Raw genomic sequence first — 56,127 nt, forward strand, 5'->3', positions numbered from 1 at the left:
GATCGGCCGGCGCAATCATCTCGCCATCTGTGCGGTGCTGATCGCCATCTTCTCGTTCATCGGCCCGATGCTGATCGCATCGGGAGACCGCGGCCAGGATGCCTATGTCATCATCGGCTTCGGCATTCTCGGCCTGTCCTTCGGCCAGGCAACCGGCGCCGTGTCCTTCCGCTTCAACCGGGCCTATCGTTATACCGGCGCGGCCCTGACCTCGGATATTGCCTGGCTGGTCGGCGCAGGCTTCGCGCCACTGGTGGCACTGACGCTGTCCAGCCATTTCGGCCTGCACTATGTCGGTTACTATCTGCTGTCGGGCGCGGTCTGCACCCTGATCGCTCTCTACTTCAACCGCATGGTCGAAGTGACGGACGCGCCGGTGCCGAAGAGCGAGTAATCAAGACAGAAAGGCAATGCGCGGCAATCAGCCGCGCGTTGCCGGAAGCACGCGCCTCATCTCTATCGCATTGGCCAGTGTCAACACCGTGAACTCGGTCGCCTGGCCGATACGTTCTCCGCCCAGGAGACGCACCATGTCATCGACGCCGTGTACCGTCTGGCCCTCGATGGCGAGAATCAGGTCACCTTCCTGCAATCCTGCTTGATCCGCCGGACCGCCCGGCTCGACGCGACGCAGCCTCACCGAGGTTTCGCCGTCAATGCCGGCGCGCACGGCAATTCGCCGCGGCAAAGAGATCGTATCCGCCGCCACGCCGATATAGGCACGCCGCACCCTGCCCCAGCGCAGCAGTTCCGAGATGACGAAATTTGCCGTGTTCGAGGCGACCGCAAAGGCGATGCCCTGGGCGCCGCGGATGACCGCCGTGTTGACGCCGATAACTTCACCCGAAGACGACACCAGCGGCCCACCGGAATTGCCGGGATTGACGGCCGCATCGGTCTGGATGACGTCGTCGATCAATCGCCCGTTCTGCGCCCGCATCGAGCGGCCGAGTGCAGAGACGACTCCCGCCGTGACTGTCCATTCGAAACCGAGCGGATTGCCGATCGCCACTGCGATCTGACCGCGAAGCAGATTCTTGGAATTGCCGAGCGGCGCCCAGGCCGCGAGGCTGGAATCGGCCCGAACCAGCGCCAGGTCGGTGTCAGGATCGCGGCCAAGCACCCTGCCCTCGCCGGAAAAACCATCCGGCATCTTCAGCCGCACGGTCTTGGCGTCCTCGACCACGTGGTTGTTGGTCACCAGCAGCCCGTCGGGCGAAATGGCAAAGCCCGAGCCCTGCCCGCCGCGGCCGCCGGGTGGCATGGTGATCTGCGTCACCGCCGGGCCGATCGTATCGACCACGGTGGTCACCGTCCTGGAATACGAATCAAGCAGCTCGCCGTCCGGCGCCGCATGTATGTCATTATCGATGTAACCCATGAGAAATCCTTCCCGAATAGTTCGGGAGCGCGCCATCAGGCCGCGTTTCATCAACCCTGTGAAGGTGAGAGATATGGACGCGCCTCAAGCGTTTCAAGCAACGCCAATGGCGCCGTCATTCGGCCAGTTGTCGAAAACTCTTGAGAGCCCACCGCCGCCCGTCCGAGGTCAATTCGGTGACGCCGAGCGGCTGTGCACCGATCTTCCAGAAACTCGCCGCGGGGGCCTCCAGCACGGCGACAATCGCGGCCCTGGCGATCGCGGGATGGGTGATGGCAATGGTCATGCCGCCAATTGCCATTCGCCCACGCAGCCAGCCGTTTATCCGCGCGATCGCCTGCACGATTGATTCGCCGCCATGCGGCGCTGCCTCTGGCGCGGTGATCCAGGCCATCAGTCCCTCCGGATCCTCGTGCTCGATATCCGACAATTGTTTTCCGGCCCAGCGACCACAGCTGATGTCGCCGAGCGACGAATCGATGGAAAATTGAGGCGCAAGCACCTCGGCGGTCTGCCGTGTCCGGGTCTCCGGTGCCGAAAGCACGTGATCGGCACGCGGCAATGCCTGACTGATTCGCGCAAAAACCTCGGAATCGGGGGCGAGCAGCCCTTCGTCGGCCGGAAATGCCGCAGTCCGCGTTGCCGCTGTCGTGCCATGGCAGATCAAAATGAGACGCGTCGAACGGGACAAACTGCTCTCCTCTTTCGAATTGTCCCATAAATGGGCCTTGGAATCGTGCAAGACTCATTTATGAACCAGAGCAAGAACTTATTATGCTGTCAGGTCATTATTTTCACAAAGTTTTGACTTTGACGGTAATGCCATCGTGTGTGTAGCTTCGACTCGTTGGCGCGATGTCATGTTGGAGTTGCATTCTGTGCCAATAATCCGCATGACAATGGGTCAGGTGTCGCCGGCTGAGCCCCGGCTGCAATAGTGGACAAATGCATGACTTCCCCGCCACGTCGGCCGATTATCTCGCTGAAATTCAAGAAGCCGGAGCTTGAGGCCGGCGAGTCGAGCCCATCTGCGCCGCCAAAGCCAGCCGCGCCGCCCGCGCCTACGCCTCCGCCGGCACGCCACAAGACGGAATTTGTCTTCAAGCCGCCGGCGTCGAAGGCCCCTGTCGCGCGCGACCCGTTCTTCAAAACGCCGCAGCCGTTCAGCAAGCCAGCCGGGGCGAAATCGCCAGCCGCTGCTAAGCCCAAGCCTGCCGCCAAGGCCGAACCGGTCGAACCAGCAAAATCGCGCTCGCGAAAAGGACCGGCGATTTCGCCCGATGTCTTCAAGGCCGCGATCCGCGCCGCCGGCATGGCGATCCAGAATGTCGTCGCCGACCCCGAATGGAAGAGCGAGGACCTGCTGCACCACTACCAGGCAGCCAAGGAACATGCGACTTCGACTCACAAGCAGCAGGCCAAGCTGGTGAGCACTGTGGCCACCCGCCGCCACAACCGTGATATCGAACATGCCGATGTCGAGAATGCCGCGATGCGCGCCGCTTATGCCGCAGCCCTCGTTGCGCTCGTCGAAGCGGCTGAGAAGGGTACCGTCGAAAGCGTTGACGAGGACACGGACGAAGGCGCCGACGAGACGCCCAACGCCGAGGCTTGATAGCCGCCCGACCCGCCATTACATAGGGACCGACCAATCCGCCACAGGCGGGTGCAAGCGAACGAGCGGTCGATCCCGACCCCGGCGGCCGTCCCCCGGCCTCCGATCGAGCCCAAAGGTGCGGCTCGTATAGATCGCTTGCCTTCCAAGGAAGGAGAGCACATGCAGACATATCAGAAGACTGCCGACGCCGTGGCGAATCTATCGCCCGAACAATATCGCGTCACCCAGCAGAGCGGCACGGAACGTCCCTGGACGGGGCAGTATGTCGACAACAAGGAACCCGGCATCTATGTCGACGTGGTTTCGGGTGAGCCGCTGTTCGCGTCGTCGGACAAATACGAGTCCGGTTGCGGCTGGCCGAGCTTTACCAAGCCGATCGAGCCGGCAAACGTCGCAGAACTGCGCGACGTCTCGCACGGCATGCTTCGCACGGAAGTGCGCTCGAAATTCGGCGACAGCCATCTCGGCCATGTCTTCCCGGATGGCCCGCGCGACCGCGGCGGCCTGCGCTATTGCATCAATTCGGCCTCGCTGCGCTTCATTCATCGCGATGAGATGGCGGCGGAAGGCTATGCAGATTATCTCGACCAGGTGGAGGAAGTGAAATGACTGGAGAACGCGCAGTTTTGGCCGGTGGCTGCTTCTGGGGCATGCAGGATCTGATCCGCCGCTTCCCGGGCGTGATTTCCACGCGCGTGGGCTATTCCGGCGGCGATGTGAAGAACGCCACCTACCGCAACCACGGCAGCCATGCCGAGGCGATCGAGATCGTATTCGATCCCGCCAAGCTCAGCTACCGCCAGCTCCTGGAATTCTTCTTCCAGATCCACGATCCGAGCACGAAGAACCGCCAGGGCAACGACCTCGGCACCGGCTATCGCTCGGCGATCTTCTATGAGAACGAAGAGCAGAAGGCCACCGCGCTCGACACCATCGCCGATGTCGACGCGTCCGGCCTGTGGCCGGGCAAGGTGGTGACAGAAGTTTCTCCGGTGGGCGACTTCTGGGAAGCCGAACCGGAGCACCAGGATTACCTGGAGCGCTATCCGAACGGCTATACCTGCCACTTCATCCGCCCGAACTGGAGGCTGCCGGTGCGTGAGAAGGCAATAGCCTGATCGCCCTTTGATAGGATTTCCAAATGCGCGCCCGGACCATCATCCGGGCGTCTTATTTTGTATGCTTGCGCAGCCGGCTCTCCCGAAGGTCGCCACTCTCATCGAGGATGGGGTGGGCGACGGAAACGATATGGGCGTTGATCCGCTTGAGATCACGTAGCAGATCGAGATGCAGCGAACTGGTCTGCAGGCTTTCGGCGCGCCCATCCCGCAATCGTTCGATATGCCTCTGAGACGATTGCTTCTCCATCATCCGGACTTCGTCCTTCACCTCCATCAGCTGGCGCGCGAGGTTGAAGTCGCGCGTCACGAAGATCGTCTGCGCCAGCCGGAGATTGTCGATGGTGAGATTGAACAGCCGATCGAGCTCCTGATAACCATCAGCCGAAAAGGACAGGCCCTGATCGATCTTCTTGGCGATCTGCGGGCAAAGTCCCTTTTCGATGATGTCGCCGATATGTTCGAGATTGATCGCATAGTCGATGACGACGAAGGAGCGGCTCGCTTGCTCCTGGTTCAGTTCCTGTCGGTTCAGCCGCGAGAGATAGAATTTGACCTCCGCCTGCAGCCTGTCGACCTGCCGCTCAAGCCCTCCAATGTCACCCAGACGAAACCGATTGTTCAGGGCGAATGCCTCTTTGGAGGAAAGAAGCATCTTCTCCACGGTGTCCCCGACCCTCAGCACCTCGCGCGTGGCATTGGTGAGCGCCACGACCGGCGTCGTGAGCTGCTGCTGGTCGAGATATTTCGGCCCGTCATCGGCCTGCGGCTCTGCCTTGATAAGCCGCGCTGTCAGTCGGGCGACCAGCGGCGTCAGCGGCCAGGCAACGAGCGCCACCGCGATGTTGAACGCCAGATGGATATCAACCGCCCAGGTCGAAGGCGAAAGCGGCAGCAACGGCAGTCTGCCGGCAAGCAGGCCGGCAAGCGGCAAGACCACGGCGCAGCCGGCAGCCCGGATGATCAGATTGCCGACGGTCACCCTGCGGGCCTCGGCCGCTGACGCCAATGTCGCGAGCACGGGCGGCACGGCCCCACCGAGATTGGCCCCCAGCACCAATGCAATCGTCAGACCCGGCGTCAGCGCTCCCGCGGCATTGAGCGAAACGATGAGCACAACGACCGCGAGGCTCGAAGAACAGAGCACCGCCAGCACCGCCGCAAAAATCAGCGCCACCGGCCAGGCGCCGTCAAGCAGCCCGATAAAGGCGCCCAAGGCTGGCGAATGACGCAGCGGCGCGGTGGCTGCCGACAGCAATTGCAGCGATAGCAACATCAGCGCGATGCCGATCAGCGCCGCACCGCCGCCCTGCCTTGCGCTGTTCTTGCCGCGATAGAGAACGATGCCGACCAGCAGCATCAGCGGCGCGAGCCATTCTATGCCTTGTGCGACGACCCAGGCCGTGACGGCAGTGCCGACATTGGCGCCCAGCAGCACGACCTGCGCCATCCGCCCTCGGATCAGGTTACGCTCGACGAAGGACGCGGTCATCAGCGCCGTCGCGGTCGAGCTCTGCAGACCAAGCGTGGCGACAAAACCGGTGACGATCGCGCGCAGGCTGCTGCTGGTGCCGCTGGCCAGGCCGCTGCGCAGTTTCGCGCCGAAGGCGCGCGATACACCTTCCTTCACCTGCGCCAGTCCGAAGAGCAACAGCCCCACCGCACCAAACAGGTTGATCATGACCAGCATCGATTCCATGCCACCGCCTTCTTACGAGATGGACTCATTGTAAACGCCAAGGAATATAGGCACATCTTGGTTTATGACAGTTTGATGACGGCAATTGCGGTCGTTGACGAAAAACTGTTAGGGCCACAACGGTCGACGCCGCCATCGACAGCCGATGTCGCCAAAGCGCCAGACATGCCCCTGTTTCCCACGGTATCAAAAAGGATCATTGCCAGCCTGGAGACTCTGTATGCGCGGAAGCTGCCTTTGCGGAAACATTTCCTACGAGATTTCCGGCCCTTTGCGGCCGGTGGTCGCCTGCCACTGTAACCAATGCCGCAAGGCCTCCGGCCACTATGTTGCGGCAACCCAGGCCCTCAAGGCCGATATCGCCATCAGCGGCGAACCGGCATGGTACAAATCCTCCGACAATGCCGAACGCGGCTTCTGCCCGACCTGCGGCAGCAATCTCTTCTGGCGGCGCTTCGGCTCTGAATATATCTCCATCCACGCTGGCGCCCTTGATGGTCCAACCGGCCTCAAGATGGAAAGCCAGCTCTATTGCGAAGATGCCGGCGATTATTACGCAGTGCCTGACCTGCCCTGCATCGATCAGTCGACGCTTGCCTGAATGGCCTCGTCGCCATCACGGAAATTTTTCTGGCCGGCTGGATTTTAACCGTCGCCATTTGCGGTAAATATCTGTTCCCGAGAGACGGCGCGACATCCGTTTGCCCCAGCCGTCTGCCTCGCCACCCGAAAATGAGGGACACTCCATGCAGATCGGAATGATGGGACTAGGCCGGATGGGCGCCAACATGGTGCGCAGGCTGATGCGCGACGGCCATGATTGCGTTGTCTACGACGTCAACGCCGATGCGGTGGCCGGGCTGAGCAAGGAAGGGGCAACCGGCACCAACTCGCTCGAGGAGTTCATCGGCAAGCTCGAAAAGCCGGCCTGTGTCTGGCTGATGCTGCCGGCGGCGATCACACCGAAGATCGCCGATCAGGTTGCCACGCTTCTGAAACCCGGCGACATCATCATCGACGGCGGCAACTCGCATTATCGCGATGCCGTCGACCATGCCGCCAGGCTCAAGCCGGCCGGCATCAGCTTTATCGACGTCGGCACGTCCGGCGGCGTCTGGGGTCTCGACCGCGGCTACTGCCTGATGATCGGCGGCCCGGAAGAGGCAGTGCGTCACCTCGACCCGATTTTCGCCACGCTCGCGCCGGGCGGCGATGCCGTGGAAGCCGGCGCCAGCGAAGGTATGCGCACCGCCCATCTCGGCTACCTGCATTGCGGCCCGAGCGGCGCCGGCCATTTCGTCAAGATGGTGCATAACGGCATCGAATACGGCGTCATGGCAGCCTATGCCGAAGGCCTCAATATCCTCAACGCCGCCGATGCCGGCAATGAGAGCCGCGAGGCGGATGCCGAGACCAGCCCGCTGCAGCATCCGGAATATTACCGCTTCGACCTTGACCTGCCGGCGATCACCGAAGTCTGGCGGCATGGCAGCGTCATCGGCTCCTGGCTGCTCGACCTGACTGCCTCCGCACTGAAGAAGGATCCGGAACTGGCAGCCTTCGGCGGCCATGTCTCCGATTCCGGCGAAGGCCGCTGGACGCTCAATGCGGCAATCGACACCGGCGTGCCGGTGCCGGTGCTGTCATCGGCCCTGTTCCAGCGCTTCAGTTCGCGCGGCGAATCCGAATTCGCCGACAAGCTGCTGTCGGCCATGCGCTACGCCTTCGGCGGCCATCTGGAGAAGCCGAAGACCTGAGCGGATGCTCACGTCGCGTCATGAAAAATGATGCCCAGCGTGTGCCGCATGCCTGATCGCAGGCGGCTCACGCCATGCCGCAAGTTGACACGGTAGCTGCCCTTGCTACCGCGCACCGGCCGGTTATGGACGGCGAAAGCCACCGCATCGCCCTGCCGCAGAGGCACAACCTCGGCCCGGCTCTGCATGCGCGGCCGCTGCTCGGTCAGCACGAATTCACCGCCGGTGAAATCCCGGCCGGGTTCGGACAAAAGGATCGCTACCTGGATCGGAAAGACCAGCGCGCCGTAGAGGTCCTGATGCAGCGCGTTGAAATCACCCGGCCCGTATTGCAACAGAAGCGGCGTCGGTCGGACCTGCCCGGCGGAATGACACAGGGCAAGATAGTCCGCATGCGCATCGGGATAGCGCATCTCCTCGCCCATGCGTTCGTTCCAGCGATCGGCGATCGGTGCGAGCCGACCATAAAGCGAAGTTCTCAGCCCCTGCACCAGGTCCGGCAGCGGATAGCGGAAATAGCGATATTCACCGCGGCCAAAACCATGCCGGGCCATTATGATATGGCTGCGGAAATGCTCTTCCCGCCGATAGAGCTCCGCGATCGAGGCGCATTCTGCCGGCGTCAGCAGGCCCTTGATCACAGCGCAGCCGAAATCGTCCAGTTCCGTGGCAATCGCTTGCCAGTCATAGGCCGCCACACGCGTTTCGGCGTCTGCGGGCTGCTCGTGCACGATCATGTTCATCATCGATCTCCTGTTCCTTGGCGATCATTTTAGGATCGGCGCGCCCGCTTGCCACCCGTTTCCTGCGGGCTTGCATGTCCGCGCATTTGCCTTGATAGGTGGGGAAACGAGGAAGAATCCGAATGGAAAACAGTTTCCTGTTTGACGGGCCGGCGGACGCAGGCGTCACGATCCTGCTCGCCCATGGCGCCGGTGCGCCGATGGATTCCGCTTCGATGACCGCGGCCGCCGAAGCGCTGGCGGCCATGGGCTTGCGCGTCGCCCGCTTCGAATTCGGCTATATGGCCGCGCGGCGCACCGGTCAGACGAAGCCGCCACCAAAAGCGGAACTGGTCATGCCGGAATATATCGACGCGATCGAACAGTTGGGTGCGAAAGGCAAACTGATCATCGGCGGCAAATCCATGGGCGGCCGCGTCGCCAGCATGGTCGCGGACACGCTCCATGCGCAAGGCAAGATCGCCGGCCTTCTCTGCCTCGGCTATCCCTTCCACCCACCAGGCAAGCCGGAGCAGTTGCGAACGGCCCACCTCGCCACGTTGAAAACCCCTGCATTGATAGCCCAGGGAACGCGGGATCCGTTTGGCACGATTGACGAAGTGCCGGCATACACGCTCTCGGACCGGATCGAGATCTTCTGGCTTGAAGACGGCGACCACGATCTCAAGCCGCGCAAGAAAATCTCCGGCTTCTCGGCGGCAGATCATATAGCCGCCATGGCGCGCAAGGTGCGGAATTGGGCGGACGCGATATGATCAATTTGTCGCGGCTCGAAGATTCCATCTTGTTCGTTGATAATAAGGGAATATAACGAATTCTCTTCCAGTCAATCAATGCCCTTTGATTGGCCCCTGATCCCGCCGGACGTGCTGAATGCGCTGTCCGACGGGTTTTTTGCTCTTTCCAGAGCGCCTTCACGCCTGGCCGACCGCGTTCTGGCGCGCCACGCGACTGCCGTCCAGCCGCTGGTCATACGCATCGGTTTTACCGGGCCAATCGCCGACAGTTGACCCACCATTTGCCGACTGGGCTCATTCGACATCAGGCCGGTAGCCCTAACCGTCCCGCAAAAGACTTCATCCGCGCCATCACACTTGCATCATGCAAGTCGCTATGCTAGTCACTAGCATCATGCAACGGACTAGTTTCAAGAGCTTCAAATGCCCCGCCGCCCGCGCGCTCGACAGCGTCGGCGATTGGTGGAGCATTCTGATTCTTCGCGATGCCTTCCAGGGCCTGATGCGTTTCGACGAGTTCCAGAAGAGCCTCGGTATCGCGCCCAACATCCTGACACGCCGCCTGAAACACCTGGTCGACGAAGGCGTGTTCGAAAAACATCGCTATAGCGAGCGGCCGGTCCGAGTCGAATATCGGCTGACGGACAAGGGCCGCGATTTTTTCCCCGTGCTGATGGCGCTGTTCTCCTGGGGCAGCCGGCATGTGCCGGAAGACGACCTCGCCTTCCTGCTCGCAGATGCTGGCTCCGGCAAGGAACGCCGCACGCTGCTCGTCGACGCGGAGACCGGCGAGGAACTGAAACCGGAAAACACCAGCCTGCTGCCGGGACCGGCGGCGGACGACGAGGATCGTGAGCGCATCGCGCGCATGCGGGCCTGGTATCTCGGCATCGACGCTTGAAGGAACATTTTCATGGAACGCATCGTGGTCACGGGAATGGGTGTGGTCTCGCCGCTCGGCGTCGGCGTTGACACATCGTGGAGACGGCTGCTCGCTGGCGGTTCGGGCGTGCGGCGCCTGCCGGAGGAAGAGGTCGCCGACCTGCCGCTGAAGATCGCCGGCCGCGTGCCGGATCTGGCTGACGATCCGGAGGGCGGCTTCGACTCCGACCGCTACATCGTGCCGAAGGACCAGAAGAAGATGGATCGCTTCATCCACTTCGCCATGGCCGCCACCCAGGAAGCGCTCGACCAAGCCGGATGGCATCCGACCGATGCGGACGACCTCGAGCGGACGGCAACGATCATCGCCTCGGGCATCGGCGGCTTCCCGGCGATCGCCGATGCGGTTCGCACCGCGGGGACGAAGGGCGTGCGCAGGCTGTCGCCCTTCACCGTTCCCTCCTTCCTTGCCAATCTTGCCGCCGGCCAGGTCAGCATCCGCCATGGTTTCAAGGGGCCGCTCGGCACGCCGGTGACGGCTTGCGCGGCCAGCGTCCAGGCGATCGGAGACGCCGCGCGGCTGATCCGGTCCGGTGAGGCCGATGTCGTGGTCTGTGGCGGCGCAGAGGCCTGTATCGACCCGGTCAGCCTTGGCGGCTTTGCGGCGGCGCGGGCGCTGTCGACCGGTTTCAACGACACGCCGGAACTGGCATCGCGCCCATTCGACACTGCCCGCGATGGCTTCGTCATGGGCGAAGGCGCCGGCATCCTGGTGATCGAGACGCTGGAACATGCCCTGGCCCGCGGCGCTGCGCCGCTGGCCGAACTCGTCGGCTATGGCACCTCTGCCGACGCCTATCACATGACCTCCGGCCCCGAAGACGGCGACGGCGCCCGCCGCGCCATGCTGACCGCGCTAAAGCAAGCCAAACTGCAGCCGGCCGAGGTGCAGCATCTCAACGCCCATTCGACCTCGACGCCGGTCGGCGACCGCGGCGAGTTGGAGGCGATCAAGAGCGTCTTCGGCCGCGACGGCTCCATTGCGGTCAGCGGCACCAAATCGGCCACCGGCCACCTGCTTGGCGCCGCCGGCGGGCTCGAAGCAGTCTTCACCATCATGGCACTGCGCGACCAGATCGCCCCGCCGACGCGCAACCTCGTCCATCCCGATCCGGTCGCGGAAGGCCTGGACCTCGTCGGCGGCAATGCCCGGCCGATGGTGATGGAACACGCCATTTCCAACGGTTTTGGTTTCGGCGGCGTCAACGCCAGTGCGCTGTTCCGGCGGTGGGGTTGAGGCTGGTCTACTTTGGAAGAAGAGCTTACCCCTCACCAAGCGCGGCCAAGCAATCGGCTACGCCTCTCGCGGCCTTGCTATCCTCTCCCACAGGGGGCGAGGAAAAACCTGTTGCGCCGTTGCAGCGAACCGCGCCGTCGTATTTGTGGCGAAGCATTGCCGCGAGTTTTCCTCGCCCCTTGCGGGAGAGGATACGAAGGCCGGGTGAACGCAGTGAACCCTTGGCCGGAGTTGGTGAGGGGTAAATGAGACCCCCACCCTACTCCGCATACTCCGCCCCTATCGACATCGCACAGGTCAGTGAAATCTGCGACATCGGCAGCCTCGATTGCTCGGCCCAGGCGTTGAATGCCTCCTGGATCGCCCGCCGCTCGCTCTTGGTGCTGCCATCCCCGGTGATCGCGCCGGCATCCTTCAAGCAGGCGATCACATCCTGCGAGAGCACGAAATTGTCCTTGCCGATGGCCCGCAGGGCATATTGACCGGTATAGCCACCCAGCCGCTCTCCGCGCTTGGTCAGGAAATCGAGCAGGCCGATCTGGTCGGTTGCCGGCCACTCGAGCAGATAACGGACAGCACTGCGATGCTCCTTCGTCAGGTCGCTGACAAAGGCGGCATTGTGGCGGATGGCGTTGACCTTGGCGCCATGGCGGATGATGCGCGTGTCGCCCAGGAGGTCATGCCAGAAATCGTCGGGCTGGATGTTGAGCAGGTTGGGATCAAAGCCGAGCAATGCCTCTTCGGTGCCCGGCCACTTGTTCTCGACCACTTTGTGGGAAATGCCAGCCGCGAAAATATGGAAGGCCATGGACGATAGCAGGCGCGCATCCGTCGGCTCAGCCTCCGGCCGCGCCAATCGCCTGGCGATGATCTCCGCAAGCCCTTCCTTGCCCTTGCGCGCCTCGGCACGCGCCTTGATCACGTCGAATGGTGTCAATTGCATCGACTTCCCCTTGCCTTGTCCGAATATCCCTCTCACGTTCAACGTTATTACGGGTGTGAGGAAAATCAAGCGGGCGACCGGCAGGCCGAAATTTCTGACTGTAATCGAACTGTCATAAACGGCTGCGATTGTCGGCCCGAGTCTGGGGCCTTGCATGCAAAAAAGCGTGCGTGGCGACATTTGGGGTGAACGGGCAGATGCCAGAGTCTGCACAGATGAGGAAACGAAGCATGGCCGAGACCGATATCGTACCGATGACAGCGTCCGCCAACCTGCCTGCGGTCACCGCCGACCCGGCCGAGGTGGCCAGGATCGCCAACACGATCAACATCTCCGACCGCGCCTCGATCTCGGTCTACGGCGACAACGCCCAGCAATCGGTCACCAGCTATGCCGACAAGATCCTCGCCGGCATCCGCAACAAGGACCTCGGCGACACCGGCAAACTGCTCACCGAAATCATCCTCAAATCCAAGAGCCTCGATCCGGCGACGCTCAAGGAACAGGGTTTTTTCAGCCGCCTGTTCTCCTCGGCCCAGGCACAGATCGAAAAATTCAAATTGCAGTTCGACGATGTCGCCAGCCAGATCGACCGTATCGGCCTGGAACTCGACCGCCACAAGGATGTGCTACGCCGTGACATCGCCATCCTCGACGACCTGCATGACGAAACCAAGGAGGCGATCCTGCGCCTCGACGCCTATGTTCAGGCAGGCAAGCAATTCGCCGAGAATTTCCGCAGCGTTGAACTCCCGAAGCTCAAAGCCACGGCCGATGCTGCGACAGGCGGCCAGAGCGGCGGCATGCTCGAAGCGCAGACCTACCAGGATGCGATGCAGGCGCTCGATCGCCTGGAAAAACGCGTCTTCTACCTGCAGCAGGCCCGTCAGCTCGGCATCCAGCAATTGCCGCAGATCCGCATCGTCCAGGCCGGAGACGAAACGCTGATCGAGAACCTGCAGGCGACCTCGACGCTGACCGTCCCCGCCTGGAAGCAGAAAATGGTGATCATGCTCGGGCTGACGCAGCAGAAATCGGCGCTGGACCTGCAGAAGACCGTCACCGACGCCACCAACACGATGATCCGCCAAGCCTCCGAGATGATGAAGGAACAGGCGATCGCGGTCGAGGAGCAGGCCCAGCGCGGCATTGTCGATATCGACACGCTCGCCAAGGCCAACCAGGACCTGATCGACACGATCGGCGGCGTGCTCAAGGTGCAAGAGGACGGCCGCAAGAAGCGTGCGCTGGCCGAACAGCAGATGGAGCAGATGACGGTGGAGCTCAAGAAGGCGCTGACCCAGGCCTGAGGAGCCAAAAATGTTCAAAGCCCTGCTGACGGCTCTTGCCCTCGCCACGACCCTTGTCCTCGCCGGCTGCGGCAACAAGGGACCGGAATTCTCGATCATCTCCGGCTCGGAAAACACCGTGCTGGAACCGATCGTACAGGATTTCTGCAAGCAAAAGGGCGCCACCTGCACGATGACCTATGCCGGCACGCTCGATATCGGCCTTGCCCTGCAAAGCAAGGACGGGGTGAAGCAGGACGCCGTCTGGCCGGCATCCAGCGTCTGGGTCGACATGTTCGACACCGGCCGCAAGGTCAAATCGCTGACCTCGATCGTGCAGATGCCGGTCATCCTCGGCGTCCGCAAGTCCAAGGCCGACGAACTCGGCTGGGTCGGCAAGCCGGTCTACATGAAGGATATTCTCGCAGCCGTGAACAAGGGCTCGCTGAAATTCCTGATGACGTCTGCGACGCAGTCCAATTCCGGCGCCAGTGCCTATCTCGCGATGCTGTCGAGCGCACTCGCCGGCAAACAGGTGATCGAGCCGGGCGATCTCGACAAGCAGGAGGTCCAGAACACGGTCAAGCAATTGCTCGCCGGCGTCGAGCGTTCCTCCGGCTCGTCCGGCTGGCTCGCCGACCTCTATCTCGACTCGGCAAAGAATGGCACGGAATATGATGCCATGTGGAACTATGAGGCTGTGCTCAAGGAAACCAATGACCGGCTGCTGGGTGACGGCAAGGAGCCGCTCTTTTTCATCTATCCGGCCGATGGCGTGGCCGTGGCGGACTCGCCGATCGGCTTCGTCGATCATGGCCGCGGCGCCGATGTCGAGACCTTCTTCAACGACCTGCTCGCCTATCTGCAGACCCCGGACGTGCAGAAGCGCATCGCCGACACCGGCCGGCGCATTCCACTCGGCAGCATCACCGCCAAGCCGGAGCCGCAATGGAATTTCGATCCGGCCAAGCTGGTGACGGCGATCCGCCTGCCGGAGCCGACGGTCATTCGACAAGCGCTCACGCTCTATCAGACTGCGCTGCGCAAGCCTTCCCTGACGGCGATCTGCCTGGATTTCTCCGGCTCGATGGAGGGCAAGGGCGAAGACCAGTTGCAGCAGGCCATGCAATTCCTGTTTACGCCGGGCGAGGCCGATAAGATGCTGGTGCAGTGGACGCCATCCGACCGCATCGTCATCATCCCGTTTGATGCACATGTGCGGCGGACCTTCGAAGGCACCGGTACACCGGCCGACCAGGCGACGCTGCTCTCGAATGTCTCGGGCCAGCACGCCAGCGGCGGCACCGACATGTATGACTGCGCCAACACGGCGATCGACAAGATCGCCCAGACGCCCGATCTCGGCTCCTACCTGCCGGCGATCGTCATCATGACTGACGGCCGCAGCGACGGCGACAAGCCGGGCTTCTACAGCCGCTGGAAGGCAACGCAACCGCATGTGCCGGTCTTCGGCATTACCTTCGGCGACGCCGACAAGACCCAGCTCGACGAGCTTGCCAAGGCGACTTCGGCGCGCGTTTTTGACGGCGCCTCCGATCTAGCCGGTGCCTTCCGCGCCGTCAGAGGCTATAACTGACACATGCGCTCACTGTTCGGCAATGATTGGAACTGGATCGTGGCAGGCATCGCCGCCGCGATCCTCCTGCCCATTCTCAGCGTGATCTTCGGCGTTCCCCTGTGGATCTCCGCGGTGATCGCGCTGATCGTCTTCGCGGCCCTGGTTCTGCTGCTGTCTCCTCGGCAGATGTTTGAGGGCGTCGATGTCAAGGCGATCGGCAGCGGCCGCATCGAATTTGCCCGCGATCTGCTGAGCGAGGCGGAACCCTATGCGGAACGGCTGCGGGCTTCTGCCGCAAAAATCCAGGACAAGGCAACGGCCGCCCGCGTAAAACACCTCGCCGACATCGCCGCCGACGTCTTCGCCAAGGTCGAGGCCAATCCCGGCAATGCATCGACCGTCAAGCGCTTCCTGAGTTACTACATTCCCCGCTCGGCCGAAGTCGCCGAAGGCTTTGCCGTCATCGAGGCCAAGCGGGCGCCCGACAAGGCCAAGCTCGACGAGGTCCGCTCGGTGCTGGAAAAGCTCGAAGAAGCCTTCGTCCACTATGCCGACAGCCTTGTCGATGACGAACTCGGCTCGCTCGACACCGACCTGCGCCTGATCCAGGCTTCGCTCAAAGAGGATATTCAGACCTGATGGCAATGTCTCGCCGCACACTCGGATTGGGGCTTCTGGCGCTCGCGGCTGCCGGCACCGGCGGCTATCTTACCCTTAAGGACCGGCCGGAATTCCAGGGACTGCTCGGCAACCGCACGAAACTTTCCGGTTTCATCGGCGGCGAGAAACAGGCTTTCGTCGAGGATCCTGACGTCGTCCATGCACTCGGCAGCTACGGCCTGCAGCTCGATGCGCGGGTCGCCGGCTCGGTCGAAATGGTGCGCGAGCAGGCGCTGCTGTCGCAGAACCCGGCTTTTCTCTGGCCCTCCTCCTCGATCATGGTCGACTTGGCGCGCAAGAGCGGCGTCAAGGTGCGCAACGACCAGGTCGTGCTGAACTCGCCCGTCGTGGTCTACACCTGGCAGCCGGTCGCCGACGGGCTGATCAAGCATGGCCTGGTGAAGCTGACGCCAGGCAAGCAGTATCAACTCGATCTGGCCGCGCTTCTGAAGGCATTGCTGGCCAACCAGGACTGGTCCTCGCTCGGTGTCGACGCGCTCTACGGCAAGGCCCGTCTCATCTCCACCGATCCCAATCGCTCCAATTCCGGCTTCATGTTCGCCGGCCTCGTGCTCAGCCTGCTCGCCGGCGACGTCGCCAAGGCCGATGACCTACAGAAATATGGCCAGCAGGCGCAGGCAATCTTCCGCGGCATGGGCTTCAAATCCTCGTCTTCCGGAAAACTGTTCGACCAATACATTGCCGGAGGCCTGGGCGGCGAGCCCATGGTCGTCGGCTACGAGAACCAGCTGGTCGAATGGATTCTCGCCGATCCGAACCGCTGGGACCGGGTGATGAAGAGCAGCGGCGCCAAGCCTGTCGTCCTCTATCCGCGCCCGACCGTCTATTCCGCCCATCCGCTGATCGTCATCGACGACCAGGCAAGCCGCCTGCTCGACGCGCTGATGTCGCCAAAACTGCAGGAACTCGCCTGGACCAAGCACGGCTTTCGCGGGCCTCTGGGCGCGGTTACCGGCACGACCGACGGCGCCATTGCCGCCATGCTACCGGCCGAAGTCGACGCCATCCTGCCGATGCCGGATGCGGATGTGATGCTGCCGCTACTGGATCTGCTGAAGGCTTAAGCATCGGTTTTTCAACGAGTTGAAGATGGACGACGACTATCAGCCCGAAGAAATTGTTGCTCGATTTGGCGAGGCCATCGCCAAGCTTCACGAGCGTAGGGTCGCAATAGCGGAACGGAGATTGATGTCGATTCGGTCACCGCAGTCAGAACATGACCATGCTATGGCAGCATATTTCAACGCTATGAACGAGGATAAGATGATCATAGCGCTGACGCAGTTTTCGATCGAAGGCGTTCTGCATGACTTGTTCTTCATGTTCGACCAACACCCCGAGTTCAAGCTCATACTTCAAAGTGAAACGGGCGAGATGATCGATCTCGCCCAAACGGAAGAGGTGATACAGGCGTTCCCACAGATCTGGATCGAAGAGCGTTCGAGTGCTGGCCTTGAAACCGATAAAGTCATTGCTTTCTTGAGGGAAAAGTTGAACCTCAACGAAACGCGTCAAGAAAGACGCGCCAGGATTTTGGCCGAAAAGAACAAAGACAAGCCCGCGACTTGACTCGATTTCGTGAGGTCACTCCGGCAACCCGAACCCTCCCGGTGTCGGCGTGATCAGCACCATCACTTCGCCCGCATCCACTACCGTCTGGTCGCTGGCCTTCAGCGTCTCCAGCCGGAAATCGTTGCGGCGGATCGCCGTCGAGCCGGTCTCGCCCTGCCCGCCCCCGGCAAGGCCAAGCGGCGGCCGGTTGCGGTGCGACGACAGGATGGCGAATTCCATTTTCTCGAGGAAACGGATGATGCGGACAGTGCCGTCGCCACCGTTCCATTTGCCGCGGCCGCCCGAACCCTGACGGATATAGAACTCCTCGAGCAGCACGGGGAATCGGAGCTCCAGGATTTCCGGATCGGTGAGGCGCGAATTGGTCATATGCGTGTGCACGCCCGAGGTGCCGGCAAAGCCACGTCCATTGTTGAACTGCCCTGCCGGCGCACCGGAGCAGATCGTCTCGTAATACTGGTACTTTTGATTGCCGAAGGTCAGGTTGTTCATCGTCCCCTGCGAATTCGCCATCGCCCCCATCGCGCCGAACAGCGCGTTGGTGACATGCTGCGACGTCTCGACATTGCCGGCGACCACGGCGGCCGGATAGCTGGGCTTGAGCATGCAGCCATCGGGAATGACGATGTTGATCGGCCGAAGGCATCCGGCATTCATCGGGATATTGTCCTCGACCATGACCCGGAAGGCGTAGAGTACGGCCGCCCGCGCGACAGGTTCCGGCGCATTGAAATTGTTCTTCATCACCGGCGACGTACCAGTAAAATCCACCGTCGCCTCGCGCTTGTCCCGATCGACGCTGATCCTGACCTTGATCACCTGCCCGGTGTCGGTCGGATATTCGTAGGACGCAGTATCCGGCAGCCGTTCCAGCACCCGCCGCACGCTCTCCGCCGCATTGTCCTGCACATGGCCCATATAGGCCTCGACGACAGGCAGGCTGAAATGCACCACCATCTTTCTGAGTTCGGCGACGCCCTTCTCGTTGGAGGCGATCTGCGCCTTGATGTCGGCAATGTTCTGCTGCGGATTGCGCGCTGGATAGGGATGGTTGGTGAGCAGGTCGAGCAATTCCGCTTCGCAGAACCGGCCGCGATCGACCAGATGGAAATTGTCGAACAGCACGCCCTCTTCATCGACCGTGGTGGCAAGCGGCGTCATCGAGCCGGGTGCCGTGCCGCCGATATCGGCATGATGGCCGCGCGCGGCGACGTAGAACAACACAGCCTTGCCCGCGTCGTCGAAGACCGGCGTGACAACGGTAATGTCAGGCAGATGCGTACCGCCATTATAGGGCGCATTGAGGGCAAACACATCGCCCGGCCGGATGGCGCCTTCGTTGAGGCGAATGATCGTCTCCACCGACCGGTCCATCGACCCCAGATGCACCGGCATATGCGGCGCATTCGCCACCAGGGCCCCGGTCCGATCGAAGACGGCGCAGGAAAAATCCAGCCTTTCCTTGATATTGACCGAATAGGCGGTGTTCTGCAGCGTCACCCCCATCTGCTCGGCGATCGACATGAAGAGATTGTTGAAAATCTCCAGCATCACAGGATCGGCCTCGGTGCCGAGGGCGGCCCGCCGGCGCTTCGCCTCGATCCGCCGCAGCAGGATATGGTTCTTCGCCGTGATCTCCGCCTGCCAGCCGGGTTCGACGACGATCGTCTGGTTCGGTTCGATGATCAGCGCCGGGCCAGAGGCCTTGTGACCGGGTCCGAGCGCTTCGCGCCTGAAAACGCCCGCGTCTCGCCATTCGCCTTCTGAGAACAGCCTGCGATGCTCGACAGGCACGGCATCCTTGTCATCCACCGTCAGTTCGACTTCGTCGCGCCGTTGCGCGCTGGTGTCGGTACCTTCGATGGCAACCGCTTCGATCACCATCGCCTTGTTTTCATAGACGAAGCCGAATTGTGCCTTGTGCGCCGCCTCGAATTCGGCCTTCGCCCGCTCCATCGACCGATGCACGAAAGTGACCGGCAGCGCTGTATCGGTGCCGTCATAGCGGACATGCAGCGTCAGCCTGAGCGATACGGAATCGGCCCCGATGCCCTGCGCCGCCAGTTCCTCCACGACGGCGCTGCCGAGCCTAGCAGCCAGCGCGTCGACCTCGCCCCTGGACTGCTCGGCAAGCGGCAAGAGCAACGCTTGTTGCCGCGAAGCAAATACCGACGACAGACCGATGCCATAAGCCGACAGCAACCCGGAAAACGGATGGATCAGCACCGTCGACATGCCCAGTGCATCGGCGACCAGGCAGGCATGCTGGCCACCGGCACCGCCGAAACAATTCAAGAGATAGCCGGTGACGTCATAGCCGCGCTGCACCGAGATCTTCTTGATCGCATTGGCCATGTTCTCGACTGCGATAGCGACAAAACCTTCGGCCACGCTTTCCGGCGTGTAGCCGCCGCCGGCCTCCGCCGCCAGCGCCGCAAATTTCTCCCGAACGACCTCCGCGTCCAGGCTCTCATCCTGACCCGGTCCGAATATCCTCGGGAAAAGCTCGGGCTGCAGCTTGCCGAGCATGACATTGGCATCCGTCACCGCCAACGGTCCGCCGCGCCGGTAGCAGGCCGGCCCCGGATTGGCGCCGGCCGAATCCGGCCCGACGCGAAACCTCCCTGCCTCGAAATGCAGGATCGAGCCGCCACCCGCGGCCACGGTATGGATGCGCATCATCGGCGCCCGCACGCGCACGCCCGCCACCTCCGTGTCGAAGGCGCGCTCATATTCGCCATCGTAGTGCGCGACATCGGTGGAGGTCCCGCCCATGTCGAAGCCGATCACCTTGCCGAAGCCGGCAAGCCTTGCCGTCTCCACCATGCCGACCACGCCGCCGGCCGGGCCGGAGAGCAGCGCATCCTTGCCCTGGAACAGATCGGCACGCGTCAAGCCGCCTGAGGACATCATGAACATCAGCCGCGGCCCGTCGTCGGCGCCCGCCGCAACTCCAAGCTCGCCGGCAACCTGCTGCACATAGCGCGCGAGGATCGGCGACAGATAGGCATCGACGACGGCGGTGTCGCCGCGTCCGACCAGCTTGACCAGCGGCGATGTCACGTGGCTCGCCGATATCTGGCGGAAGCCGACCAAGCGGCAGAAATCTGCGATCGCCTGCTCATGCTCTGGATATTTCCACGAATGCATGCAGACGATCGCCACTGCCTTGATGCCGTCTGCAAACGCCTCTCGAATCAGGGGCTCGGCCGCAGTCAGATCGAGTTCGCGCTCGATCGTACCATCGGCACGAATCCGCTCGTCGACCTCGGCCACCCGCTCGTAGAGCTGTTCCGGCAGAACGATCTCTTTGGCGAAAATATCCGGCCGCGCCTGATAGGCGATGCGCAGCGCATCGCGAAAACCCCTTGTGATCAAGAGCAGGACACGATCACCCTTGCGCTCCAGCAGCGCATTGGTGGCGACCGTCGTGCCCATCTTGATATCGCCCACCAGTCCGGCGGGAATCGCATCGCCCGAATCAAGCCCCAGGAGATCGCGGATGCCCTGGATCGCCGCATCACGATAGGCCTCCGGATTCTCCGAGAGCAGCTTGCGCGGATGCAGCGAGCCGTCCGGCGCCCGGCCGATCACATCGGTGAAGGTGCCGCCCCGGTCGATCCAGAAATCCCACCTGCCTGCGGCCATCGCTCGTCTCCACCGTTTTTCATGTGCATAAAGGACATCCCGGTCACCGGCAAGGACGGCGGTTGAGGACCGGGGTGCAAGCACGACGAAAAATAAATAACCAATTGGAAAATATGCTCTATTCGAAAGAACGCGGACAGTGTTGCACTTGTTTTGACACAGGTTGGAAATGGATTCTTAACCTTCCGTTCCTATCGATAGTACGGTCAGTGCCCCTCGAGCCCCGTAGGTCTCATGCGTATTTCCAGAACCAATTTACCGCCAGCATCATTCGGCGATACGGAGCCGACATCACAAACTGAACAAAATGAGGAAAGCGTCGGGCTGCGCCGCCTGAAAGCCGCCAGCCATCGCGCCGCCGAACAGGGCAAGGGCAATTGGGACAGCCACTTCTTTCTGGCCCCCAATGTCCGCTTCACCCGCACGCCGGAGCGCGACATTCGCAGCGCGTCCGATTCCGCGCCGGAGCCGCACGAACTTGAAGAAGCCGCAGCGCTGGCACAAGCGCCAACCGTGGAACAGCTGCGCGAAGTGCTGTCGACAATGATGATTTTGCAAGGTGGAATGGATATGGGCACGGCAAACGCAACGGCACCGGTCCAGCCCATCAATGACAATGTCGAGACCGCCACGCAGATGTCGCAGGTCCAACCCGCTCTTCCGCCGCAAGCAGCCACCCAGACACAACACGCCGTCCCGGCACAAACAAAGCGGCAGACGCCCTTTGCCGCTCTGTCCGACTTCGCTTTCTGGGAAGCACTGGACGGCGCGATTGAAATCCAGCCTGAACAGCCCGTTGTTCGCCGGCCACTGGTCCCCGCGCCGGCAGTCCGGGCAACAGCCAAACCTACGGAGGCGACCGCCGCGGCGGCTCCCATTTCATCGGCTCACGCGGCCCCTGCCGCGGCTGCAACGCCAGTCGAAGCGCGTCCGATGCCTTCTGCCCTGTCGATGTATCGCTCGGTCGAGGTTCGCGCGTCGACTCCGCAAGCGATGCCGTCGGCTTCGGCTGTGGATCATCCGGCGCAGCAGCCGGCCACTCCGGAAGCTGCAGCGACCAGCGCGAAAGGCCTGTTCCCCTGGAGCCGTCGCGCGGTCGAGCAAACCACCGCCATCCAGCCGGTTTCGAGCAACACGGCGCCCACAATCGTGCCCGCCTCCCCTGCCCTGCCGGTCATGGTTGTCGAGACGAGCAAGGCTGCAGAAACCACAGGTGTCGCGGTTTCCAAGCCGTTCAAGATCGAGCCGGTCGCCAAGGCGCGCATGCTGAAGGGCGAATATGAATTCCCGCCCCGCATGCTGTTGCAGGACCCGCCGGCCACCATCGGCGTCGTCATGACCCAGGAGCAGTTGGAGCGCAATGCCGGCCTGCTGGAAGCCGTGCTCGAAGATTTCGGCATCCGCGGCGAGATCATCCATGTCCGCCCCGGCCCGGTCGTCACGCTTTACGAATTCGAACCGGCGCCGGGCGTCAAATCCTCGCGCGTCATCGGCCTTGCCGACGACATCGCCCGCTCGATGTCGGCGCTGTCGGCACGCGTCGCCGTCGTGCCCGGCCGCAACGTCATCGGCATCGAACTGCCGAACGCCACCCGCGAAACCGTCTATTTCGGCGAACTGATCGACAGCCAGGATTTTTCCCGCACCGGCTACAAGCTGCCGCTCTGCCTCGGCAAGACCATCGGCGGCGAACCTGTCATCGCCGAACTCGCCAAGATGCCGCATCTGCTCGTCGCCGGCACCACCGGCTCGGGCAAATCGGTCGCCATCAACACCATGATCCTGTCGCTGCTCTACCGGCTGACGCCGGAAGAGTGCCGGCTGATCATGGTCGATCCGAAAATGCTGGAGCTGTCGGTCTATGACGGCATTCCGCACCTGCTGACCCCCGTCGTCACCGACCCCAAGAAAGCCGTGCTGGCGCTGAAATGGGCGGTGCGCGAGATGGAGGATCGCTACCGCAAAATGTCGCGCCTCGGCGTCCGCAACATCGACGGCTACAATGCCCGTGCTGCCGAAGCGCGCGCCCGTGGCGAAGTCGTCACCCAGATCGTCCAGACCGGCTTTGAAAAGGGAACCGGCGAACCGATCCATGAGAACCAGGAGATCGACCTCTCCCCCATGCCCTATATCGTCGTCATCGTCGACGAAATGGCCGACCTGATGATGGTTGCGGGCAAGGAGATCGAAGGCGCGATCCAGCGCCTGGCGCAGATGGCCCGTGCCGCCGGCATCCACCTGATCATGGCGACGCAACGTCCCTCGGTCGACGTCATCACCGGCACGATCAAGGCCAACTTCCCCACCCGCATCTCCTTCCAGGTGACATCGAAGATCGACAGCCGCACGATCCTGGGCGAACAGGGCGCCGAACAGTTGCTCGGCCAGGGCGACATGCTGCACATGGCCGGCGGCGGCCGCATCGTCCGCGTCCACGGCCCCTTCGTCTCCGACCAGGAAGTCGAAAAGGTCGTCGCACACCTGAAGACCCAAGGCCGCCCGGAATATCTCGACACTGTCACGGTGGACGAGGAAGAGGACGACGAGGAAGAACAGGATACCGCCGTGTTCGACAAGTCCGACATGGCCGCGGAGGATGGCAACGACCTCTACGACAAGGCCGTCAAGGTCATCCTGCGCGACAAGAAATGCTCGACCTCCTACATCCAGCGCCGTCTCGGCATCGGTTACAACAGGGCTGCTTCGCTGGTGGAGCGGATGGAGAAGGAAGGGCTTGTCGGCCCGGCCAACCATGTCGGCAAGCGCGAAATCTTGAGCGGTAATCACGATCGGGATGCGACCGCTGGTTTGGGCGGCGAGGAGTGATGGCGGGAAGTTGTCGACTTCAGCCCTTTGCGAGTTTCTTTCCTTGTGAGGCCCAGTCCGCGGCTTGCCCCCCTCTGCCCTGCCGGRCATCTCCCCCTCAAGGGGGGAGATTGGATGGGGCGCCGGCCTGCCCAAAACAACCCGTCTCATGCCCAGTTCTCGGCGGATATTTGAGCCGAAGCGTGTGCCTCTGGCCAATCTCCCCCCTTGAGGGGGAGATGTCCGGCAGGACAGAGGGGGGTATTACAACCGTGCGATTATCCTGATTGCCAGCGTTGTCCATGGGATCGCCCCTTGAAGGCGCAGTGCCACAAAGCAGCGCCACACCTTGTTCCGTACCACCGCCACCAGATAACATCCAACTGCAACATGATTCTGGACCGCCCGTGGAAACTGCCCTCTACCTCCCCGTCAAACGCTTCCTTGAAGCCGCCGGCTATACGGTCAAGGGCGAGATTGGCGGCTGCGATCTTGTCGGGTTGATTGACGGTGAAACGCCCGTTCTGGTCGTCTGCGAACTCAAGCAGAGCTTCAACCTCGAACTCATCCTGCAAGCCGTCGACCGGCAGACGCAGGGCGACGAAGTCTGGATCGCCGCCCGCATCTCGGCCAAGGGCAAGGGGCGCGAGGGTGACCGGCGTTTCCGCGACCTTTGCCGCCGCCTGAGCCTCGGCATGCTCGGCGTTGCCGACAGCGGCACGGTCGACATCATCGTCAGCCCAGCGGCGCCCATGCCGAAGAAGAACACCCGCAAGCGCATCCGCCTGGTCGAGGAACATCGCCGCCGCAAGGGCGACCCGGCCGTGGGCGGCAGCACCCGCCAGCCGATCATGACCGCCTATCGCCAGCAAGCGCTTGCCTGTGCCGCGGCACTGAAAGGCGGCCCGCTCCGCCCGCGCGACATCAAGACGGCGACGCCGCTTGCACCAAAGATCCTGTTGCACAATGTCTATGGCTGGTTTGATCGCGTCGATCGCGGTGTCTATGCGCTGACCGTAGCGGGCACGGAAGCGCTGAAACGATGGCCAGTCGAGACGTGATGAGCGGCGGTTGACAGATCACTTCTGCGCCACCGGGCCTCTACCTTGTGAGAACGCTGTCACCGCGGCAGCGATCAGCGCGGCATTGTCCGGTGCGATCCTCCCGTCGGGAAGCCTGTCGCCATCCTCAAGGCCAACCCGTGTCGACCATCGGCGTTCATAGGCTAACGCGACAAGCGGCCAGACCGTAGCATCGAAGCCATGGAGAAGAATGGGGCGCTGAAAGCCTGCTTCGGCCAACGTAGCCGCGATGTCGTTGGCGACGGCGCGGGCCGTTGCAGCCTCTTGTTGCTCTACCTCGATCAGGACACGGAAAAGCTTTTGCGCCTTGCCAAGCCCTACCAATCTCTCGGCATCAAGCACGGAGGCAAGACCCGCTTCGATGCCGACGCCGCGGCGATGCAGCAATTCCATGATACCCGGTGCGTCGGGTTCAGACAGATTGACCGAGGCGTAATCCGCCAAATCGCTCCAGGCTTCGATCGCTGAGATCGTTCGTTCCGCAGAACCTTCGATCCACGCTCCGGTCGAGACGCCGATCAGCGTGCCCGGACACGCTTGCCGCACGGCCCGGACGGTTGCACTGACAGCGTTCAGGCTCTCGCGTCGTTCCTCATTCCTTGGGTGCAGATGAAGTTCCGCCGCACCAGCCGCCACGCAGGCAGCGCTGTCGCGAGCAATCTCCTCGATGCTCGTTGGCAGACATGGGTGATAGTCGAAGGCACGTGCGCCATTGATGCAAGCCTGGACGATCATGCGATTTCTCCCTGAAGCTATCGGTTATGATAACGCGGGAAGCCGCAAAAAGCAGGCAGGATCAATCCTTTTCCTTCGACGCCAGCCAATCCTCGATGAGTTGCCGATAGCGCTCGCCGGAAAAGCTCGGGAAATGGCCGCCATGGACGATCCGCACCGGATAGTCCAAGAGCCGCTTCATGGATGCGATATAGTCGGTGGCATTGGCGTGATAGGTGTCCTCGATCAGCGGCCCGTCATAAAGAATATCGCCGGAGAACAGGGTACCGGTCTTGGCCTCCCAGAGCGCGATCCCTCCGGGCGAATGGCCGGGCGTATGCACGACCTCGAACACCCGGTCGCCGAGGTCGATGGTGTCTCCATCTTCGAGGATGCGGGTTGCCGGAGCACCCTTCACCGCATAGCATTTCGAGCAATAGGGCTCGGGCGGCAGAGCGTCGAAAATGTCGTCGGTGACATAGGGATCGGCCAGCGTGTTGGCGCGGGTCGGCTGTGCCAGCAGATCGGCTTCGGCGGAATGCACCGCCCGGCATTCGAATTCGTGATGGCAGCCAATATGGTCGAAATGCGTGTGGCTCGCCACCGCCCAGAGTTTCCGTTCGGTGACCAGCGGCACCCATTGCCGGAGCGACACGACGCCCATGCCACTGTCGACCAGCATGTCGCAATCACGGCCGCGCACGTGCCAGATGTTGCAGCGGTAGAACTTCTGGATATAGGGCTCGGAGATATAGGTCACGTCATCGCCGAGGCGTTTCACCGCATACCAGTTTTCCGGCGCGATCCGCTGCATCTTCCGCTCCTAGGCCGCCGGCAGCACGGTAATGCCGGATGGATCGACCGACAAGGCGATGCGATCACCCGAGGCAATCTTGGCCGATTGCGGCATATGGGCGACGAGGCTGAGATCATTGGCCGCCTCAGGCGCCAGATGGCAGCGGAAATGGGTGCCGAAAAAGGCGGCGCCCGTCACCCTCGCCTCGCCCAGCCGCACCGCGGCGGGTTCCGCGTCGCCGCAGAAATGTTCTGGGCGGATGCAGAGCGTCACCCTGTCGCCGGTCTTTGGCTTTGCCGCCGTGAAATTGCCGGCGGGCAAGTCGATCACCCCGACCGGCGTCTCGACCTGCGCGGCGCTGCTTTCCGCCGCGCTCACCTTGCCGGTCAAGAAATTCACCTCGCCCATGAAACCGGCGGAGAACAACGATTTCGGCCGCATATAGATTTCCGACGGCGGACCGAAATCCTCCACCCGGCCCTGGTTCATGACGACGATGCGGTCGGCGATCGCCATCGCCTCTTCCTGATCATGCGTGACATGCACGAAGGTGGTGCCGACCCGCTTCTGGATCGCCTTGAGCTCGTCCTGCATCTGCCGGCGAAGTTTCAAGTCGAGCGCACCGAGCGGCTCATCCAGCAGCAGCACATCGGGATCGACGGCCAGCGCCCGCGCCAAAGCCACACGCTGCCGCTGGCCGCCGGAAAGTTCGTGCGGTTTCTTGGCCGCTGACGCCTTCAGGCCGACGAGATCGAGGAAGCTGAGCGCCTTCTCATCTCGCTCGGCCTTGCCAAGCCCGCGCATCCTCAGCCCAAAGCCGACATTGTCGATCAGCCGCATATGCGGAAACAGCGCATAGTCCTGGAACATGGTCGTCGTCGGCCGCCTCGCAGGCGTGACGCCCGCCATGTCCTTGCCGCCGATCATGATGCGGCCGCCGCTCGGCTCGACGAAGCCGCCGAGAATAGAAAGCAGCGTGGTCTTGCCGCAGCCGGATGGGCCGAGCAGAACGATGAATTCGCCCGCCTCGATTTCAAGCGAGACGTTGTCGAGCGCCTTGAATGCGCCGTAGGTTTTCGTCGCATTGGCGATCGAAACGGATGCGGTCATGATTTCCGGCTCCTGCTGAACAGGCTCATTTCGAGAATAAGAAGCACGGCCACCGACACGAGGAATACCAGCGAGCCGACGGCATTGGTCTTGGGATTGAGGCCGGAGCGCAGCATGCTCCAGATCTCCACGGGCAGCGTCACGTCGAAGCGCGACAGCAGGAAGGCGATGATAAACTCGTCCCAGCTGAAGGTGACGGAGAGGAAGAAGGCCGCCAGGATCGACGGCATCAGCATCGGCGCCGTCACCAGCGCCATCACCTTGAAATCATTGGCGCCGAGATCGCGCGCCGCCCGCTCGATATTGATGTGATGGTCGCCCATCGAGGCATAGATGATGGCAAAACACAGCGGCAGGTTGATGACCACGTGGCCGATGCCGACAGTGACCAGCGACAGCGGGATATGCAGTGCATTGAGCACCGCGAGCAGCCCGAGCGCGATGATCAGGTAACTCACCGTCATCGGTGCAATCAGCAGGCCGCGCTGCAACGTCGAGCCGGGCAGCTTGTAGCGCGCCAGCGCATAGGCCGCGAGGAAGCCGAGCAGACAGGCCGCCGACGACGACAATACGGCAACGAAGAAAGAATGCGTCAGCGCCGCCATCAGCTTATCATCGGCAAACACAGTCTCATACCATTGCAGCGAAAAGCCGTTGAACGGCGGCACGGGCAGCCGCCCGTCCTGGAACGAGAACAGCACGAGCACGCCGACCGGCAGGAAAATGAAGGCATAGATAGCAATGAGATAGAGCCAGCTCAGGCCCGACGTAAGGAGCTTGTTCATCTCACGCCCTCTCGATCTTCAGCCAACGTGCGCAGAGCACATAGGCCGCCGTCACCGCCAGCATGAGGACGATGGAGAGCGCCGCCGCCATCGGAAAATCCGCCCGCCGGCCGATCTGCAGCATGATGATCTGCGGCAGCACCAGTTCGTTGTTTCCGCCCAGAATCTGCGGCGTGATGTAGTCGCCGATGCAGAGCACGAATGTCAGAAAGGCGCCGGTCATGATTCCCGGCAATGTCAGCGGCAGGATCACATGCCAGAAGGTCTGGAAGGCATTGGCGCCGAGATCGGCCGCGGCGCGGCGGTAATTGGGCGAGAGCTGGATCAGGTTGGAATAGATCGTCAGCGTCAACAGCATGACGAAGAAATGCACGAAGCCGATGATCGTCGCCGTGCGATTGCTGGAGATTTCCAAGGGCTCGGAGATCAGGCCGATGCCCATCAGCGCCTGGTTGATGACACCGCCCTTGGACAGCACCAGCAGCCAGGAATAGGAGCGCACGACATAGGAGGTCCAGAACGGCAGGATGGCGAGGATCAGCGCCATGCGCTGGAAGCGCTGCGGCACCCGCTCGGCGATGATCCAGGCGAGCGGATAGGCGAGCAGGACGGAGAGCACGGTGACCGTCAGCGTGATTTCCAGCGAGTTCGTCAGGCCCTTGAGCAGCGCGCTTTCGCTGAAGAAGCGGATGTAGTTGTTGAAGTCCCATGTACGGACGATCCGGCCGGTCTGCCGCGACCAGAGGCTCATCGCCGCCATGTAGACGAAGGGCACGACGAAGAAGGCGATGGTCCAGAGAAGACCGGGGGCGACAAAGCCCCAGGCCTTGCGGCGTTCGGTGTCTTCAAGGGTCGTGGTGGTCATGGTGGTGTTCGATCTGTCCGAGATTTGGGCTTCGATGCATGTCTATATGACACGCTTGCATTCGCGGCTCACCCCTCACCAAGCGCGCCCAAGCACTCGACCTTTGGTCTCGCGCGGGCTTGCTATCCTCTCCCGCAAGGAGAGAGGTAGAGTGCCACAATCGTCGCCCTCGCTTGTGGCAGCGCCGTAGCCACGGGTTTTCCTCGCCCCTTGCGGGAGAGGATACGCAGGCCGGGTGAGCTTTGCGAACCCTTGGCCGAAGTTGGTGAGGGGTAAATCAGACGCGCACGTCCCCTCACTGCTGCATCATATTCGTCCAGGCATCCTGCATCTTCTGGTCCAGATCCGAATTCGGGATCGGATAGAGCTGCGTGTTCTTCAGATACGCCGCTTGGTCATCCCAGCGCAGCGCCTTCTTCTGCTGATCGTTCAGCAGCGCCCCGGTCTTCTGATTTGTCGGCATGCCCCAATAGCACGACGCGGTGGCAAGCCGCGCCTGTCCTTCCGGGCTGACGATATACTGCACGAATTTCAGCGCCAGATCCGGGTGCTTGGAATCCTTCATCACGCCGATCGACTGTGCCCAGCGCACGGCCCCTTGTTTCGGCACGATCCAATCGAGATTCGGCTTGTCCTTGGCGAGCGACGCGGTGATCCATTCACCGCCGCCGACCAGGATATCGACTTCTCCGGTCGCCAGCGCGGTCTGTGACGAGGTGACGTCGCTCACCTCTTTCGAGACCTTCTTCATCGCCGAAAGCTTTTCCGCGATCGCCGGCATGTCCTTGTCCGAGATGTCGGCAGTCTTCTTGCCGAGCGCCATCTGCACCAGGCCGATCATCGGCAGGTAATAATCGTAGAGCGCGATGCGGCCCTTGTACTTGTCCGACCACATCACCGACAGGTCTTCCATGTCCTTGGGGTCGACCTTGGTCTTGTCGAAGGAAATGGTGTTGTAGCCGAACTTTTCCGTCACGGCATAGGTCTTGCCGTCCTTGGTATTGTTGGCCTGCATCCTCAGTTCCGGAAACATGTCCGCCGTCGGCAGCTTGTCGGCCGGCATAGCGCCAAGCAGGCCCATGTCGATCACGCGGTGGACGTCGACGGCGTCGATTACCATCACGTCCCAGTCGCCCGGCTGCGACTGTTCGAGGATCGAAAGCCCGGCACCGGTCCCCTCATATTGCTTGAGGTTCACCTTGACATTGTTAGCTTTCTCGAACGGCTCGATCAGCGCCGGATCGGTATGGTCGCACCAGACGAGGGCATTGAGCTCGTCCTGCGCAAAAGCTTGCGAGGACGCCAGCGCACTCAGTGCGACGGCGGCAACGGAAGTCATGAAACGGCGCGCGGTGGCGCCCGCAAACGGTCTGGTCATCGTCTTCCCTCTGGTTTTGGCGCTCATTCCGGCACCTTCGAGAAAAAGATTGAATGAATTCATTTTTTAAGTCAATATCAAAATTCGGGAACATATGAATGAGGAAACAACGGGTGGCGGGACTTCGCGAAAGACAGAAGGCCGACAAGAACAGGCGTATTTTGGAGGCCGCCGCGGCCCTTTTCCGCGAGGCCGGCTATGATGCCGCGCGCATCGAGGACATTGCCGAACGCGCCGAGGTTTCGGTCGGCACATTTTATAATTACTACCAGAACAAGGGCGACATCCTGCTCGCCACCGTCACCATGGAAGTCGAGGAAGTGCTGGAAGCCGGTGAAGCCATCGTCACCGACCCGCCGCTGGATGTGCTCGGCGCCCTGGAAAAACTAATCAATCAATATTACGACCACTCGCTCTATTATCTCAGCAAGGAGATGTGGCGCACGGCGATGGCGATCTCCATCCAGCAGCCGGAAACACCGTTTTCCAAGCGCTATACGGCGCTCGACCGGGCGCTTTGCGCTCAGGTGACGACGCTGGTGCAGAAGCTGCAGCTCAAGGGCTGCGTCAAGACCGGCATCGACGCACATGCAGTGGGCTGCATGTTCTTCAACAATCTCAACATGATGTTCACGGAATTCGTCCGCGACGAAACGATGCCGCTCGAAACGCTGAAGAATGACGTCGAACGCCAGAACCGGCCCCTCGCCACGCTGATCAGCAGCCCGAAATGACAATATCGAGAGAGGAATGGATGGATACCGAGGAACAGAACGTTCTGTCGGCAGCGGACGAACTCGTTGCTGCTTTCGGAAATCATGACACAAAGGGCTATTTCTCGGCCTTCACCGAAGATGCGAGCTTCGTCTTCCATAACCTTGATCGGACTCTGAAAACCCGCGCCGAATATGAAGCGGAATGGCAAGTCTGGGAGAGGCGCGATGCTTTCCGCGTGCTCGGCTGCCGCTCGTCTGGCCGCATGGTTCAACTGGTCGGCGATGTCGCCATCTTCATCCACACGGTCGCCACCGATGTCTCTCTTGCCGGTGAGGCGATCACCAATATCGAGCGCGAGACGATCGCGTTCCGGCGCGAAGCCGATGGCCGGTGGCTGGCCTTTCACGAGCATCTTTCGCCATTGACCAACTGAACGGAACGAACAGGACGGCTAGCGCATTTTGCAGATCGCCGACGCATTTGTCATACAGACCCATACCTACGTGTAGTAGGTTGTCGGCGCTTCGCGTGAGATAACGAACCGCACCGATCAACAGGAGTTCCCGCCATGGATCGCAAAGCCGCCGAAGATCGCCGCAAGGCTCCTCTCAATACGCCGTCCACCCTGCCCTCCAACGCCGTCACCGACATTTCCGCAGCGCTGACCGCACTGCTCGCCGATGTGTTTGCGCTCTATCTCAAGACCAAGAATTTCCACTGGCACATGTCCGGCCCGCATTTCCGCGACTATCACCTGATGCTCGACGAACAGGCCGAGCAGATCTTCGCCATCACCGACGACATTGCCGAACGCGCCCGCAAGATCGGCGGCACGACCCTGCGCTCGATCGGCCAGATCGCCAAGACCCAGCGCATCCTCGACAACGATGCACCGTTCGTCACCCCGCTCGACATGCTGGCCGAACTGCACAGTGACAACAAGCAGCTGGTGGAGAGCCTCAAGGAGGCCCATGAGCTGACCTCCGAACATAGCGACTATGCCACGACCAGCATGATCGAGGTCTGGATCGACGAGGCCGAGCGCCGCGCCTGGTTCCTGTTCGAAAGCACCCGCCACGCGGAGTAGCGCGCGGCAGCACTTCCGGCGTCCGCTGGGCGGACGCCTTGTACTGCACATCGCTTGCGAAGCGCGCATAACCCGCGCCGGAAAGCGCAAGATCAGGCAACAACCGAGCACTGATTTCCGTAATTTCGTTTCGAACGACTGCAGCGATCAGCCGCCGAAGATGAAATGATCAGTCGTTGATATGCGAATGGCTGCCGAGGCGGTGATAGGTCCGGCGGAAATAGATCAGCGCCTCGTCGCCGCCACTTTCCGGCAGCGCCACGACATCGCAGAACAGTACTATATGCGTGCCGACATCGACCGATCGGGAAATCCGGCAATCGAAGGCTACCACGGCGTCAGCCAATACCGGCGCGCCGGTCGCGCCCTTCTGCCAATGCGCTGCCGCGAACCGCTCGGCCATCGGCACCTTGGCACTGAAGACACGCGACACATCGCGATGCCTCGTGCCGAGCGTGTTGACGCAGAGCACGCCGTTTTCCAGCATGGCGCCAAGCGAGGAAACGTTGCGATTGACACAGACCAGAAGCGTCGGCGGCGTATCGGTGACGCTGGTGACAGCCGAGGCCGTAAAGCCACCCGGCCCTGCCGGCCCATCGGTGGTGATCACATGCACGGCAGCACCGAGATGTGCCATGGCGTTGCGGAAATCCTGCGGACCCACCTCTTCGGAAACCGGCCTGGTTTGACTGAACGCTGCGGCGGCCATGGCGCGCCTCCTTCTGGCGATCGACAAATGCCGCGAGCGCAAAGCGGGAGAGCCGAAGAGCCGAAGAGCCGAAGAGCCGAAGAGCCCTGTCTCACATTCGCTTATGCGGACCGTATTCATCATAACTGCATCGAAGGTACATAATACGATTATTATTTCAAGCTTCAAATTTATAAGTTTCGAATTACTTCGCGAGCAATTCGACGCTGTGATACGAATGAAGAGCGCGCAGGGCGACGCTCTCATTCGCTTGCCCGCGGATATATTTCATGTTTAAACTTTCATGCATCGCCCTGCTTCGAGCGACCCAACCAGACCCCCGCTACCGAGAAATCCCATGCACAATCTGCGCCAAAGATGCCTGAACGGCGAACCATTGATCGGCACATTCGCCGCCATCCCGCATCCAGTTGCGATCGAGGTCACGGCTGCATCTGGCGTCGATTTCCTTTGCATCGACTGGGAACATGCGCAGATTTCCCGCGAGCGGATCGAAGATCTCGTCCGTGCCGCCGATATCCATCACGTGCCGGCGATCGTTCGGGTGCCGGGCCATGCGCCGGAAGCAATCGCCGCAGCGCTCGATTCAGGCGCCGCCGGCGTCCTCGTGCCGCGCGTTTCGACGGCAGCACAAGCGGCGGCGGCGGTCCAGGCCACGCGTTATCCACCACTCGGCGCGCGCGGCGTCGGCCCCGGGCGTGCGGCAGGTTACGGCTATCGCATACCGGACTACCTTGCCTCGGCCAATGACAGCCTGCTACTGGCTATCCAGGTGGAAACCGCCGAAGGCCTTGGCAATATCGATGCAATCGCCGCCGTGGATGGTGTCGACCTGATCTTCATCGGCCCCGGCGACCTCTCTGTCTCGATCGACGCGATGGGGCCGGCCAAAGCCGAAAGGCTGAATGCCGCCATCGAAACAATCGCTTCGGCGAGCCGTAAGACAAACAGGCGCGCCGGCATTTTCCGCCCGTCGCCGGACGATATCGACAGATGGGCGAAATCGGGGATTACGCTCTTTATTCTCGCCAGCGATACGATGTTCCTCGGTGCCGGTGTCGCAGCCGGCGTGCAGGCCGCGCGCAACAAGACCAAGGCGTAAGCGAAAAATGGTTCTCCGCAGCGATCCATTCGGGATATTTCAGAAATGAAGGAAGTGCTTTACAGATCGTTCGGCGGACCGGAAGTCCTCGAATATGTCGACATTCCCGATCCTGTCGCAGGCGAAGGCGAGGTACTGGTGCGATTGGAGGCGGCCTGTGTCGCGCCCTTCGACTGCAAGCTCCGCCAGGGCCTGTTACAGGATCATTTCAAGACGACATTCCCGGCGATCCCCGGTCGTGAAGGCACAGGCACGGTCGAGGCGGTCGGTCCTGGTATCATTGATCTGAAACCGGGCGACCAAGTCTGCGTGCTCGCCGGCGCGGCGCAGAAGGGCACCTATGTCGAAAAGATCGCCCTGCCCCGCAGCGGCGTCGCACTTCGTCCGGCCAACCTCACGCCTGTGCAGGTAGCGGCAGGCTTGAATGCCGGCATCAACGCCACCGTCTGTTTCGATATAGCGGCGGTGAGAGCCGGCGAACAGATTCTGGTCCATGGTGGGGCTGGGGCAGTCGGCGGCATATTGGTGCAGCTTTGCCATCATGCCGGTGCCGAGGTGATAGCAACCTGCCGCGCATCCAATAAGGACTACGTGCTCTCGCTCGGAGCAGACCGAGCCGTCGCTTATGACGGCGAGGATTTCGGCATGCTCCGGGACATCGACATCGTCTTCGACCTGATCGGCGGCGAGGTCCATGACCGCTCTTATCCCGTCATGAAGCGCGGCGGTCGCCTCATATACCTGAACGCCCTGCCGATCGTCGATCGTGGTGCCGAATTCGGTGTCACCGTCATGCTTGGCTACAAAGGTCCCGGCGACAATCCGCTGATGATCAAGAGGGTGATCGAAATGATGTCGGCGGGCGCATTCACACCGCAGGTGTCATCGACTATGCCACTTTCCGAGGCCGCCGAGGCACATCGGCTGATCCAGTCGGGGAATGTCACGCGCGGTCGACTTGTCCTGACCATCTAATCAGCCCGGCCGAACTTCATCCGTCGCCATCGGATAGTGAAGATTGCCGCCCTCGTAGGGTGGGAATTTCTCGAAATCGGCTCGCAATTCCAGCCGCGCCGGCGATGCGAGCGCAGCCGTCAGTGCATCCGCGCTGTCGAACATCACGCGATTGCGCTGCATATGATTGGCACGCGGCCAAGGCAGGCTGCCGCACCAGTCGACACGCGTGAGAATTTCGATGGCACGGATGCCGGGAAAGCGACGCATGACTGGCGGATGACTGGCGATATAGTTCGAAAGCCACAGATTGATGTCCGCGGCAGGACCGGGATAGTGCACGACAAAACTGCAGGGCACGCCTGACGGCCCCGGCTTGACGATGGGATCATCGACCGGGAAAGGCCTGACATAGAAAACCTGCTGACGGATTTCCGCCTCGCCGACCTCGCCGAGCAGACCGGGACCGACCAGAGCCTGCAGCGGCCCTCCTGCAGTGACCGCAGCCTCCAGAACCGGCAATTCGGCGAAATACAATTGCAGCGACAGCGGCGGCGGCGGACCATCATCGATGAATCTGTCGCGGGTGGTTTCCGGCGTAAAAATCAACGCCCGCTCAAGGCCGGGGACAGAAGCGAGCAGCGTCCTGAGCTGGGGCAACGCGCTGTCTGCCAGGTGCATCAACTGGCCTGGACGATTCTCGAAAGACAGGAAATAAGCGAAGGGCATCAGCGTCTTAACCACACATTCTGAATCAGTTTCATAGATTGGCGCATGGAGGTTCTGCGCCGTCTCGCAACAACGTCGCTGCTTGCTCCACATTAGTTTCAAGCTTAAAGCAATTTGTCAATCGACATGGCCGGCGCCATCGTTCACTCCGACGCGACACTATGGTCGCGATCGCCATCTTGTTCACCCATCGCTCACATAACTATCATTATGAATTGAAGAGCGAATTGCGCGATAGAAGAGTATGTCTGAAAGAATCGGAGCCGTGGCCAAACACGTGGGCATCATCAACTCCCGCACGAAAGGGAAAGCGCACATCGCCTCCGGGCTTGTGCTGGCGAGTTTCATCGTCACGCATTTCCTCAATCACAGCCTCGGCCTGATTTCCGTCGATGCGATGGAGGCGGGACGCCACGTCTTCAATCTCTTCTGGCGCAGCTGGCTGGGCACGACACTGCTCTACGGCGCGCTTCTCGTCCACTTTCTTCTGGCACTCGATGCCGTCCACCGCCGGCACAGCCTGTCGATGCCGACGGGAGAACTGGTCAAGATCATCTTCGGCCTTTCCGTGCCCTTCCTGATTCTCGGCCATGTCGTCGGCACGCGCGTCGAATATATGATGACCGGCTATGACAAGAGCTATCCGGAAGTGCTGCGGGCCCTCTGGTCTTCCGCTTTCTCCGCCACACTTCAAATCACCGCCGCAATTGTCGTCTGGACGCATGGCTGCCTCGGCTTCTGGTTCTGGCTGAGGGGCCGCGGCTGGTTCCCTCGCTGGGCGCCATTCCTGCTCGTGTTCGCCGTCGTGGTCCCCGTTCTGGCGCTGATGGGCTTTGTCAATGCGGCCCGGGAAGTGTCGTCCCTGCCGCCGGAACCTGGCCGCTATATGCGCGACCCGGCCATCCTCGGCAATGCCCGCGTGCTGATTTTCGCCGGACTGTTCGCGACGATCTTCGGCACGCTGCTGGCCAAGGTGCTGCCGCAGGTGGGCCGTGTCCAGGTCCGCTACCAGGGGGGCCGCTCCATCACCGTCAATCCGGGCTTCAGCGTGCTCGAAGCGAGCCGCGCCGCCGGCATTCCGCATGTCTCGGTCTGTGGCGGGCGCGGACGTTGTTCGACCTGCCGCGTCCGAATCCTCGAAGGCCTGGAAGACCTGCCGCCACCGGGAGAGCGGGAACGCGCCACGCTCGCCAAGATCCGTGCGCCGCGCGACGTGCGGCTTGCCTGCCAGCTCCACCCCCRCCGCGATGTCACCATAGCGCCGCTGCTCGATGCCGCTGCCCTTGCCCAGGCCAACTTGCTGCAGCCCGAGACTGGTGCTTCGAGCGGCCAGGAGCGGCAGGTGGTGGCACTGTTCTGCGACCTGCGCGGCTTCACCCGGCTTGCCGAACAGAAGCTGCCTTATGATGTCGTCTTCCTGCTCAACCGCTACTTCGCCATGGTGGGAGAAGCCGTGGAGGCCAATGGCGGCGTGGTCGACAAGTTCATCGGCGATGGCGCCATCTCGCTGTTCGGGCTGGCCACGGATTTCGACGAAGCCTGCCGGCAAGCGCTCACTGCCACCGTGCGGCTCGCGACAGGAATGAAAACGTTGAACGAGTCTTTTCAGGGCGAACTCGATGCGCCGCTCAGGATCGCCATGGGCCTGCATGGCGGCCCGGCGATCATCGGCCGCATCGGCTATGGCAAGGCCAGCGCACTGACGGCGGTCGGCGATACGATCAACACGGCAAGCCGGCTGGAAGGCCTTGCCAAACAGCACGATGTCGAACTGGCGGTCTCCGCCCGTATCGCCGAAACCGCCGGCCTGTGGTTCTCCGAGGACGCAAGCCAGGAATTGGTGATCCGCGGCCGTTCCGCCACGCTGGAGACGCTTATGATCCCGCATGCGGCTGATATCGAGCGTTTCCTCAAGGTCAGTGCTTGACTGCCAACGCCTGCAACACCCTACTGCCAGGCCAAAGACTGCGACACTGGAAAAATCTTCGTAGGCTTGGAGCATGTCGCCTGAAAGTGGGAACCGGTTTCAGGATAACGACATGCGCAAAAACAAAGATGTAGAGCGCGGTTCTGATTTCATCAGAACGCAAAGCGCTCTAGCAATCACCAGCAAAGCGCAGGCGTCGACACGCTCTGATCCCAGAGCGTCAGCTCCGCGTCGCTCAGAATCGCGAGCGTCACGGAAAGCCCCGCCATATCCAATGATGTCACATAGGTGCCCACAAGAGAGCGCGCGACGACGATGTTTTCAGCTTCGAAATGACGTCGCGCAATACCATAGGCAAGATAGAGTTCCGACGATGGCGTGCCGCCGAAGCCGTTGATGAACAGCAGCGGATTGCCGTCCGGGATGGTGCCGAAATCCGCAAGGATCGTCCGGCAAAGCGAGGCAACGATCTCCGTGGCGCTGCTGAACGGCTCGCGCGCCCGGCCTGGTTCACCATGAATGCCGACACCGACCTCCATTTCATTCTCGCCGAGCACGAAAGTCTCGCGACGTGTATTGGGCACTGCCACACCGCGTAGCGCCACACCCATGCTGCGAATGCGGGCATCAAGCCCATCGCCCAAGGCTTTGAGCGCCCCTAGCCCGGCGCTGTTCTCGGCAGCGGCGCCGATCAGTTTCTCGACGATCAGCGTGCCGGCCACACCGCGGCGCCCCTGACTGCGGCTGCCATGGGCGACATCGTCCCTGACCACCACCATTTCGATGGCGTGGCGCGCGGCCGCCATTTCGGCCGCCATCTCGAAATTCATCACGTCGCCGTCATAGTTCTTGACGATCAGAAGGCAGCCGGCACCGGTATCCATCTCCTCGATCGCCGCGACGATCTGGTCCGGCGTCGGCGAGGTGAAGATATGGCCGGTACAAGCCGCATCGAGCATGCCGGGACCGACGAAGCCGACATGCAGCGGTTCATGCCCGGCACCGCCGCCGGAAATGATCGCGACTTTGCCGGAAACAAGATCGCCGCGGCGGATGAATTTGCGGTCGCGGCCGAATACGAGCTGGCGCTCATGGGCGCGCACAAAGCCATCCAGGCTTTCCGCCACCATGTTCTCCACCGCGTTGATGAATTTCTTCATTCGGCTCTCCCCGCGGATATCTTAGAGCGCGCCTCCTCCGCCATCAACTCCCGCTACTCCTCGCCCGACGTCAACGCGGCGATCTTCTGGATGAATTCTGCGACCGCTTCGTCGAACTTGCGGTTCTTCTTCTCGTCGCCAAGGTCAGGCACCGTCAACGTCAACTGGCGGCTTCCATCGCTGCCGCGCAGGTCGGGCAGCTTACCGGGATGGGCAAGCTGGTAGGCTTCAAGGAAGCGCTCTTGTTCGGCGGGGCTGAAATGGCAAACGCGAAAGATGGTTTCGAGATGCCGTGAGGGCAAAGGTGTCGCATAGGCCGGGCTGGTGACCTGGGTAACGAAGCTGCGATGCTTGCCGAGCGCCGTCGCCAGCCGCTGCCGCGTGCCGGACGGACGGTTGTCGATAATGCCCGACAGCATGGTCTTGTAGACGATGATCGCATCGTCGTCGGCCGTCTCACGCGCCATTCTTGCCCTCACTCCCATTCGCGTTGAGCCCCGCGATCTCCAGGCTTATCGGAACCAGGCGCGCAGACGCCATCGAGAAATTCCTAAAACCACAGGCGAGCAGCCGCGCCGAAAAATTCGCATCTCCAGCGATATCGCCGCAAACGCTGACTGGAATACCCATGTCACCGGCCGCAGAGACAGCAAGTCTCAGCAGCCGGAACAGCGCCTCGCTTGCTTCCCCATGCAAGGGGGCCACGAGCGGATTGTCGCGCGCGGCGGCGGCAAGGTATTGCGCCAGATCATTGGTGCCGAAGGAGAAGAAGGCCGCCTCGCCGAAAAGATCGAGCGTCAACGCCGCCGCCGGCACCTCGACCATGATGCCAACAGGCGGAATTCCATAGGCCATGCCGCGACGGCCGAGATTGGCGGCCTCCTCGTCGAAGATCGCGCGCATTGCCTGGAGTTCCGACGGCACCGTCACCATGGGCAGCATGGCACGGAGGTTCCCGGCCGCGCCGGCGCGCATCAGCGCCCGGGCCTGTGTACGGGCCACTTCCGGTCGTGCCAGCAGCAAGCGCGTGCCACGGACACCGAGGAAAGAGGTATCCTCCGCACCACCAAGACCGCGCATCGCCTTGTCGCCGCCGAGGTCGAACATGCGGATCGTCACCGGCTTTTCACCAGCCCAGTCGAGAATCCGGCGATAGGCTTCGCATTGCCGCTCTTCGTCGATCACATCGGCCGGTGTCGACATCATGAATTCCGTGCGCACCAAGCCGATGCCGTTCACCGCCGCCGGATCAAAGCAGTCGATATCGGCTATGTCATTGACATTGAGCCAGAGGCCGATAGACGCGCCATCGGCCGTGCGCAAAGCACCGCCGGCAGGGGCAGCATAGTCGGCATCGGCCTGAGCAGGTGGCGCGATCGGCACGGCGTCGGCGCTCGGATTGACGACCGCACGGCCCGTCGTGCCATCAAGCAGGATCGTTTCGCCCTGCTCCGCCGACAATCCGCGCAACCCAACCGCCATCGGCACCGATTTCGCCCGGGCGAGCAGCGCCACATGGCTGGCCGCGCTACCACCAGTCAGCGCCACGCCGCCGCCCTTGGTCCAGTCATGGGCGAGAAACAGGCTGGGCGCGATATCCCGGGCAACGAAGATCGTCCCTTGCGGAAAATCAGCCACCGGCCGACCGGTCAGCACGGCCAGAACCCGGTTCTTGATATCGACAACATCGGCGGCGCGCGCCGAAAACACGTCGTCGCCGGAAGATTCGATATCGGCGATATAAGCATCGAGCCCACCCGCCCAGGCGAGCGCCGCACTGTCGCCGGCGGCGACGCGTAGCATTGCCAGTTCGAGGATTTCTTCGTCGAGCAGCATTTCGATCTGAAAGTCGAGGATTTCCGCACTCTCGACATCCGAACGGCTGATCAGCGCTTCGAGTTCGGCAATCGCCACGCCGACGGCAGCCGTGAGATTCTGCCGCTCGATAGCGACGCTGACCTGGGCTGGATACGGCTCCGCCCGGTCGACGGCTATATGCGCCGGGCCGCAGGCAATGCCGGCGGAAGCCGCCTGCCCTTCGACCTCATGTGGGGCGGCCATGCTTCTTTTCCTCATCGAAATTGCGCGCGACCAGGCCCCTCAACGCCTCGATCGCCTCTTCGGCCCGCATGCCCTCGGCCCGAATCTTCAGCCGCGCGCCGCGCCGGATCTTTGCGCCCATGATCTTGACGATGCTCTTGCCGTTCAGCCAGACGCCGCTGCCATTGACCTCGACCTCGATGTGGCAGGGAAAACTCTTGGCGAGCCGCGTGAAGGTGACGGCAGGGCGGGCATGCAGGCCAATCCGGTGCGTGACTTCGATCTCCGCCTGCCACCGGGTCGCCGACCGCTCCAGATTTTGCCGCTCGCTCGAACCGGTCATCAGGGCGACAACTCTTCAGCCGTGGCTACGACTTTGGCCAATGAGGCGCCGCCCGACGCTTCGGCTGCCGCGATCACCGAACCCTCGACCAGCGGCGCATTGCAGATGGTGACGCGCGAAGAACGCGGATGGCCGAGCATCTCGATCGCCATTTCGCTATTGGTCTCCGCACCGCCGAGATCGACAAAGACGGCAACGCCGGCATCCGACCAGGCCGCCTGGATCGCGGCCAGGATGCCTGCCGTATCGGTGCCAAGCCCACCTTCCGGATTGCCGCCCGACCAGGCGAGCGGCACGCAATCGCCAACCATCTGCCGCACCATGTCGGCAGTCCCTTTCGCTACCAGCGGCGAATGCGACACGATGACGATCCCGACATTGGCGGCTGGCGCGGTCATTGCAGATGATACTCCCTGAGATATTCGCATATGGCCACGGTGAGCCGGGCACAGCTGAACGCACCCGGATCGACATGGCCGATCGACCGCTCGCCGAGAAAGGACGCCCGCCCGCGCCGTGCCAGCATGGCCTTCGTCGCCCAGGCCGCCGTCTCGGCGCGCGCGGCAATCCCGCTCAGTGCGGCACGGCTTACCACCTCGGCATGGACGGGGTAAAGCACGTCGAGCAGCGTCTTATCGCCCGGGCCGGAGCGGCCACGTCGCGCCACGGCGGCGATCGCCTTCTCCAGCGCCGAGCCAAAATCCTGACCTTCGTCGGCGGCAAGCGCCCGGCCAAGCTCGATCATCAGCGTGCCATAGAGCGGCCCGGCGGCACCGCCTATGCTCATCACCAGCGTCATGCCGATTTTTTCCAGCGCTTCGGGCAGCGGATAGCCAGCCAGTTCCGGACAGGCCGCGACCAGAGCCTCGAAGCCGCGCAGCATGTTGGTGCCGTGGTCGCCATCGCCGATGGCGCTATCGAGCCGGGAAAGTTCGTCGGACCGGCGCGCGATTTCCTCGCGGCAGATCCGTATCAGACCGGAAATATGCACGCTGTCGAGATGCACGTTCCCCTCCCCGATCCCGGTTTCCATCCCCTCAGGCAATTCCGGCCGCCACCTCGAACACACCGGCGACGGCCACAGCGCCCGGATCGGCAATGCCCGCCAGATTGCTCTCGCTGACATAGGAGGCACGGCCCGCTTTCGCCTTGGTCATCGCCTTCGTCGCCTCCGCACCGGCCCGCGCGGCTTTGGCCGCCACGGCGATGCCGTCACCCGCCAAAGCGCGGAGCCCCGGATCGAGCGCATCGATCATGGTACGCGCACCCGGCATCGCCCCGCCATAGAAGACCATCCGGTCCAACCCCGCAAGCAGAGCAGACGGCAAATCAGCCTTTTCCTGCAAAGCCTTGCCGGCGGCGGTGAAGAAGATCGACAGCAACACGCCACTCGATCCGCCCATGCTGGTCCCGAGGATAGCGCCAATGGAGCCAAGCGTTGCCGCAGTATCCGCAAGCGGCAGGCTGCCGAGCTTCGCCTGCACTGACCGGGCACCCGTCGCCACCGTCGAGCCGGTATCACCATCGCCGGCGCGGGCGTCGAGCCGATTGAGTTCGGCTTCCTGCGCGACGAGGAAATCACAGACCTTCAACAGGAAGGTCTCCGTTACGGCATGGCTGCTCGCCGCATGCATCGCATCGGCCGGCGCCTTCGGTGCGGCAATGACCTGGATCGCATGCTTCTCCGTCGCCGGTATCCAGGCGCGTGGTGCCACGGCTGCTTGCAGCGCCTTGCTCCGCGCCGCATCAAGCTTGATCAGCGACAGCGAAAAGCCGTTCATGTTGAGCGCCGTCATCAGTGGCGCCGGGCCGATGATCAGTTTCACCCGAGCCGCCAGCGACGAGGCCAGCACGACATGGGCGATCAGGCTCAATTCCAGCGGCGGCACCGCACCGAGATTGTTGATCAGTAAAGCATAGTCACCATCCGGTGAAAGCCTTGCCGACAGCCGCTCCGCCATTGTCGCCACCAGCGCCGAGGCCTGCTGAAGCGCGATGCGCTCGACACCAGGTTCACCATGGATGCCGAGGCCGAGTTCGCCTTCCTCCGGTCCGAGATGCTCTTCGTGATCGCGACCGGGAATGGAGCAGGACGACAGCGAGACACCGAGCGAGACGATGTCCGCTGCCGCTGCCCGCGCCGCCATAGATACGGCGGCGAGGTCTTCACCCTTCTCTGCGAGATAGCCGGCGATCTTGTGAATGAAGAGCGTGCCCGCCACCCCGCGCGGCTGGACGATGTCCGGCAGCGCGATGTCATCGGCGACGATCACCATTTCCACCGCAAAGCCTTCGGCCCGAGCCTTCTCCGCGGCGAGGCCGAAATTCAGCCGGTCACCGGTATAGTTCTTGACGATCAGCAGGCAGCCCTTCGGCCCGGTCACCGCCCGGATCGCCGTCAGCACCGCATCGACGCTCGGAGAGGCAAAAATCTCGCCCGACACCGCCGCTGTCAGCATGCCCTGCCCGACAAAGCCGGCATGCGACGGCTCATGCCCCGCCCCGCCGCCGGAGACCAGCGCCACCTGCGACTTATCCCAGTCGGCGCGCAGGATCACCTTGATGTCCGGATAGCTGTCGAGGCGCGCGAGCCGGCCTTCCGGCGTCGTCGCCAGGAGCCCGTCCAGCGCCTCCGTGACGATGTTTTCCTTGCTGTTGAAGAAATGCTTCATCGAAGTCTTCCCGTCCGTTTGTCTTTTTCGTCCGGCGATGAACGCCGGATGTTCATGCAAATGTCGTCAGAGCCGCTGCCCTTCTGCGCTGAAATAGAGTGGGTTCTTGAGCGTCAGGCTGATCCGGTCCCCAGACCGGATGTGCAGATAGGGATCGGCCAATGTCACCAGCTTATGACTACCCACCTTGATATGCAGATGGTTCTGGTCGCCCAGATGCTCGATCCAGTCGATCTCGGCATTGGCATTGCCACCGGTGGCGATCTCAAGATGCTCGCTCCTGGCACCGACGCTCCGCGCGCCGGCCGGAACATGGCCACCGGGCAGAAGGTCCGCCGGCAGGATGTTGATATGCGGCTGGCCCAATCGTGCGGCGACATGCAGGTTGGCGGGGTTGGTGTAGATCTCGCGCGGCGTGCCGATCTGCACCAGCTTGCCTTCCGACAGGATGCCAATCCGGTCGGCCATGGTCATCGCCTCGATCTGGTCGTGGGTGACGTAGAGCATGGTCGAGCCGAGCTCTTTCTGGATGCGCTTCAGCTCCAGCCGCAATTCGCCGCGCAGTTTGGCGTCAAGCGACGACAGCGGTTCGTCCATCAGGTAAATCGCCGGCCGCCGCACCAGGGCCCGGCCGATGGCGACGCGTTGCATCTCGCCGCCTGAGAGCCGGGTGGCGCGGTTTTCCAGCTTATGGTCGATCCGCACCATTTTCGCGACGTCGCGAACGCGGGCGTCGATCTCGGCCTTGGTCGCCTTCCGTGCCGGCGATTTCAGGGGGAACGCCAGGTTCTCGTAGACCGTCAGATGCGGATAGAGCGAATATTGCTGGAAGACGAAGGCCACGTCGCGGCCAGCCGGCGCCTGCGAACCCATTTCCCGGCCGCCGATGCCGATCGTGCCCTTCTCAGGGTGCTCCAGCCCGGCGATCAGCCTCAGCGTCGTCGTCTTGCCCGCCCCAGTCGGACCAAGCAGGACGACAAATTCGCCATTGGCGATCGAAAGATTGAGGTTGTCGACCGCGACCTTGTCACCGAATGTCTTGGTGATCCCTCTGAGAATGACGTCAGCCATGGGCCGTTCCTTCATAAAGCGAAGATGGGATGGCGCGACCGGATCTGGCGTCGAACACCGAAAGCATTTCCGTGTTGAGTTCGAGGCCGACGGTCTCGCCGATGCGGAAATCGCGATCGGCCGGCAGGCGGGCTTTGACCAGCCCGGTCGGCGTTTCAACCGCCACGATCTGGTTGGTGCCAAGATATTCGCTGCCATAAATCGAGCCGCGCAGAGCGGAACTATCAGAGAAGCGGATATGCTCCGGCCGGATGCCAAGCGCCAATTCGCCCGGTGCGACATCGGCATGGATTTCCGGCACACCGACAGCAATCCCGGCGACGGAAACCGAGCGCGCGCCCTTCTGCAAGCCGCTCTGGAAGCGCATGAAATTCATCGGCGGCGAGCCGATGAAGTCGGCGACATACATCGTGGCCGGGCGATTGTAGATTTCCTGCGGCGTGCCGAATTGTTCGATGACGCCATGGTTCATCACCGCGATCTTGTCGGCCATCGCCATGGCTTCCAACTGGTCATGGGTGACGTAAACAGTCGTGGCATGGATACGGTTATGCAGTTCGCGCAGTTCGCGGACCATGACGTCGCGAAATTCGGCGTCGAGCGTACCGAGCGGCTCGTCCATCAGGAAGCATTTGGGCCGGCGAACGATTGAGCGGCCCAGTGCCACTCGCTGCCGGTCACCGCTCGCCAGACCTGAGACCGACCGGTTGAGGATATGCGTGATCTGCAGCAGCCGCGCCGTCTCCTCCACCCGCGCCTTGATCTCGGCCCGTGGCACACCCTGCGACAGCAGCGGAAAGCCGATATTCTTGCGCACATTCATATGTGGATAGAGCGCGAACAGCTGGAAGACAAAGGCGATGTCGCGGGCACTCGCCCGGTTGAAGGTCACGTCCTCGCCGCCAAGATAGATCGCACCGCTGGTCGGCAGTTCGAGCCCGGCGATCATCCGCAGCGTCGTGGTCTTGCCACAGCCCGACGGTCCCAGCAGCGCCAGGAACTCGCCGTCATGGACGACGAAACTCGAGTCCTGCACGGCGACGAAATCGCCGAACTCTTTCCTGAGATTCTGTATCCGGATTTCCGCCATGTCAGTGCTCCGGGAATTTCGACACGATGATGAACATGGCCGTACCGGCAAGCAGCACGATCAGCGAATAGGTGTAGAGTACCAGCGCGAAAGGTTGGAACAGCATCAGGAAGCCGAGCGCGATCAGCGCCGTGGCGACATTCTCCATCGGCCCGCGCCGGAAGAAGAAGGGATGGTTGTGCCGGGATTTCGGCGTTGGTTCGGACGTTGTCGTCATTTGCGGACCGCTCCGAAGGTGATGCCACGCAGCAATTGCTTGCGCAGGAGAATGGTGAAGACGAGGATCGGCACAAGGAAGATGGTTGTGCCGGCGGCCACGGCCGGCCAGTCCTGCCCGCCTTCGCCGATGATCGTCGGGATGAAGGGTGGTGCCGTCTGCGCCTCGCCGGAGGTCAGCAGTGCCGCGAAGGCATATTCGTTCCAGGCAAAGATCAGGCAGAAGATCGCCGTTGCTGCAATGCCGGTGGTTGCCTGTGGCAGCACGACTTTCCAGAAGGCCTGCAGCCGCGAATAGCCGTCGACCATCGCCGCTTCCTCATATTCCCGCGGGATTTCGTCGATGAAACCCTTGAGCAGCCAGACGGCGAGCGACACGTTGACGGCGGTGTAGAGCAGGATCATGCCAACCGCAGTGTCGGACAGCCCCAGCTCGCGATACATGAGGTAGATCGGGATCGCCACGGCGATCGGCGGCATCATGCGTGTCGACAGGATGAAGAACAGCAGATCGTCAGCCAGCGGCACTTTGAAGCGCGAGAAGCCATAGGCCGACAGCGTGCCGAGGAAGACGGCGAGGAAAGTCGAGCCGAAAGCGATGATCAGCGAATTGATGAAGCGCGGCAGGAAATTCGATGGACCGGCAATCACCATGTTGCGCTTGCGGGTCACCTGGTCGCAGATGCCCTGCGGCGCGCCCAGCGACTGGATATATTCCGGCGTCTGCCGGGTGCGCGTGGTGAAGAGGTTGCAATAACCTTCCAATGACGGCTGGAACACCAGCTTCGGCGGATAGCTGATCGAATCCGGCGGCGATTTGATGCTGGTGAGAAAGATCCAGGCCAGCGGCACGATGGTGATCAGCGCATAGAGGATGACGAGCGTCGCGGCGATGCGCTTGGAGGTCATGCTCGGTTCGACGACCGAATGGGCGGAATTTACGGCGCTCATCTCTGCTTCACCTTGTTAAGGGCCTTGACATAGATGTTGGCGAGGCCGAACACCGCGACGAAGAGCACGATGGCGAAAGCCGAGGCACGACCGGTCGCCCAGCTCTCGAAGGCCTCGCGCTTGAGCGTGATCGAGGCGACCTCGGTCGTCGATCCAGGGCCGCCGCCGGTGAGCAACGTCACCATGTCGAACATCTTGAAATTCTCGATGCCGCGGAACAGCACCGCCAGCATGATGAAGGGCAGCGCCATCGGCACGGTGATCGACCAGAATTGCCGCCAGGGAGAGGCACGGTCGACCTCGGCTGCTTCATAGATATAGTCGGGGATCGAACGCAGCCCGGCGAGGCAGATCAGCATCACATAGGGCGTCCACATCCAGGTATCGACGATGACGATCGCCCAGGGCGCCAGGTCGACATTGCCGAGCATCTGGATGTCGGAGGGCTGCAGGCCGGTGAAGAACGACACGACATAGGCGAACAGGCCGATCTGCGGCTCATAGAGGAAGCGCCAGAAATTGCCGACCACAGCCGGCGACAGCATCATCGGGATAAGGATGATCGTCGTCCAGAAGGCATGGCCGCGGAATTTCCGGTCGATCAGATAGGCAAGCCCGAAGCCGATGACCGTCTGCAGAATGATCGTCCAGAGGACGAAATGCGCCGTCGTCTGCATCGCGGTCCAGATATCGCTGTCGGTGAGCACGCGCTCGTAGTTGCGCAAGCCCACATTCTGCAGCGGCACGTTCGGCCGATTGGCGCGGTAATTGGTGAAGGACAGATAGATCGCCCAGATGAGCGGAAAGATGTTGATCGCAAGTAGAAGGATGATGGTCGGCGAGATGAACAGCCAGGCGATCGTCCGGTCGGAGAAACCGCGGATCCGGCTCGCCACCGGCTGTGGTGTCGCATGTGCTGCCGCATTGGCAGCCTTGTCGACAATAGAGGGGTTGGAAATGCTCAAGACGTCACCTGATCGTATGGACATGAGGCATCTGGCGGCCCGGCCATTGCCGGTCCGTGCCGCCAGGGGAGAGAATAACGCGCAATCCGCGATATTCCAAAGCCGGTTCAGGGCTCAGAGCTTGCCGTCGTCCTGGAAGGTTTCGGTCCAGTCCTTCACAAGGCCGTCCAGCGCTTCCTTGGCGGTGCCGTTGCCGGCCACGACATAGTTGTGGACGCGCTTCTGCATGGCCTGCAGCAGTGTCGCATAGCTCGGCTCGGCCCAGAAATCCTTGACGATCGCCATGGAGTCGAGGAAGGCTTGGGCATAGGGCTGGCTCTTGGCGAAGTCAGGCGCGTTGACGACCGCTTTCAGGCAAGAATAGCCGCCGAGTTCCCACCACTTCTTCTGCACATCCGACTGCGCGAACCACTTGATGTATTGAAGAGCAGCGTCACGCTTGTCTGAATAGGAGACCACCGAGATGCCCTGCCCGCCGAGCTGGGCGAAATGTGCCTTCTCCGCCGGGTTGGGGAAGAAGCCGATGCGGTCGCCGCCGACTTTCTCGTCCTTGTAGAGGCCAGGCCAGGTGAAGGCGAAGTTCATCTGCATGGCGACCTGGCCGGATTTGAAGGCGTCGGCCGATTCCACCATGTAGACGTTGGAGCTGCCCGGAGGCGTGCAGCAGTCATAGAGCTTCTTGTAGAATTCCAAACCCTTGACGGCATCGTCGGAATTGACGAAGCCTTGCATGTCATAGGGCTTCTTCGGATTGTCGTACTGGAAACCCCAGTCGTAGAGCACGTTGGTGACGCCCATGGTGATGCCTTCCGAGCCACGCTCGGTATAGATCGAGGCACCATAGACCGTCTTGCCATCGATCTGCCGCTTCTGGAAGAACTCGGCAATCTGCATCAGTTCGTCGTAGGTTTTTGGCGCCGCCAGGTCGTGGCCGTACTTTTCCTTGAATTCCTTCTGCAGTTCCGGCTTTTCGAACCAGTCCTTGCGATAGGTCCAGCCGACCACGTCGCCCATGGCCGGCAGCGCCCAATAGTTCGGCGAGTTCTTCGGCCATTCGGAATAGCCCAGCACCGTCGCCGGCACGAAGTCATCCATCTTGATGCCGTTCTTGTCGAAGAAGTCATTCAGCTTGACGTAATGGCCGTTCTCTGCCGAGCCACCGATCCATTGGCTGTCGCCGATGATCAGGTCGCAGAGCTTGCCATGCGAGTTGAGTTCGTTGAGGAAGCGGTCGGCATAGCTCGTCCACGGGACGAACTCGAATTTCATGTCGATCTTGGTCTTGGCGGTAAAATCCTTGGAGAGTTCCACCAAGGCATTGGCCGGGTCCCATGCGGCCCAGCAAAGCGTCAGCGTTTCCGCCTTCGCCAGGTTCGGCAGCGCCGAAGACATCACGGTCGCGCCAACAATCCCGATCAGGGACTTCCACTTCATCTGCATCCTATCCTCCCAAAAAACGGAGGCAGGCGTCACGCCCCCTCCCCGGCATTCCCCAAACCCGACATGGTCCTCGCTCTACCAATGTTGAGTTATTTGTTTAGCTACTTTAATTTTACTCAACAAGCAAGCAACAATCGTTGCTGCGGCGCAGCATTGCGCAGGAAGGCTTCTTCGGTATTGGAGAATTTGGGATAATGGCGGGGCAATCGCCTATGCGGCAAGGACCCTCTCTGGCCTGCCGGCCATCTCCCCCACAAGGGGGAGAAGACGCGCGGCATCCTCCCTGCCTCAATTGGGGCTCAGCGGAAGCCGCGGGTTAAGCTCCTCCCGCTTGTGGGGGTCCGAAGGACAGGTCGAGACCGGTGGCTCGACCCTGCAAGTTGGGGCGGGGTCTTCTAGCCATATGTGATGGTAAAGCATGCTGTACGTAGCGATCGCCACCGCTCCATGCCTATGCGCGACTCAGCGATAGCGGATGCCGTTGACGAAATAGCGAATGCATTGCCGCATATAGGCGGGCCTGTCGGTGTCACCGGGCCATTCCTCGCCCTGGCCAGTCTTGAGTGCGACGGCGCCGAACATCATGTCCATCAGGATGCCGGCCGCGACCTTCGTGTCCTCGACCGCGATCAGGCCGAGCGCCTTGCCTTCGGTTAGCCAATCGGCCAGCAAAGCCTTCGATTTGTCGCCGCCCTCCTTGCGCACCACCTGCCGCAATTCCGGGAAATGCCGTGACTCGATCAGGGTCATGCGGATAAAGCCGGCGCGCTGCTGCTCCGCCTCCGGACCGATATCGACGAGAAAGACCCGCTCGAGCTGGGTTTCCATCGGCACCTCGGAATCATGCGGCGGAAAGTCGAGCATGCTATGGCGATGTTCTTCCACCATTGCGGCGAAGAGATCGATCTTGCGCGGAAACAAGCGATAAAGCGTTCGCTTGGAGATATGGCAGCCATGGGCGATATCGTCCATCGAGGTCGCGCCATAACCGTTGCGCACGAAGAGATCAAGGGCCAGCCGGACGATTTTCGCCCGCTGCTCCTCGTCCGTGTGAACCTTCGGACGTCCCCTGCCACGTGCGACAATTTTGCCCAAGGTATGGACATCTTCCGGTCCAAATTGCCGCGCTGACTGCTGCATGACCACCCCATTCATTGACGTTCATCAATCGCCTGGACCATATCGGTACTGATGAGTTTCGTAAACATCATCAACCCGCCAAACATGGACATGCGACGATATGTCAAGGCGCGATGCGGCGAATGCAGATCAGGGCACCGGGGTGAGAACGAGACAATCAGGCGAGCAGCTCGGCCAGCTTACGGCTGGTGCCGTCCTCGTCGAGCGGCGTGTAGACAATGAGCTTGATATCGGGCTGGCTGGTCAGGCTGAGCCCAGTATATTCGAAGGCCATGCGACCCGCTATGGGGTGGTCGATGCGCTTGATGCCGGAAAGCGGGCTCAACACTTCATGTCGCGGCCACCATTGCCGGAATTCGGGACTGGCGCGATGCAGGATACCGATCAGCCGCTCGAAATCCGGGTCGCCGGCATAACGGGCACTGTCGGCGCGAAACATTGCCAGCGAATTGCGCGCCACCGCCTCCCAATCCACCAGCAGCCGACGGTGCGCGGGGTCTGCGAACACCCGATGCATGGTGTTGCGCTCGTCGCGGTCGAGGGTCTCGTAGCCGCCGAACAAAAGGTCTGCGGCCCGGTTCCAGGCGAGCACATCCCATCGGCGGCCGAGCACTTGCGCCGGCTGATGGGTGAGATTGTCGAGCATGCGCCGCAACGGCTCGCCAACCGTCTCCGGCGGCAGGCTTGCCGCGTGTCCTCCCTCCCTGGCGCCGAGCATCAACAGGTGCTGCCGCTCCGTCTCGTCCAGCTTGAGCGCATCGGCCAGCGCCTTCATCACCTGTGGTGACGGCCTCACATCCCGGCCCTGCTCCAGCCAGGTATACCAGGTCGTGCCCACACCCGCGATCATGGCGAGCTCCTCGCGCCGAAGCCCCGGCGTCCGTCTGCGCGAGCCGTCCGGCAGGCCAACTTCGGCCGGCCTCAGCCGCTCGCGACGGGAACGGAGGAAGGCCGCCAATTCGCGGCGGCGGGCTTCGTAGGGATCGAATTTCTGCTCCATTGAGCCAATCATATCAGTATCGATACCAGGATAAAACAGGAACTGTTTGGGTTTTCCCGACCGATCCATTGTGCGGCCGCGCCGGCAACAGAACGGCACATCATGATCATCAAGGAGAATTCAAATGGCATCCCAACATGCGGTCATCGTCGGCGGATCGTCCGGCATCGGCCTCGCCACCGCAGCCAAGCTTCTGCAACAGGGACTGACCGTCACCATCATCGGCCGCGACAAGGAAAAGCTGGAGGCCGCGGCACAGTCGCTGCCATCGGGCGTCCGCACGGCCTTCGCCGACGCTGAGAAGCCCGAAGACATCCATCTCGCGTTCGAAAGTGCCGGCCGGTTCGACCATATCGTGCTGGCACTCGGCAACGGTTTTGGCGGCGGGGCTTTCCCCACACTCGATATGGCCGATCTGCTCAAGGGCTTCCAGACGAAAGCCGTCGCACATGCGGCAGCCGCGCAAGCCGCCTTGCCCCATCTCAATCATGGCGGCAGCATCACTTTCGTCTCAGCCGTCAGCGCCCAGGCGGCACTGCCGGGCACGGCCGGGCTTGCGGCCGTCAATGCCGCGATCGAGACCATGGTGCCGGTGCTTGCGGTTGAACTCAAGCCGCTTCGGGTGAATGCGGTCTCGCCTGGGGTCATCGATACCCCATGGTGGAGTTTCATGCCCGATGCTCAGCGAACCGCGACATTCGATGGCTTCGCCGCCCGCACCCCGGTCGGCCGCGTCGGCCGGGCCGAAGAAATTGCCCAGGCAATCGCCTTCCTGATCGGCAATGGTTTCATGAGCGGGCATGTGCTGACATGCGACGGCGGCGTGCGCCACGGCGCGGCATAGGGCCGGCGCGCGCTCCCGATCTACGTCACGCCTGGGCGTGCTGCAAAATCCTGTTGAGATCGGTCGGCAGGGTGATGATAAAGGTGCTGCCCTTGCCGAGCGCGGACTGGACGTTGATGTCGCCGCCGAGATTGCGCACCAGCGATCGCACAAAAGCCAGCCCGATGCCCTCGCCGGGCTGGTTCTGTTCGCCCGACCGGCGGAAGAGTTCGAAAATCCGGTCGTGATCCTCAGGCGCTATGCCTCGGCCATTGTCGCTGACCGAAATCAGACATTGACCGGGGCCGTCGGGCCGAGCCTCGATGACAATTTCAATTGGGCGATCCGGCGCGCGGTATTTCACGGCATTGTCCAAGAGGTTGCCGAAGACCTGCTCGAACGAAATCTTGTCCGTGACGATCGATTTGACCTTGGCGACCACCTTCACATCGCCGCCGAAGGATGTCACCTGATGCTGGATGCTGTCGACACTGGCCTGCAGGACCGTCTCGACATCGAGTCGTTCGGGTGCCAGCTTCCGTCGGCCGTCGCGGGAAATCTTCAAAATCGCGTTGATAAGGCCATCCATCTTTTTCGTCGACGCGCGGATGAAGCCGATCGCTTCCGGCACATCCTCGCTGACGGCAGTTCGCGCCTGCAGGATCTCGTCCGGGGTCGGCTGGCGTTCATCGGCAAGCACGTAACCGCCGACCTCCTTCAACGCCACATCGAGCTCGCTGAGGAAGCCCATGATGTTGACCAGCGGCGCCCTGAGGTCGTGGGTGATGATATAGGCAAAGCGCTGGATTTCCTGATTGGCGCGGATGAGATCGCGTGTCCGCTCGTTGACGCGCAATTCAAGTCCTTTGTTGAGGATATCGAGCTCCTGGCGCGCATGCGACAGGCTCTGGACATACTCGAAAATGACGTAGGCTGCACCACCGACGACAATCAGGATGGCAGCCGCGCCGCCGAGGATGACCCAATAAAGCGTGCCTGCCGCATCGAGCTGATCACGGACGATGATCTGCAGCCGGCCATCGGTATAGGCCAGTGTATCATCCAGAGTGTCGCGGATATCGACCATATAGTTCCGCCCGACATCGGTTTTCATCAATGCCAAAGCGTCGGCCATGTGCCCGCCGCGCGCGAGATCGACGGTCTTCTTCAGTTCGACCATCTTCCCGGCTATGTCGCTGTTCAGCGTCGCGAGCCTGGCCCTGTATTCCGGAAAATTCTGGATGTAGCCGTCAAGCTTCTTCTCTCGTACGGGAATATCGATAACTGCGCCGTCATAAGGCGCCAGGTAGCGCTGGTCGCCTGTCAGCATAAAACCGCGCTGCCCGGTCTCGGCGTCCTGCACGACACGGAAGAGATCTACGATACCGCTGCGAACGCGGCGCAACGCTAGCGTCTCCTCCGAATAGGTGCTGTTGGCCTTGCTGAGCCAGATCGAGGTGCCGACAATGGTCACCAGCACCACGACACCGAGGGCGAGCATAATCAATGTAAAGCGCAGAAAGGATGCGCTGGATCTCATCCGGGTGCTCCTTGGGGCGAACCATCTTTTTAGACACGGACCAGCAGGAATGAAAGCGCTGTTGAAAAGGCTGTGCGATAATGCACCGAAGTTGAAGCGACCTGCTCTTGGAGAGTGTCGGCCGTTCCGGGAGTTTGACAGTACGCCCTAACGCAGCAGGCCTTGCCCACCGTCCACCCAGACCGGCGCTCCCGTGACATGCCGGGACCGGTCCGAGACCAGGAAGGCGATGACAGCGGCGACATCCTCGCTACGGCCGGGCTTGCCGCCGGTGATCGGCACCTGACCCTCCGGCCACTCGACGGGGATTTCCGTCTCCTCCTTGCCGCGAACATGCGTGCTGTCATTGATCTCAGTCTCGATGGCGCCGGGGCAGACGGCGGTGACGCGAATCGAATGCTTGCCGAGTTCGAGCGCCAATTGTTGGACGATCGCGACCTGGGCCGCCTTGGTCGCGGTGTAGGCGGTAGCGCCGGGCGTGGTGAATGTGCGGGTTCCGTTGATCGATGAGACGACGACAATCGCCCCGCCGCCGCCCTTCTTAAGATGCGGAACGGTCAGATGCAGCGTCAGATACGTGCCGCGCAGGTTGACCGCAATGGTCTTGTCCCATTCCTCTGGCCTGAGGTCGTCGATCGGCGCCCATACGCCATTGATGCCGGCATTGGCAACCACGACATCGAGCCGACCATATGCCTTGATCAACGTCTCGACGGCACCATGCATCTGCTTCTCATTCGAAACATCGGCGGCGAGCGACGTTGCTGTTCCACCGGCCTGAACGACGTCGGCGACAGTCCTGTCGTTCTCCCGCGGAGTATGGCCCAGCACGCCAACGCAAAAACCGTCGCGGGCAAGCACCAGCGCCGTCGCTTTGCCGATGCCGGAACCGCCGCCCGTCACCAGCGCCACCTTTGACTCGGTCATTTACAGATCCTCGCCTCGTTGTCCGACACCCAACGACTGCAATGCCCAGTGGTTCCGCCGTCATAGACCTTGTTCGGCCCAACCTTCGCTTCCGCACGCAGCGGCTGGCCTCGAGCAAGGACCTAAATAATCGCCCCTGTTGCGCGGCCGGTGTCGGATTTCTATTTCAGTCATTGAAAATGTCGCATCAAACGTCTTCAATAGGACGCGAGACCAGCAGGCACCGAAGACGGATAGTGGCGATCGTGAACCAACTCCAGACGAAAAATCTCATCGTGCGCATATTGATGTGGCTGTTCGAAATCTTCGCGGCCATCATCCTGATGGTCGACGCGGTGGCACGGCCGCTTTACCGTCCGCTGCTCAACTGGTTCGCCAGCCTCACCGTGATGCACCGCTTCGAGGCCTGGATCGCGACACTGCCGCGGTTTCTGATCCTGGTGTTCTTTGCCGTACCGTTTATCGTCGCTGAACCGCTGAAGGTGTTTGCCGTCTACCTCATCGCCATCGGCATGGTGGTCAGCGGCATAGTCCTGATGGCACTCGCCTATCTCGTCAGCTTCCTGATCGTCGAGCGTATCTATCACGCGGGCCGGGACAAGCTTCTGACCTATGCCTGGTTCAAATGGGGCATAGATCGCGTCGTCTTCGTGCGCAATCTGCTGTTGGCCGCCCGGGACGCCGCCATGCTTCGCCTCCGTTCATGGTTCCGATTCCGCTCGCCGGAGTGAACCGCTGATATCTGTTCGTTTCCGCGTGAATTGTGTGGAATGCGCGCTCTGCGCCAGGATGTGCTGCGTGAGTAGCCAGTAGCTTGTGTCCCGCGACAAATCTTGAATCAGCGTGTCAACCGACGTCGCCAAGCGATTCAACAGGTTGGGAAAAGACGTCTTTGAGATGTCGAACGAAGCCGAAAACGCGAATCGAAGGACGCACTTGCTCGTCGCCTGAGCGGCAAGGGGATGGCTGATATGGCGCCTGACGCAGGGTACTTGCAGGCGCCATATCCGACGCAATACGCAATGATAGGGATAGCTCGCATTCC

55 protein-coding genes (1 of these 55 cut by a window edge) are annotated in these 56,127 nt (G+C 61.9%); 24 read left to right on the top strand and 31 right to left on the bottom strand.

Annotated elements, in window-relative coordinates:
• On the top strand, positions 1-394 hold the final stretch of the coding sequence (locus AC1DYF_RS16345; protein ID WP_477877796.1) for an MFS transporter. 959 nt of this gene lie to the left of the window's left edge; 394 of the gene's 1,353 nt are visible here — the last part of the coding sequence; its start codon lies off the left edge, out of view; the stop codon is at positions 392-394.
• 27 nt (positions 395-421) lie between these two features.
• On the opposite strand, the gene AC1DYF_RS16350 is transcribed toward AC1DYF_RS16345, so the two are convergent.
• Both AC1DYF_RS16350 and AC1DYF_RS16355 read right to left on the bottom strand, forming a co-directional pair.
• On the bottom strand, positions 422-1,381 hold the full coding sequence (locus AC1DYF_RS16350) for a S1C family serine protease (protein ID WP_477877797.1): 960 nt from the start codon (positions 1,379-1,381) through the stop codon (positions 422-424).
• 115 nt (positions 1,382-1,496) lie between these two features.
• Positions 1,497-2,072, bottom strand: coding sequence for a histidine phosphatase family protein (locus AC1DYF_RS16355; RefSeq protein WP_477877798.1), 576 nt, complete (start codon positions 2,070-2,072; stop codon positions 1,497-1,499).
• 258 nt (positions 2,073-2,330) lie between these two features.
• Between AC1DYF_RS16355 and AC1DYF_RS16360 the strand changes: the two genes are divergently transcribed.
• The 3 genes from AC1DYF_RS16360 to msrA all read left to right on the top strand — a co-directional run bounded on the left by AC1DYF_RS16360 (position 2,331) and on the right by msrA (position 4,117).
• Positions 2,331-2,996, top strand: a complete 666-nt coding sequence (locus tag AC1DYF_RS16360) for a hypothetical protein (protein WP_477877799.1) — start codon at positions 2,331-2,333, stop codon at positions 2,994-2,996.
• A 162-nt stretch (positions 2,997-3,158) separates the two neighbouring features.
• Positions 3,159-3,608, top strand: coding sequence for a peptide-methionine (R)-S-oxide reductase MsrB (gene msrB / locus AC1DYF_RS16365; protein WP_477877800.1), 450 nt, complete (start codon positions 3,159-3,161; stop codon positions 3,606-3,608).
• Positions 3,605-4,117: a peptide-methionine (S)-S-oxide reductase MsrA gene (msrA, locus tag AC1DYF_RS16370; protein WP_477877801.1), complete on the top strand. Its 513-nt coding sequence runs from the start codon at positions 3,605-3,607 to the stop codon at positions 4,115-4,117. Before msrB ends, msrA begins: the two co-directional genes overlap by 4 nt.
• 52 nt (positions 4,118-4,169) lie before the next feature.
• On the opposite strand, the gene AC1DYF_RS16375 is transcribed toward msrA, so the two are convergent.
• Positions 4,170-5,816, bottom strand: coding sequence for a Na/Pi cotransporter family protein (locus AC1DYF_RS16375; protein ID WP_477877802.1), 1,647 nt, complete (start codon positions 5,814-5,816; stop codon positions 4,170-4,172).
• 220 nt (positions 5,817-6,036) lie between these two features.
• Here AC1DYF_RS16375 and AC1DYF_RS16380 point away from each other — a divergent pair, with 220 nt between their 5' ends.
• Both AC1DYF_RS16380 and gnd read left to right on the top strand, forming a co-directional pair.
• Positions 6,037-6,417: a GFA family protein gene (locus AC1DYF_RS16380; RefSeq protein WP_477877803.1), complete on the top strand. Its 381-nt coding sequence runs from the start codon at positions 6,037-6,039 to the stop codon at positions 6,415-6,417.
• A gap of 145 nt (positions 6,418-6,562) precedes the next feature.
• Positions 6,563-7,573, top strand: a complete 1,011-nt coding sequence (gnd, locus tag AC1DYF_RS16385) for a phosphogluconate dehydrogenase (NAD(+)-dependent, decarboxylating) (protein WP_477877804.1) — start codon at positions 6,563-6,565, stop codon at positions 7,571-7,573.
• A gap of 8 nt (positions 7,574-7,581) precedes the next feature.
• Here the strand turns inward: gnd and AC1DYF_RS16390 are convergent, their stop codons facing one another.
• Positions 7,582-8,316 (bottom strand): 2OG-Fe(II) oxygenase, encoded by a 735-nt coding sequence (locus tag AC1DYF_RS16390; protein WP_477877805.1) that lies wholly within the window; start codon positions 8,314-8,316, stop codon positions 7,582-7,584.
• Positions 8,317-8,438: 122 nt separating this feature from the next.
• On the opposite strand from AC1DYF_RS16390, the gene AC1DYF_RS16395 reads away from it, so the two are divergent.
• The 3 genes from AC1DYF_RS16395 (at position 8,439) to fabF (ending at position 11,232) form a co-directional block, all read left to right on the top strand.
• Positions 8,439-9,071 (top strand): alpha/beta hydrolase family protein, encoded by a 633-nt coding sequence (locus AC1DYF_RS16395; protein WP_477877806.1) that lies wholly within the window; start codon positions 8,439-8,441, stop codon positions 9,069-9,071.
• 376 nt (positions 9,072-9,447) lie between these two features.
• Positions 9,448-9,954, top strand: a complete 507-nt coding sequence (locus tag AC1DYF_RS16400) for a winged helix-turn-helix transcriptional regulator (RefSeq protein WP_477877807.1) — start codon at positions 9,448-9,450, stop codon at positions 9,952-9,954.
• Between the two features lie 12 nt (positions 9,955-9,966).
• Positions 9,967-11,232 carry a beta-ketoacyl-ACP synthase II gene (gene fabF / locus AC1DYF_RS16405; protein WP_477877808.1) on the top strand — a complete coding sequence of 422 codons (1,266 nt, stop codon included), beginning with the start codon at positions 9,967-9,969 and terminating at the stop codon, positions 11,230-11,232.
• A gap of 259 nt (positions 11,233-11,491) precedes the next feature.
• Here fabF and AC1DYF_RS16410 read toward each other — a convergent pair whose 3' ends face one another.
• A complete protein-coding gene (locus AC1DYF_RS16410; RefSeq protein WP_477877809.1) occupies positions 11,492-12,175 on the bottom strand; it encodes a DNA-3-methyladenine glycosylase I in 684 nt (227 codons plus the stop codon).
• A 230-nt stretch (positions 12,176-12,405) separates the two neighbouring features.
• Between AC1DYF_RS16410 and AC1DYF_RS16415 the strand changes: the two genes are divergently transcribed.
• Genes AC1DYF_RS16415 through AC1DYF_RS16435 form a run of 5 tightly spaced genes read left to right on the top strand, consistent with a single transcriptional unit; the run spans position 12,406 to position 17,293 of the window.
• The gene (locus tag AC1DYF_RS16415) at positions 12,406-13,485 is read left to right on the top strand and encodes a toxic anion resistance protein (RefSeq protein ID WP_477877810.1); all 1,080 of its coding nucleotides are present in this window, start codon (positions 12,406-12,408) and stop codon (positions 13,483-13,485) included.
• Positions 13,486-13,495: 10 nt separating this feature from the next.
• Positions 13,496-15,061 carry a substrate-binding domain-containing protein gene (locus AC1DYF_RS16420; protein ID WP_477877811.1) on the top strand — a complete coding sequence of 522 codons (1,566 nt, stop codon included), beginning with the start codon at positions 13,496-13,498 and terminating at the stop codon, positions 15,059-15,061.
• Between the two features lie 3 nt (positions 15,062-15,064).
• The gene (locus tag AC1DYF_RS16425) at positions 15,065-15,682 is read left to right on the top strand and encodes a 5-bromo-4-chloroindolyl phosphate hydrolysis family protein (RefSeq protein ID WP_477877812.1); all 618 of its coding nucleotides are present in this window, start codon (positions 15,065-15,067) and stop codon (positions 15,680-15,682) included.
• Positions 15,682-16,788: a hypothetical protein gene (locus tag AC1DYF_RS16430; RefSeq protein WP_477877813.1), complete on the top strand. Its 1,107-nt coding sequence runs from the start codon at positions 15,682-15,684 to the stop codon at positions 16,786-16,788. Before AC1DYF_RS16425 ends, AC1DYF_RS16430 begins: the two co-directional genes overlap by 1 nt.
• Positions 16,789-16,813: 25 nt before the next feature.
• Positions 16,814-17,293, top strand: a complete 480-nt coding sequence (locus AC1DYF_RS16435; RefSeq protein ID WP_477877814.1) for a hypothetical protein — start codon at positions 16,814-16,816, stop codon at positions 17,291-17,293.
• Between the two features lie 15 nt (positions 17,294-17,308).
• Here AC1DYF_RS16435 and AC1DYF_RS16440 read toward each other — a convergent pair whose 3' ends face one another.
• Complete coding sequence (locus AC1DYF_RS16440) at positions 17,309-20,944, bottom strand: hydantoinase B/oxoprolinase family protein (RefSeq protein ID WP_477877815.1); 3,636 nt, start codon at positions 20,942-20,944, stop codon at positions 17,309-17,311.
• Between the two features lie 234 nt (positions 20,945-21,178).
• Between AC1DYF_RS16440 and AC1DYF_RS16445 the strand changes: the two genes are divergently transcribed.
• Both AC1DYF_RS16445 and AC1DYF_RS16450 read left to right on the top strand, forming a co-directional pair.
• Positions 21,179-23,770 carry a DNA translocase FtsK gene (locus AC1DYF_RS16445; protein ID WP_477877816.1) on the top strand — a complete coding sequence of 864 codons (2,592 nt, stop codon included), beginning with the start codon at positions 21,179-21,181 and terminating at the stop codon, positions 23,768-23,770.
• Positions 23,771-24,156: 386 nt separating this feature from the next.
• A complete protein-coding gene (locus AC1DYF_RS16450) occupies positions 24,157-24,810 on the top strand; it encodes a DUF2161 domain-containing phosphodiesterase (protein ID WP_477877817.1) in 654 nt (217 codons plus the stop codon).
• An 18-nt stretch (positions 24,811-24,828) separates the two neighbouring features.
• On the opposite strand, the gene AC1DYF_RS16455 is transcribed toward AC1DYF_RS16450, so the two are convergent.
• From AC1DYF_RS16455 to AC1DYF_RS16480, 6 genes are all read right to left on the bottom strand, one after another.
• Complete coding sequence (locus AC1DYF_RS16455; protein ID WP_477877818.1) at positions 24,829-25,566, bottom strand: 3-keto-5-aminohexanoate cleavage protein; 738 nt, start codon at positions 25,564-25,566, stop codon at positions 24,829-24,831.
• A 61-nt stretch (positions 25,567-25,627) separates the two neighbouring features.
• Positions 25,628-26,359, bottom strand: coding sequence for an MBL fold metallo-hydrolase (locus AC1DYF_RS16460; RefSeq protein ID WP_477877819.1), 732 nt, complete (start codon positions 26,357-26,359; stop codon positions 25,628-25,630).
• A 9-nt stretch (positions 26,360-26,368) separates the two neighbouring features.
• Positions 26,369-27,451, bottom strand: coding sequence for an ABC transporter ATP-binding protein (locus tag AC1DYF_RS16465; RefSeq protein ID WP_477877820.1), 1,083 nt, complete (start codon positions 27,449-27,451; stop codon positions 26,369-26,371).
• Complete coding sequence (locus tag AC1DYF_RS16470) at positions 27,448-28,236, bottom strand: ABC transporter permease (RefSeq protein WP_477877821.1); 789 nt, start codon at positions 28,234-28,236, stop codon at positions 27,448-27,450. Before AC1DYF_RS16470 ends, AC1DYF_RS16465 begins: the two co-directional genes overlap by 4 nt.
• Before the next feature lies 1 nt (position 28,237).
• On the bottom strand, positions 28,238-29,101 hold the full coding sequence (locus tag AC1DYF_RS16475) for an ABC transporter permease (protein WP_477877822.1): 864 nt from the start codon (positions 29,099-29,101) through the stop codon (positions 28,238-28,240).
• A 295-nt stretch (positions 29,102-29,396) separates the two neighbouring features.
• Positions 29,397-30,479 carry a polyamine ABC transporter substrate-binding protein gene (locus AC1DYF_RS16480; RefSeq protein ID WP_477877823.1) on the bottom strand — a complete coding sequence of 361 codons (1,083 nt, stop codon included), beginning with the start codon at positions 30,477-30,479 and terminating at the stop codon, positions 29,397-29,399.
• Between the two features lie 113 nt (positions 30,480-30,592).
• Between AC1DYF_RS16480 and AC1DYF_RS16485 the strand changes: the two genes are divergently transcribed.
• The 3 genes from AC1DYF_RS16485 (at position 30,593) to AC1DYF_RS16495 (ending at position 32,283) form a co-directional block, all read left to right on the top strand.
• Complete coding sequence (locus tag AC1DYF_RS16485; RefSeq protein WP_477877863.1) at positions 30,593-31,213, top strand: TetR/AcrR family transcriptional regulator; 621 nt, start codon at positions 30,593-30,595, stop codon at positions 31,211-31,213.
• Positions 31,210-31,629 carry a YybH family protein gene (locus tag AC1DYF_RS16490; protein ID WP_477877824.1) on the top strand — a complete coding sequence of 140 codons (420 nt, stop codon included), beginning with the start codon at positions 31,210-31,212 and terminating at the stop codon, positions 31,627-31,629. Before AC1DYF_RS16485 ends, AC1DYF_RS16490 begins: the two co-directional genes overlap by 4 nt.
• A 135-nt stretch (positions 31,630-31,764) precedes the next feature.
• Complete coding sequence (locus AC1DYF_RS16495; protein WP_477877825.1) at positions 31,765-32,283, top strand: Dps family protein; 519 nt, start codon at positions 31,765-31,767, stop codon at positions 32,281-32,283.
• 169 nt (positions 32,284-32,452) lie between these two features.
• Here AC1DYF_RS16495 and AC1DYF_RS16500 read toward each other — a convergent pair whose 3' ends face one another.
• Positions 32,453-32,992, bottom strand: a complete 540-nt coding sequence (locus AC1DYF_RS16500) for a flavin reductase (protein ID WP_477877826.1) — start codon at positions 32,990-32,992, stop codon at positions 32,453-32,455.
• Between the two features lie 337 nt (positions 32,993-33,329).
• Between AC1DYF_RS16500 and AC1DYF_RS16505 the strand changes: the two genes are divergently transcribed.
• Both AC1DYF_RS16505 and AC1DYF_RS16510 read left to right on the top strand, forming a co-directional pair.
• Positions 33,330-34,094: an HpcH/HpaI aldolase family protein gene (locus AC1DYF_RS16505; RefSeq protein WP_477877827.1), complete on the top strand. Its 765-nt coding sequence runs from the start codon at positions 33,330-33,332 to the stop codon at positions 34,092-34,094.
• 45 nt (positions 34,095-34,139) lie between these two features.
• Positions 34,140-35,069 carry an NADP-dependent oxidoreductase gene (locus AC1DYF_RS16510; protein WP_477877828.1) on the top strand — a complete coding sequence of 310 codons (930 nt, stop codon included), beginning with the start codon at positions 34,140-34,142 and terminating at the stop codon, positions 35,067-35,069.
• Here the strand turns inward: AC1DYF_RS16510 and AC1DYF_RS16515 are convergent, their stop codons facing one another.
• The gene (locus AC1DYF_RS16515) at positions 35,070-35,777 is read right to left on the bottom strand and encodes a hypothetical protein (RefSeq protein WP_477877829.1); all 708 of its coding nucleotides are present in this window, start codon (positions 35,775-35,777) and stop codon (positions 35,070-35,072) included.
• A gap of 265 nt (positions 35,778-36,042) precedes the next feature.
• Here AC1DYF_RS16515 and AC1DYF_RS16520 point away from each other — a divergent pair, with 265 nt between their 5' ends.
• Positions 36,043-37,704, top strand: coding sequence for an adenylate/guanylate cyclase domain-containing protein (locus AC1DYF_RS16520; RefSeq protein WP_477877830.1), 1,662 nt, complete (start codon positions 36,043-36,045; stop codon positions 37,702-37,704).
• Positions 37,705-37,880: 176 nt separating this feature from the next.
• Here the strand turns inward: AC1DYF_RS16520 and AC1DYF_RS16525 are convergent, their stop codons facing one another.
• The 15 genes from AC1DYF_RS16525 to AC1DYF_RS16595 all read right to left on the bottom strand — a co-directional run bounded on the left by AC1DYF_RS16525 (position 37,881) and on the right by AC1DYF_RS16595 (position 51,804).
• On the bottom strand, positions 37,881-38,864 hold the full coding sequence (locus AC1DYF_RS16525) for a dihydroxyacetone kinase subunit DhaK (RefSeq protein WP_477877831.1): 984 nt from the start codon (positions 38,862-38,864) through the stop codon (positions 37,881-37,883).
• A gap of 53 nt (positions 38,865-38,917) precedes the next feature.
• Positions 38,918-39,331, bottom strand: coding sequence for a hypothetical protein (locus tag AC1DYF_RS16530; RefSeq protein WP_477877832.1), 414 nt, complete (start codon positions 39,329-39,331; stop codon positions 38,918-38,920).
• Complete coding sequence (locus AC1DYF_RS16535; RefSeq protein ID WP_477877833.1) at positions 39,321-40,925, bottom strand: putative PEP-binding protein; 1,605 nt, start codon at positions 40,923-40,925, stop codon at positions 39,321-39,323. Before AC1DYF_RS16535 ends, AC1DYF_RS16530 begins: the two co-directional genes overlap by 11 nt.
• Complete coding sequence (locus tag AC1DYF_RS16540) at positions 40,909-41,247, bottom strand: HPr family phosphocarrier protein (protein ID WP_477877834.1); 339 nt, start codon at positions 41,245-41,247, stop codon at positions 40,909-40,911. Before AC1DYF_RS16540 ends, AC1DYF_RS16535 begins: the two co-directional genes overlap by 17 nt.
• Positions 41,247-41,645 (bottom strand): dihydroxyacetone kinase phosphoryl donor subunit DhaM, encoded by a 399-nt coding sequence (gene dhaM, locus AC1DYF_RS16545; RefSeq protein ID WP_477877835.1) that lies wholly within the window; start codon positions 41,643-41,645, stop codon positions 41,247-41,249. Before dhaM ends, AC1DYF_RS16540 begins: the two co-directional genes overlap by 1 nt.
• A complete protein-coding gene (gene dhaL, locus AC1DYF_RS16550) occupies positions 41,642-42,253 on the bottom strand; it encodes a dihydroxyacetone kinase subunit DhaL (RefSeq protein ID WP_477877836.1) in 612 nt (203 codons plus the stop codon). The genes dhaM and dhaL overlap by 4 nt, the downstream gene beginning before the upstream one ends.
• A 31-nt stretch (positions 42,254-42,284) precedes the next feature.
• A complete protein-coding gene (locus AC1DYF_RS16555) occupies positions 42,285-43,919 on the bottom strand; it encodes a dihydroxyacetone kinase subunit DhaK (RefSeq protein WP_477877837.1) in 1,635 nt (544 codons plus the stop codon).
• Positions 43,920-43,985: 66 nt separating this feature from the next.
• Complete coding sequence (locus AC1DYF_RS16560; protein ID WP_477877838.1) at positions 43,986-44,990, bottom strand: ABC transporter ATP-binding protein; 1,005 nt, start codon at positions 44,988-44,990, stop codon at positions 43,986-43,988.
• Entirely contained in the window at positions 44,983-46,080 is a 1,098-nt protein-coding gene (locus AC1DYF_RS16565; protein ID WP_477877839.1) for an ABC transporter ATP-binding protein, read from the bottom strand. Before AC1DYF_RS16565 ends, AC1DYF_RS16560 begins: the two co-directional genes overlap by 8 nt.
• Before the next feature lies 1 nt (position 46,081).
• Positions 46,082-46,297: a hypothetical protein gene (locus AC1DYF_RS16570; protein ID WP_477877840.1), complete on the bottom strand. Its 216-nt coding sequence runs from the start codon at positions 46,295-46,297 to the stop codon at positions 46,082-46,084.
• On the bottom strand, positions 46,294-47,247 hold the full coding sequence (locus AC1DYF_RS16575) for a carbohydrate ABC transporter permease (protein ID WP_477877841.1): 954 nt from the start codon (positions 47,245-47,247) through the stop codon (positions 46,294-46,296). The genes AC1DYF_RS16570 and AC1DYF_RS16575 overlap by 4 nt, the downstream gene beginning before the upstream one ends.
• Positions 47,244-48,212, bottom strand: a complete 969-nt coding sequence (locus AC1DYF_RS16580; RefSeq protein WP_477877842.1) for a carbohydrate ABC transporter permease — start codon at positions 48,210-48,212, stop codon at positions 47,244-47,246. The genes AC1DYF_RS16575 and AC1DYF_RS16580 overlap by 4 nt, the downstream gene beginning before the upstream one ends.
• Positions 48,213-48,326: 114 nt before the next feature.
• Positions 48,327-49,652 (bottom strand): ABC transporter substrate-binding protein, encoded by a 1,326-nt coding sequence (locus AC1DYF_RS16585; RefSeq protein WP_477877843.1) that lies wholly within the window; start codon positions 49,650-49,652, stop codon positions 48,327-48,329.
• A 462-nt stretch (positions 49,653-50,114) separates the two neighbouring features.
• Entirely contained in the window at positions 50,115-50,747 is a 633-nt protein-coding gene (locus AC1DYF_RS16590) for a TetR/AcrR family transcriptional regulator (protein ID WP_477877844.1), read from the bottom strand.
• Between the two features lie 202 nt (positions 50,748-50,949).
• Positions 50,950-51,804 carry a helix-turn-helix transcriptional regulator gene (locus AC1DYF_RS16595; protein ID WP_477877845.1) on the bottom strand — a complete coding sequence of 285 codons (855 nt, stop codon included), beginning with the start codon at positions 51,802-51,804 and terminating at the stop codon, positions 50,950-50,952.
• A gap of 112 nt (positions 51,805-51,916) precedes the next feature.
• On the opposite strand from AC1DYF_RS16595, the gene AC1DYF_RS16600 reads away from it, so the two are divergent.
• Positions 51,917-52,636: an SDR family oxidoreductase gene (locus AC1DYF_RS16600; protein WP_477877846.1), complete on the top strand. Its 720-nt coding sequence runs from the start codon at positions 51,917-51,919 to the stop codon at positions 52,634-52,636.
• 25 nt (positions 52,637-52,661) lie between these two features.
• Here the strand turns inward: AC1DYF_RS16600 and AC1DYF_RS16605 are convergent, their stop codons facing one another.
• The gene (locus AC1DYF_RS16605) at positions 52,662-54,155 is read right to left on the bottom strand and encodes a sensor histidine kinase (protein ID WP_477877847.1); all 1,494 of its coding nucleotides are present in this window, start codon (positions 54,153-54,155) and stop codon (positions 52,662-52,664) included.
• Between the two features lie 147 nt (positions 54,156-54,302).
• Entirely contained in the window at positions 54,303-55,082 is a 780-nt protein-coding gene (locus tag AC1DYF_RS16610; RefSeq protein WP_477877848.1) for an SDR family oxidoreductase, read from the bottom strand.
• Positions 55,083-55,327: 245 nt separating this feature from the next.
• Here AC1DYF_RS16610 and AC1DYF_RS16615 point away from each other — a divergent pair, with 245 nt between their 5' ends.
• Positions 55,328-55,813 carry a hypothetical protein gene (locus AC1DYF_RS16615; protein WP_477877849.1) on the top strand — a complete coding sequence of 162 codons (486 nt, stop codon included), beginning with the start codon at positions 55,328-55,330 and terminating at the stop codon, positions 55,811-55,813.
• The last annotated feature ends 314 nt before the right edge of the window (positions 55,814-56,127 follow it).

Source organism: Rhizobium sp. P2_G9 (assembly GCF_056403475.1).

Excerpts from the sequence above, each read along its gene's own strand:
- AC1DYF_RS16475 (WP_477877822.1), bottom strand. The coding sequence starts at position 29,101 with ATGACCACCACGACCCTTGAAGACACCGAACGCCGCAAGGCCTGGGGC.
- dhaM (WP_477877835.1), bottom strand. The coding sequence starts at position 41,645 with ATGACCGCGCCAGCCGCCAATGTCGGGATCGTCATCGTGTCGCATTCG.
- AC1DYF_RS16420 (WP_477877811.1), top strand. The coding sequence starts at position 13,496 with ATGTTCAAAGCCCTGCTGACGGCTCTTGCCCTCGCCACGACCCTTGTC.
- AC1DYF_RS16375 (WP_477877802.1), bottom strand. The coding sequence starts at position 5,816 with ATGGAATCGATGCTGGTCATGATCAACCTGTTTGGTGCGGTGGGGCTG.
- AC1DYF_RS16350 (WP_477877797.1), bottom strand. The coding sequence starts at position 1,381 with ATGGGTTACATCGATAATGACATACATGCGGCGCCGGACGGCGAGCTG.
- AC1DYF_RS16570 (WP_477877840.1), bottom strand. The coding sequence starts at position 46,297 with ATGACGACAACGTCCGAACCAACGCCGAAATCCCGGCACAACCATCCC.
- AC1DYF_RS16525 (WP_477877831.1), bottom strand. The coding sequence starts at position 38,864 with ATGAAGAAATTCATCAACGCGGTGGAGAACATGGTGGCGGAAAGCCTG.
- AC1DYF_RS16400 (WP_477877807.1), top strand. The coding sequence starts at position 9,448 with ATGCAACGGACTAGTTTCAAGAGCTTCAAATGCCCCGCCGCCCGCGCG.
- AC1DYF_RS16430 (WP_477877813.1), top strand. The coding sequence starts at position 15,682 with ATGGCAATGTCTCGCCGCACACTCGGATTGGGGCTTCTGGCGCTCGCG.
- AC1DYF_RS16470 (WP_477877821.1), bottom strand. The coding sequence starts at position 28,236 with ATGAACAAGCTCCTTACGTCGGGCCTGAGCTGGCTCTATCTCATTGCT.
- AC1DYF_RS16395 (WP_477877806.1), top strand. The coding sequence starts at position 8,439 with ATGGAAAACAGTTTCCTGTTTGACGGGCCGGCGGACGCAGGCGTCACG.
- AC1DYF_RS16500 (WP_477877826.1), bottom strand. The coding sequence starts at position 32,992 with ATGGCCGCCGCAGCGTTCAGTCAAACCAGGCCGGTTTCCGAAGAGGTG.
- AC1DYF_RS16460 (WP_477877819.1), bottom strand. The coding sequence starts at position 26,359 with ATGCAGCGGATCGCGCCGGAAAACTGGTATGCGGTGAAACGCCTCGGC.
- AC1DYF_RS16585 (WP_477877843.1), bottom strand. The coding sequence starts at position 49,652 with ATGCAGATGAAGTGGAAGTCCCTGATCGGGATTGTTGGCGCGACCGTG.
- fabF (WP_477877808.1), top strand. The coding sequence starts at position 9,967 with ATGGAACGCATCGTGGTCACGGGAATGGGTGTGGTCTCGCCGCTCGGC.
- AC1DYF_RS16555 (WP_477877837.1), bottom strand. The coding sequence starts at position 43,919 with ATGAAGCATTTCTTCAACAGCAAGGAAAACATCGTCACGGAGGCGCTG.
- AC1DYF_RS16610 (WP_477877848.1), bottom strand. The coding sequence starts at position 55,082 with ATGACCGAGTCAAAGGTGGCGCTGGTGACGGGCGGCGGTTCCGGCATC.
- AC1DYF_RS16380 (WP_477877803.1), top strand. The coding sequence starts at position 6,037 with ATGCGCGGAAGCTGCCTTTGCGGAAACATTTCCTACGAGATTTCCGGC.
- AC1DYF_RS16495 (WP_477877825.1), top strand. The coding sequence starts at position 31,765 with ATGGATCGCAAAGCCGCCGAAGATCGCCGCAAGGCTCCTCTCAATACG.
- AC1DYF_RS16465 (WP_477877820.1), bottom strand. The coding sequence starts at position 27,451 with ATGACCGCATCCGTTTCGATCGCCAATGCGACGAAAACCTACGGCGCA.
- AC1DYF_RS16510 (WP_477877828.1), top strand. The coding sequence starts at position 34,140 with ATGAAGGAAGTGCTTTACAGATCGTTCGGCGGACCGGAAGTCCTCGAA.
- msrB (WP_477877800.1), top strand. The coding sequence starts at position 3,159 with ATGCAGACATATCAGAAGACTGCCGACGCCGTGGCGAATCTATCGCCC.
- AC1DYF_RS16390 (WP_477877805.1), bottom strand. The coding sequence starts at position 8,316 with ATGAACATGATCGTGCACGAGCAGCCCGCAGACGCCGAAACGCGTGTG.
- AC1DYF_RS16440 (WP_477877815.1), bottom strand. The coding sequence starts at position 20,944 with ATGGCCGCAGGCAGGTGGGATTTCTGGATCGACCGGGGCGGCACCTTC.
- msrA (WP_477877801.1), top strand. The coding sequence starts at position 3,605 with ATGACTGGAGAACGCGCAGTTTTGGCCGGTGGCTGCTTCTGGGGCATG.
- AC1DYF_RS16425 (WP_477877812.1), top strand. The coding sequence starts at position 15,065 with ATGCGCTCACTGTTCGGCAATGATTGGAACTGGATCGTGGCAGGCATC.
- AC1DYF_RS16540 (WP_477877834.1), bottom strand. The coding sequence starts at position 41,247 with ATGACCGGTTCGAGCGAGCGGCAAAATCTGGAGCGGTCGGCGACCCGG.
- AC1DYF_RS16415 (WP_477877810.1), top strand. The coding sequence starts at position 12,406 with ATGGCCGAGACCGATATCGTACCGATGACAGCGTCCGCCAACCTGCCT.
- AC1DYF_RS16535 (WP_477877833.1), bottom strand. The coding sequence starts at position 40,925 with ATGGCCGCCCCACATGAGGTCGAAGGGCAGGCGGCTTCCGCCGGCATT.
- AC1DYF_RS16360 (WP_477877799.1), top strand. The coding sequence starts at position 2,331 with ATGACTTCCCCGCCACGTCGGCCGATTATCTCGCTGAAATTCAAGAAG.
- gnd (WP_477877804.1), top strand. The coding sequence starts at position 6,563 with ATGCAGATCGGAATGATGGGACTAGGCCGGATGGGCGCCAACATGGTG.
- AC1DYF_RS16445 (WP_477877816.1), top strand. The coding sequence starts at position 21,179 with ATGCGTATTTCCAGAACCAATTTACCGCCAGCATCATTCGGCGATACG.
- AC1DYF_RS16560 (WP_477877838.1), bottom strand. The coding sequence starts at position 44,990 with ATGGCTGACGTCATTCTCAGAGGGATCACCAAGACATTCGGTGACAAG.
- AC1DYF_RS16595 (WP_477877845.1), bottom strand. The coding sequence starts at position 51,804 with ATGATTGGCTCAATGGAGCAGAAATTCGATCCCTACGAAGCCCGCCGC.
- AC1DYF_RS16605 (WP_477877847.1), bottom strand. The coding sequence starts at position 54,155 with ATGAGATCCAGCGCATCCTTTCTGCGCTTTACATTGATTATGCTCGCC.
- AC1DYF_RS16575 (WP_477877841.1), bottom strand. The coding sequence starts at position 47,247 with ATGAGCGCCGTAAATTCCGCCCATTCGGTCGTCGAACCGAGCATGACC.
- AC1DYF_RS16435 (WP_477877814.1), top strand. The coding sequence starts at position 16,814 with ATGGACGACGACTATCAGCCCGAAGAAATTGTTGCTCGATTTGGCGAG.
- AC1DYF_RS16530 (WP_477877832.1), bottom strand. The coding sequence starts at position 39,331 with ATGGCGCGTGAGACGGCCGACGACGATGCGATCATCGTCTACAAGACC.
- AC1DYF_RS16600 (WP_477877846.1), top strand. The coding sequence starts at position 51,917 with ATGGCATCCCAACATGCGGTCATCGTCGGCGGATCGTCCGGCATCGGC.
- AC1DYF_RS16455 (WP_477877818.1), bottom strand. The coding sequence starts at position 25,566 with ATGATCGTCCAGGCTTGCATCAATGGCGCACGTGCCTTCGACTATCAC.
- AC1DYF_RS16480 (WP_477877823.1), bottom strand. The coding sequence starts at position 30,479 with ATGACCAGACCGTTTGCGGGCGCCACCGCGCGCCGTTTCATGACTTCC.
- AC1DYF_RS16410 (WP_477877809.1), bottom strand. The coding sequence starts at position 12,175 with ATGCAATTGACACCATTCGACGTGATCAAGGCGCGTGCCGAGGCGCGC.
- AC1DYF_RS16515 (WP_477877829.1), bottom strand. The coding sequence starts at position 35,777 with ATGCCCTTCGCTTATTTCCTGTCTTTCGAGAATCGTCCAGGCCAGTTG.
- AC1DYF_RS16505 (WP_477877827.1), top strand. The coding sequence starts at position 33,330 with ATGCACAATCTGCGCCAAAGATGCCTGAACGGCGAACCATTGATCGGC.
- AC1DYF_RS16565 (WP_477877839.1), bottom strand. The coding sequence starts at position 46,080 with ATGGCGGAAATCCGGATACAGAATCTCAGGAAAGAGTTCGGCGATTTC.
- AC1DYF_RS16490 (WP_477877824.1), top strand. The coding sequence starts at position 31,210 with ATGACAATATCGAGAGAGGAATGGATGGATACCGAGGAACAGAACGTT.